This window comes from Neiella marina (genome assembly GCF_002165625.1).
Lineage (GTDB): Bacteria > Pseudomonadota > Gammaproteobacteria > Enterobacterales > Neiellaceae > Neiella > Neiella marina.
This window is the reverse complement of sequence record NZ_NGNS01000029.1, coordinates 1-49207: the sequence shown is the minus strand read 5'-3', so window position 1 is coordinate 49207 and position 49207 is coordinate 1. Positions and strand designations below refer to the sequence as shown.

General features: G+C 49.5%; 48 protein-coding genes. 34 read left to right on the top strand and 14 right to left on the bottom strand.

Annotation, left to right across the window (positions count from 1 at the left end):
• Nucleotides 1–141: 141 nt before the first annotated feature.
• Nucleotides 142–2520, bottom strand: a complete 2379-nt coding sequence (plsB, locus tag CBE68_RS17235; protein WP_087507425.1) for a glycerol-3-phosphate 1-O-acyltransferase PlsB — start codon at nt 2518–2520, stop codon at nt 142–144.
• Between the two features lie 151 nt (nt 2521–2671).
• Here plsB and lexA point away from each other — a divergent pair, with 151 nt between their 5' ends.
• From lexA to CBE68_RS17205, 6 genes are all read left to right on the top strand, one after another.
• A complete protein-coding gene (lexA, locus tag CBE68_RS17230) occupies nt 2672–3292 on the top strand; it encodes a transcriptional repressor LexA (protein WP_087507444.1) in 621 nt (206 codons plus the stop codon).
• On the top strand, nt 3289–3897 hold the full coding sequence (locus CBE68_RS17225) for a SulA-like leucine-rich domain-containing protein (protein WP_087507423.1): 609 nt from the start codon (nt 3289–3291) through the stop codon (nt 3895–3897). The genes lexA and CBE68_RS17225 overlap by 4 nt, the downstream gene beginning before the upstream one ends.
• 408 nt (nt 3898–4305) lie before the next feature.
• Complete coding sequence (gene coxB, locus CBE68_RS17220) at nt 4306–5373, top strand: cytochrome c oxidase subunit II (protein WP_087507443.1); 1068 nt, start codon at nt 4306–4308, stop codon at nt 5371–5373.
• Between the two features lie 12 nt (nt 5374–5385).
• Nucleotides 5386–6981 carry a cytochrome c oxidase subunit I gene (gene ctaD / locus CBE68_RS17215; RefSeq protein ID WP_087507420.1) on the top strand — a complete coding sequence of 532 codons (1596 nt, stop codon included), beginning with the start codon at nt 5386–5388 and terminating at the stop codon, nt 6979–6981.
• Nucleotides 6978–7556, top strand: coding sequence for a cytochrome c oxidase assembly protein (locus CBE68_RS17210; protein ID WP_087507418.1), 579 nt, complete (start codon nt 6978–6980; stop codon nt 7554–7556). The genes ctaD and CBE68_RS17210 overlap by 4 nt, the downstream gene beginning before the upstream one ends.
• A gap of 12 nt (nt 7557–7568) precedes the next feature.
• Nucleotides 7569–8444 carry a cytochrome c oxidase subunit 3 gene (locus CBE68_RS17205; RefSeq protein ID WP_087507416.1) on the top strand — a complete coding sequence of 292 codons (876 nt, stop codon included), beginning with the start codon at nt 7569–7571 and terminating at the stop codon, nt 8442–8444.
• Here CBE68_RS17205 and CBE68_RS17200 read toward each other — a convergent pair.
• Nucleotides 8441–8668 (bottom strand): DUF2909 family protein, encoded by a 228-nt coding sequence (locus CBE68_RS17200; protein ID WP_087507414.1) that lies wholly within the window; start codon nt 8666–8668, stop codon nt 8441–8443. The genes CBE68_RS17205 and CBE68_RS17200 overlap by 4 nt on opposite strands.
• 35 nt (nt 8669–8703) lie before the next feature.
• Here CBE68_RS17200 and CBE68_RS17195 point away from each other — a divergent pair, with 35 nt between their 5' ends.
• The 7 genes from CBE68_RS17195 to CBE68_RS17165 all read left to right on the top strand — a co-directional run bounded on the left by CBE68_RS17195 (nt 8704) and on the right by CBE68_RS17165 (nt 17027).
• Entirely contained in the window at nt 8704–9435 is a 732-nt protein-coding gene (locus CBE68_RS17195; RefSeq protein WP_087507411.1) for an SURF1 family protein, read from the top strand.
• Complete coding sequence (locus CBE68_RS17190) at nt 9432–9965, top strand: hypothetical protein (protein ID WP_087507408.1); 534 nt, start codon at nt 9432–9434, stop codon at nt 9963–9965. The genes CBE68_RS17195 and CBE68_RS17190 overlap by 4 nt, the downstream gene beginning before the upstream one ends.
• Before the next feature lie 73 nt (nt 9966–10038).
• A complete protein-coding gene (locus tag CBE68_RS17185; protein WP_087507406.1) occupies nt 10039–11037 on the top strand; it encodes a COX15/CtaA family protein in 999 nt (332 codons plus the stop codon).
• Nucleotides 11038–11074: 37 nt separating this feature from the next.
• The gene (gene cyoE, locus CBE68_RS17180) at nt 11075–11944 is read left to right on the top strand and encodes a heme o synthase (protein ID WP_371870522.1); all 870 of its coding nucleotides are present in this window, start codon (nt 11075–11077) and stop codon (nt 11942–11944) included.
• 36 nt (nt 11945–11980) lie between these two features.
• Nucleotides 11981–12643 carry an SCO family protein gene (locus CBE68_RS17175; protein WP_229744798.1) on the top strand — a complete coding sequence of 221 codons (663 nt, stop codon included), beginning with the start codon at nt 11981–11983 and terminating at the stop codon, nt 12641–12643.
• Between the two features lie 53 nt (nt 12644–12696).
• Entirely contained in the window at nt 12697–13998 is a 1302-nt protein-coding gene (locus CBE68_RS17170) for an MATE family efflux transporter (protein ID WP_233143594.1), read from the top strand.
• A gap of 161 nt (nt 13999–14159) precedes the next feature.
• Nucleotides 14160–17027, top strand: a complete 2868-nt coding sequence (locus CBE68_RS17165; RefSeq protein ID WP_158100656.1) for a sulfatase-like hydrolase/transferase — start codon at nt 14160–14162, stop codon at nt 17025–17027.
• Nucleotides 17028–17093: 66 nt separating this feature from the next.
• Here the strand turns inward: CBE68_RS17165 and nfuA are convergent, their stop codons facing one another.
• Together nfuA and CBE68_RS17155 are read right to left on the bottom strand one after the other, a co-directional pair.
• Complete coding sequence (nfuA, locus tag CBE68_RS17160; RefSeq protein WP_087507395.1) at nt 17094–17672, bottom strand: Fe-S biogenesis protein NfuA; 579 nt, start codon at nt 17670–17672, stop codon at nt 17094–17096.
• Nucleotides 17673–17745: 73 nt separating this feature from the next.
• The gene (locus CBE68_RS17155) at nt 17746–18504 is read right to left on the bottom strand and encodes a ComF family protein (RefSeq protein WP_143824610.1); all 759 of its coding nucleotides are present in this window, start codon (nt 18502–18504) and stop codon (nt 17746–17748) included.
• Nucleotides 18505–18574: 70 nt separating this feature from the next.
• On the opposite strand from CBE68_RS17155, the gene bioH reads away from it, so the two are divergent.
• The 3 genes from bioH (at nt 18575) to CBE68_RS17140 (ending at nt 20668) form a co-directional block, all read left to right on the top strand.
• The gene (gene bioH, locus CBE68_RS17150; protein ID WP_087507391.1) at nt 18575–19315 is read left to right on the top strand and encodes a pimeloyl-ACP methyl ester esterase BioH; all 741 of its coding nucleotides are present in this window, start codon (nt 18575–18577) and stop codon (nt 19313–19315) included.
• A gap of 162 nt (nt 19316–19477) precedes the next feature.
• Nucleotides 19478–19729, top strand: coding sequence for a hypothetical protein (locus tag CBE68_RS17145; protein WP_087507389.1), 252 nt, complete (start codon nt 19478–19480; stop codon nt 19727–19729).
• A 6-nt stretch (nt 19730–19735) separates the two neighbouring features.
• Nucleotides 19736–20668: a putative metalloprotease CJM1_0395 family protein gene (locus CBE68_RS17140; protein WP_087507388.1), complete on the top strand. Its 933-nt coding sequence runs from the start codon at nt 19736–19738 to the stop codon at nt 20666–20668.
• A 27-nt stretch (nt 20669–20695) separates the two neighbouring features.
• On the opposite strand, the gene CBE68_RS17135 is transcribed toward CBE68_RS17140, so the two are convergent.
• Both CBE68_RS17135 and greB read right to left on the bottom strand, forming a co-directional pair.
• A complete protein-coding gene (locus tag CBE68_RS17135) occupies nt 20696–22996 on the bottom strand; it encodes a Tex family protein (protein ID WP_087507386.1) in 2301 nt (766 codons plus the stop codon).
• A gap of 9 nt (nt 22997–23005) precedes the next feature.
• The gene (greB, locus tag CBE68_RS17130) at nt 23006–23506 is read right to left on the bottom strand and encodes a transcription elongation factor GreB (RefSeq protein WP_087507385.1); all 501 of its coding nucleotides are present in this window, start codon (nt 23504–23506) and stop codon (nt 23006–23008) included.
• A 192-nt stretch (nt 23507–23698) separates the two neighbouring features.
• Here greB and ompR point away from each other — a divergent pair, with 192 nt between their 5' ends.
• Nucleotides 23699–24421 carry an osmolarity response regulator transcription factor OmpR gene (ompR, locus tag CBE68_RS17125; RefSeq protein ID WP_087507384.1) on the top strand — a complete coding sequence of 241 codons (723 nt, stop codon included), beginning with the start codon at nt 23699–23701 and terminating at the stop codon, nt 24419–24421.
• Between the two features lie 13 nt (nt 24422–24434).
• Nucleotides 24435–25739: a two-component system sensor histidine kinase EnvZ gene (gene envZ / locus CBE68_RS17120; RefSeq protein WP_308477812.1), complete on the top strand. Its 1305-nt coding sequence runs from the start codon at nt 24435–24437 to the stop codon at nt 25737–25739.
• 76 nt (nt 25740–25815) lie between these two features.
• Here the strand turns inward: envZ and pckA are convergent, their stop codons facing one another.
• The 3 genes from pckA to hslR form a co-directional block, all read right to left on the bottom strand.
• Nucleotides 25816–27420, bottom strand: a complete 1605-nt coding sequence (gene pckA, locus CBE68_RS17115) for a phosphoenolpyruvate carboxykinase (ATP) (RefSeq protein WP_229744800.1) — start codon at nt 27418–27420, stop codon at nt 25816–25818.
• Nucleotides 27421–27616: 196 nt separating this feature from the next.
• Entirely contained in the window at nt 27617–28483 is an 867-nt protein-coding gene (gene hslO, locus CBE68_RS17110) for an Hsp33 family molecular chaperone HslO (RefSeq protein ID WP_087507440.1), read from the bottom strand.
• Nucleotides 28484–28735: 252 nt separating this feature from the next.
• On the bottom strand, nt 28736–29134 hold the full coding sequence (hslR, locus tag CBE68_RS17105; RefSeq protein ID WP_087507380.1) for a ribosome-associated heat shock protein Hsp15: 399 nt from the start codon (nt 29132–29134) through the stop codon (nt 28736–28738).
• Nucleotides 29135–29317: 183 nt separating this feature from the next.
• On the opposite strand from hslR, the gene gspC reads away from it, so the two are divergent.
• The 12 genes from gspC to CBE68_RS17045 are packed head-to-tail and all read left to right on the top strand — an operon-like array spanning nt 29318 to nt 40602.
• A complete protein-coding gene (gspC, locus tag CBE68_RS17100; RefSeq protein ID WP_158100655.1) occupies nt 29318–30250 on the top strand; it encodes a type II secretion system protein GspC in 933 nt (310 codons plus the stop codon).
• Nucleotides 30251–30270: 20 nt separating this feature from the next.
• Nucleotides 30271–32313: a type II secretion system secretin GspD gene (gene gspD, locus CBE68_RS17095; RefSeq protein ID WP_087507437.1), complete on the top strand. Its 2043-nt coding sequence runs from the start codon at nt 30271–30273 to the stop codon at nt 32311–32313.
• The gene (gene gspE, locus CBE68_RS17090) at nt 32306–33886 is read left to right on the top strand and encodes a type II secretion system ATPase GspE (RefSeq protein WP_087507376.1); all 1581 of its coding nucleotides are present in this window, start codon (nt 32306–32308) and stop codon (nt 33884–33886) included. The genes gspD and gspE overlap by 8 nt, the downstream gene beginning before the upstream one ends.
• A 3-nt stretch (nt 33887–33889) precedes the next feature.
• Nucleotides 33890–35125, top strand: coding sequence for a type II secretion system inner membrane protein GspF (gene gspF / locus CBE68_RS17085; protein ID WP_087507374.1), 1236 nt, complete (start codon nt 33890–33892; stop codon nt 35123–35125).
• Between the two features lie 17 nt (nt 35126–35142).
• Complete coding sequence (gene gspG / locus CBE68_RS17080; RefSeq protein WP_087507372.1) at nt 35143–35604, top strand: type II secretion system major pseudopilin GspG; 462 nt, start codon at nt 35143–35145, stop codon at nt 35602–35604.
• A 5-nt stretch (nt 35605–35609) separates the two neighbouring features.
• Nucleotides 35610–36182, top strand: a complete 573-nt coding sequence (gene gspH, locus CBE68_RS17075) for a type II secretion system minor pseudopilin GspH (protein WP_087507370.1) — start codon at nt 35610–35612, stop codon at nt 36180–36182.
• A complete protein-coding gene (gspI, locus tag CBE68_RS17070) occupies nt 36182–36550 on the top strand; it encodes a type II secretion system minor pseudopilin GspI (protein WP_087507367.1) in 369 nt (122 codons plus the stop codon). Before gspH ends, gspI begins: the two co-directional genes overlap by 1 nt.
• Nucleotides 36547–37170: a type II secretion system minor pseudopilin GspJ gene (gene gspJ / locus CBE68_RS17065; RefSeq protein ID WP_087507365.1), complete on the top strand. Its 624-nt coding sequence runs from the start codon at nt 36547–36549 to the stop codon at nt 37168–37170. Before gspI ends, gspJ begins: the two co-directional genes overlap by 4 nt.
• Nucleotides 37145–38212, top strand: a complete 1068-nt coding sequence (gspK, locus tag CBE68_RS17060; protein ID WP_087507363.1) for a type II secretion system minor pseudopilin GspK — start codon at nt 37145–37147, stop codon at nt 38210–38212. The genes gspJ and gspK overlap by 26 nt, the downstream gene beginning before the upstream one ends.
• Nucleotides 38172–39374 carry a type II secretion system protein GspL gene (gspL, locus tag CBE68_RS17055; RefSeq protein ID WP_158100654.1) on the top strand — a complete coding sequence of 401 codons (1203 nt, stop codon included), beginning with the start codon at nt 38172–38174 and terminating at the stop codon, nt 39372–39374. The genes gspK and gspL overlap by 41 nt, the downstream gene beginning before the upstream one ends.
• Nucleotides 39371–39847 (top strand): type II secretion system protein GspM, encoded by a 477-nt coding sequence (gspM, locus tag CBE68_RS17050; protein ID WP_087507359.1) that lies wholly within the window; start codon nt 39371–39373, stop codon nt 39845–39847. Before gspL ends, gspM begins: the two co-directional genes overlap by 4 nt.
• Nucleotides 39844–40602, top strand: a complete 759-nt coding sequence (locus CBE68_RS17045; protein ID WP_087507357.1) for a type II secretion system protein N — start codon at nt 39844–39846, stop codon at nt 40600–40602. The genes gspM and CBE68_RS17045 overlap by 4 nt, the downstream gene beginning before the upstream one ends.
• A gap of 184 nt (nt 40603–40786) precedes the next feature.
• Here the strand turns inward: CBE68_RS17045 and yrfG are convergent, their stop codons facing one another.
• The gene (gene yrfG, locus CBE68_RS17040; protein WP_087507433.1) at nt 40787–41452 is read right to left on the bottom strand and encodes a GMP/IMP nucleotidase; all 666 of its coding nucleotides are present in this window, start codon (nt 41450–41452) and stop codon (nt 40787–40789) included.
• 72 nt (nt 41453–41524) lie between these two features.
• Here yrfG and nudE point away from each other — a divergent pair, with 72 nt between their 5' ends.
• A complete protein-coding gene (gene nudE, locus CBE68_RS17035; protein WP_087507355.1) occupies nt 41525–42094 on the top strand; it encodes an ADP compounds hydrolase NudE in 570 nt (189 codons plus the stop codon).
• A gap of 24 nt (nt 42095–42118) precedes the next feature.
• Nucleotides 42119–42931: a 3'(2'),5'-bisphosphate nucleotidase CysQ gene (cysQ, locus tag CBE68_RS17030; RefSeq protein WP_087507353.1), complete on the top strand. Its 813-nt coding sequence runs from the start codon at nt 42119–42121 to the stop codon at nt 42929–42931.
• Nucleotides 42932–43041: 110 nt separating this feature from the next.
• Here cysQ and sthA read toward each other — a convergent pair whose 3' ends face one another.
• Nucleotides 43042–44472, bottom strand: a complete 1431-nt coding sequence (sthA, locus tag CBE68_RS17025; RefSeq protein ID WP_087507350.1) for a Si-specific NAD(P)(+) transhydrogenase — start codon at nt 44470–44472, stop codon at nt 43042–43044.
• A 74-nt stretch (nt 44473–44546) separates the two neighbouring features.
• Complete coding sequence (locus tag CBE68_RS17020; RefSeq protein WP_087507348.1) at nt 44547–45686, bottom strand: acyl-CoA desaturase; 1140 nt, start codon at nt 45684–45686, stop codon at nt 44547–44549.
• A 158-nt stretch (nt 45687–45844) separates the two neighbouring features.
• Here CBE68_RS17020 and fabR point away from each other — a divergent pair, with 158 nt between their 5' ends.
• A complete protein-coding gene (gene fabR / locus CBE68_RS17015) occupies nt 45845–46465 on the top strand; it encodes an HTH-type transcriptional repressor FabR (RefSeq protein ID WP_087507346.1) in 621 nt (206 codons plus the stop codon).
• A gap of 2 nt (nt 46466–46467) precedes the next feature.
• Here the strand turns inward: fabR and trmA are convergent, their stop codons facing one another.
• Nucleotides 46468–47553, bottom strand: a complete 1086-nt coding sequence (trmA, locus tag CBE68_RS17010) for a tRNA (uridine(54)-C5)-methyltransferase TrmA (protein ID WP_087507430.1) — start codon at nt 47551–47553, stop codon at nt 46468–46470.
• A 97-nt stretch (nt 47554–47650) separates the two neighbouring features.
• On the opposite strand from trmA, the gene murI reads away from it, so the two are divergent.
• Nucleotides 47651–48448, top strand: a complete 798-nt coding sequence (murI, locus tag CBE68_RS17005) for a glutamate racemase (protein ID WP_087507344.1) — start codon at nt 47651–47653, stop codon at nt 48446–48448.
• 7 nt (nt 48449–48455) lie between these two features.
• Here murI and CBE68_RS17000 read toward each other — a convergent pair whose 3' ends face one another.
• A complete protein-coding gene (locus tag CBE68_RS17000; protein ID WP_188708297.1) occupies nt 48456–48914 on the bottom strand; it encodes an RNA recognition motif domain-containing protein in 459 nt (152 codons plus the stop codon).
• Nucleotides 48915–49207 lie beyond the last annotated feature (293 nt).

The following is a 49207-nucleotide window of genomic DNA, read 5'->3' as shown; positions in this document are numbered from 1 at the left end:
GAGGACGGCAGTAATAGACATAAAAAAATCCGGCTCCATAAGGGGAAACCGGATTGTCCTATGTTCAGAAGATCGGTCAACCGATCCTTAACTGATCAGCATTGCCGCATTTGCGGGCCTTTGCTTGCAACTAGGCAAAGGTTATCTCGGTTGTTGAACGAGCTGCTCGATGCTCTTGTGGATATCACTTGAGACTAACCCTGATACTAATTGGCGATACTGTTGCAATGAATGCTTGGCTGAGTCATCACCGTCGAGTAAGCCCATTGACTTGAGTTGCGTCGTCAAAGTGGCGAATAGTTGTTTATCGAAAAACTCTGGTGCGTTGATGCCATGCAATTTTCCGAGTTGTTCTGCTACTGCTCGCGATTCTGACTCCAGCGCACTGCGGGCAATATCCTGGCGGAAATCCAATAACTCCAGAACAATGCTGTATCGTTGTAGCGTTTCACTGACGACATTGGCCAGTTGGCTTAGTTGCAAATGTTGCGCGCTGCGCTTGCCACTAATCGCTACCACACCCTCTTCATTCGATATCCACTGGAGCGATTCAAAGGCCATCAATATATTGTCGAGGTATTGTTGACGCCATGACTGGCATGGGTTGAGAAACAGCTCGACTTGCAACAGTGGGAACAGCGCATTGATATCGTCAAACAATTGTTGCTTGTTGACGTGACCACGTTCGACGATGACTGCTGCCATTAAACTCGGCAAAACAAAGAGATGAATAATATTGTTGCGATAATAGGTCATCACGATCTGACCGAAAGCATCCAAACTAATGACATTGCCAAGCTTATCTTCGTTAACTTGAAACTTATCTAGCTCCAATGTTTGTTTCAGCAATGTGTGACCATCTTCTATCGGTACAGTTGTATTATCGTGGTAAGGCGCCAAGCGAGATAAGTCCAAGCAACTATTCAGGAACAGTGCCAAAGAGCGCTCACTCATAGCACGGTTGTCATTGCTGAGAATCGCCATCGCTGCAAGTGTCAGTCCATTGATTGCCGCTGCGTTGTTGACCTCGGTCATTGAGCGTTCAGCCAGAGTAGATACCGCTTCTGATAACCACGATGGGCGTTCATCTGGGTTGTTATTGCGCCACTCTGAATCGAAGCTAGACAAGTGTTCATCAAGTGATATTGGGGTACCGAAATTGACGTAGCCTTGACCATAGTTTCGCAGTTTGCGAAGGATTTTAAGGGTGCCAAAGAAATTCTCTTTTTCTTTGTTTTTGCCCTTTAACTCTTTCAGGTAAGTGGTCACTTCCATGACATGCTCATAGCCGAGGTAGATAGGTACCAGCACAATAGGACGACTTTGTGAGCTCAACTGACTTTGAACTGTCATTGCCAGCATGCCGGTTTTCGGTGTTAGTAAACGGCCGGTGCGACTACGACCGCCCTCACTGAAATACTCGACTGGGAAGCCTTCTTTGATTAGCCAACTCAAATACTCTCGAAATACGGTGGAATACAGTTTATTGCCGCGAAATGAGCGGCGAATGAAGAACGCACCACCGCGGCGAAAGATTGGCCCCGCCGGCCAGAAGTTAAGATTAATGCCAGCAGCAATATGCGGCGGTACCAGCCCTTGTTGATAGATGACATAGCTGAGCAGTAAGTAGTCCATATGGCTGCGGTGACAAGGTACATAAACAATTTCCTTGCCGGACTCGGCAAGTTGTCTTACTTGCTCAATATTGTTGACGTTGATTCCCCGATAGAGTCGGTTCCAAAGCCAAGTCATAAAGCGATCAAGGACCACCACCAACGAGTTGGAATAGGTAGCGGCGATTTCCTGCAGGTAGGAGCGAGCGTTAGCGCGCATTGCTTCTTGTTTGCTCGGATCGGCGTCGGTGATTTGTCGAATCGCATCGTTGCGGGTCAACTCTTTGAACATACGTTCTTTATTCGGTAGGCGCGGGCCCGTCGCGGCTAAGCGCTGACGGAAAAAGTGAGCACGCGCTACTCGAGTGATGCGTTGCACACTGGTTTGGTCATCGCCGTATCGTTCGACAAACTCGCGAATGGAAACTGGCGGGGCAAAACGAATAAAGTGGTCGCGACCAAGAAAAATAACCATCCAAACCTTACGCAGCCAGCCCGGCGTTGGGTGATCGGCGAACCAACTGCTGATCGTGCCTTTGGTCTTTTCCGGGCTACGGCCCCAGAAGTGAGTAATTGGCAGAAGTTGCGTATTGAGTTCTGGATTGCGTTGGTGCGCCGATAGCAACTGTTGAATGGTGGCTTGCAAACGACTGCCGTGGCCCCGCTGAAACCGGTGGCCATGGATATAAAGCACACGCGTATCTGCTTCAAATGGGCAAGGTAAACCCAATTCTTTGGCAGTTTTAGCCAGCGTCAATGTATCGACAGCGCTATCATGCTCCAACACATAGACAATTGGGTGATCAGCCGCAGAGGCGACAGCTTCGGAGCTAATTGCTCGGGTTCTGACAAATAGCTTGAGCGACCACTTGATCAAGTGGGATAGCAACTTTGAGTGTTGGATCATGATTATTGGAACTGACTGATAAAGGCTAGTTGCGGAGTATAACAAAGGCTAAATGCAAATGGATGAAAGCTTTTTGCTTGCCAATCAAAAAATACTGTATTACTGTACAGTGGTACTGTATAGATAAACAGGCATAAATATGGCAACTTCAATGCGACCTCTAACGCCTCGACAGGCTGAGATTTACCAGTTAATCAAAGACACGATTGAAGCAACGGGAATGCCTCCAACGCGAGCGGAAATCGCGCGTCAGTTAGGATTCAAGAGTCCCAATGCTGCAGAAGAACACCTCAAGGCTCTCGCTCGTAAGGGCGTCATCGAGATCTTACCTGGCACTTCCCGTGGAATTCGACTTCTGCTTGAGGAAGCCGCCAATGATGAGCAAGGCCTGCCATTAATTGGTCAGGTTGCAGCCGGAGAGCCAATTTTGGCGCAGGAACATGTTGAATCACATTATGCGGTAGACCCCAACTTGTTTCGTCCACAAGCTGATTTTTTGCTCCGTGTGAACGGTGAGAGTATGAAGGATATTGGTATCCTCGATGGCGACTTGTTAGCCGTGCACAGTACCCAAGTCGCGCGAAATGGACAGGTAGTAGTCGCCAGAGTGGAAGAAGATGTCACTGTTAAACGGCTACAGCAAAATGGCCATAAAGTGCTATTGCTGGCAGAGAATCCTGAATTCGATCCAATTGAAGTCGACCTTCGTCATCAACATTTCTCAATTGAAGGTTTGGCTGTTGGCGTCATTCGCAATGGAGAATGGTTATGAAGCAATTCGCTCAGCAGCGGGTCAAGCACCCAGGCGTCTGGCAGGTTTCGGCAGCTGGCAACCCCAGATCGTGTATTGCCACCGGCCATGATGCGCTGAATCAGCAGTTACCTGCTGGTGGTTGGCAGAGTGAGGTCATCTATGAAATGTCTGCTCATGGTCAACAACAATTGCTCCAGTCACTGGAGCCAGCGCTAAGTACTTTAAGTCATCAAACCGGTTGGCTAATCCTGTTAAAGCCGCCAAAAACTGCGTTAGATACTATTGCCAAAATGGCCGATGTTGATCCAAGCCGGTTGCTGGTGGTTCATGGTAATGACGATTTCGATAGCTTGTGGGCAGCAGAGCAAGCGCTGGTTAAAAACAACGCAGCATGCATTTTGACTTGGACAGATGAGCTCTCTAACCGCGATGTTAAGCGATTAAAGTTGGCGGCTCGGGGTACGAAAGCGCTTAGTTTCGTATTTCCCAAAGGCGAAGCATCACATCAACCGCTCCGTTGGCCCAACATTATGGCGCATCAGTACTCGGCTAACGTGACTCAAATTGACATTCCTGTTAAAGAAAACAATCAGTTAGCTAACTACCAGCATTGCTTGCATTGATCTGAAGCGGCGACTTGCCCAGAGAGTAGTCGGGCAAGAGAACTAGATCACCTTTCTAACAATTTTTTAAATAATGTTAATTACATTGTTTTAAATCAAAAAAAATTAAAAACATCTCAAATTCAGTGTGTTGGCACGTCAATTCGATTAGTGCTTATGCTCTATCCAATTGAATCATAAATTAAAATTTAACAATCTGCGGTCTGGATCGCTGGACTGATCTGGATACTTGCATTAATTCTAAAAAGCATCGCGATAAAAAACGCGGTAACGAATATTCGTTATGCCGTCTGCGTTTTCACCGCTATACCGATTTGGTATGGAATTGGAGGACGTTAGGTGGATTTGAAAAACATCGGATTGCCATGGCTGGCTGCTGTAGCGACATTTCCCAGTGACGCCAAAGACATGCCACTCAATCTAAGTCAGGGTGTCACCAACATCAGTGAGCAGGTATATGACCTGCACATGACCATCTTCTACATCTGTTGCATTATCGGATTCATCGTTTTTGGAGCGATGTTTTACTCCATCGTCAGGCACCGCAAATCTCGCGGGGTTAAACCTGCAAACTTCCACGAAAGCACCAAAGTAGAGATTCTTTGGACCGCCATTCCTTTTCTAATTCTCATCGGTATGGCAATTCCCGCTACTAAAACCCTTATTGCGATGGAAAATTCCGACGATGCTGAGCTGACCATTCAGGTCACCGGTAGTCAGTGGAAATGGCATTACAAATATTTTGAGCACGATTTGGAGTTTTATAGCGTTTTAGCGACGCCTAAGAAGCAAATTGAGAACAAGTTAGCTAAAGGCGACAACTATTTGCTCGAGGTCGATCGCCCTCTAGTTATCCCGACTAACACCAAGGTGCGCTTTTTGATGACTTCAGATGATGTTATCCACTCGTGGTGGGTCCCTGAATTTGCGGTAAAGAAAGACGCGAACCCTGGCTTTATCAACGAAGCATGGACCAATGTTCCCAAAGCAGGGATCTACCGCGGTCAGTGCGCTGAGTTGTGTGGTAAGGACCATGGCTTTATGCCAGTCGTCGTTATTGCCAAAGAACAAGCGGATTTCGATGCGTGGCTTGCTGAGCAAGTGGCCAAACAAAAAGCGAAACAAGAGGAAGAGCAGCGACTGTTGGCAATGCAGTTACCCGAGCAGGAGTTGATGGAATTGGGTAAGCGAACTTACGACCAATTCTGCGCGGCTTGCCACCAACCTAACGGCCAGGGCCTTCCCGGTATGTTCCCGGCGTTAGCTGGTAGTGAAATGGTCACCAAAGATGCTGACGGTCACATTGATATTGTGCTTTACGGTAAGACGGGTACGGCAATGGCCGGTTACGGCAAACAACTATCGCTAAAAGAATTGGCGGCTGTGGTGACCTATGAGCGAAATGCGTGGGGAAATGATACTGGTGAATTAATTCAGGCCGCCGATGTACAAGCGCGCAAGAATGCAGCGGAGTAAGGAATTGCAATTATGTCATCTGTGACGGAACAAACGCTCGACAACGAAAGTCATCATGATCATCATCACGCGCCCAAGGGAATTATGCGCTGGTTACTGACGACCAATCACAAAGATATTGGCACCCTGTACTTAATTTTTGCGTTTTCGATGTTTTTGGTTGGTGGCGCGATGGCCATGGTGATCAGAGCCGAGCTCTTTCAACCTGGGTTACAGCTTGTTGAGCCAAATTTCTTCAACCAAATGACGACGGTTCATGGCTTGATCATGGTGTTCGGTGCAGTAATGCCAGCGTTCACTGGACTTGCAAACTGGATGATCCCAATGATGATTGGTGCGCCAGATATGGCGTTACCGAGAATGAACAACTGGTCATTTTGGATTCTACCGTTTGCCTTTGCCATTTTGCTCGCCTCACTGTTTATGGAAGGCGGAGGGCCAGCCTTTGGTTGGACTTTCTACGCTCCGTTATCAACGACTTATTCAAACGACAGCACTGCGCTATTTGTCTTCGCGGTCCACATTATGGGTATCTCTTCAATCATGGGTGCCATTAATGTCATCGTTACCATTGTCAACTTGCGTGCGCCGGGCATGACATGGATGAAGTTGCCGCTATTTGTTTGGACCTGGTTAATCACCGCGTTTTTATTAATCGCCGTGATGCCTGTATTGGCTGGCGTTGTCACTATGGTACTAACCGATAAGTATTTCGGCACCAGCTTCTTTGACGCTGCTGGTGGTGGTGATCCGGTATTGTTCCAGCATATTTTCTGGTTCTTCGGTCATCCCGAAGTTTACATTATGATTTTGCCGTCTTTTGGTATTGTTTCCGCGATCATTCCAGCCTTTGCTCGTAAGCCGTTATTTGGTTACGCATCGATGGTCTACGCCACGGCCTCAATTGCTGGCTTGAGTTTTATTGTCTGGGCCCACCATATGTTTACCACTGGCATGCCGTTGTTTGGTGAACTGTTCTTCATGTACTGCACCATGCTCATTGCGGTGCCGACCGGGGTGAAGGTATTCAATTGGGTGGCAACGATGTGGCGCGGAGCTATGACTTTTGAAGTGCCGATGCTGTTTGCCTTGGCCTTTGTCATCCTGTTCACTATCGGTGGATTTAGTGGCTTAATGTTGGCCATTACCCCGGTTGATTTTCAGTATCACGACACCTATTTCGTTGTCGCCCATTTCCACTACGTTCTAGTCAGCGGTGCAATTTTTTCTATCTATGCAGCGGCCTACTACTGGTTACCGAAGTGGACTGGCTACATGTTTGACGAGTTTCTCGCCAAAGCGCATTTCTGGTGCTCACTTGTCTCTGTCAACATTTTGTTTTTCCCGATGCACTTTTTGGGATTGGCGGGCATGCCCAGACGTATCCCCGATTACGCTTTGCAATTTGCCGATGTGAACCAAATTGTTTCCATTGGCGGATTCGCCTTCGGCTTGTCGCAACTAATTTTCTTAGCCGTTGTGGTTAAAGCCGCACGGGGTGGAGAGAAAGCTGCGGCAAAGCCATGGGAAGGTGCCGAGGGACTCGAGTGGACCGTACCTTCGCCTGCGCCTTATCACACCTTTGAAACGCCGCCGGCTATCAAATGAGTAGTACAAGTCAACCGAACGACAAAGCAAACGCAAGGCTGGTTAGTCGGCTGGTACTGGTGGTCGTCGGTATGTTTGGTTTTGGTTTTGCGCTGGTGCCTCTTTACGACGTGTTTTGTGAGATCACCGGATTAAACGGCAAGACCAATGACGAAGCAGTACAAGTAGTGGCTATTGAAGCCGATCTTGACCGGCAAGTGCGAGTCCAGTTCATGACACGCAATGCCAAGGGGGTAAGTTGGCCGTTTGAATCGCAGCTATCGACCATCAAAGTTAACCCTGGGGTGATGACCCAAGTCGATTTTGTTGTTGAAAACACCACTAACAAACCCGTGGTTGCGCAGGCCATTCCTTCGGTGTCGCCCGGCCTCGGTGCGCAGTACTTAAGAAAACTCGAATGCTTTTGTTTCAATCAACAGCCGTTAAAGCCGGGAGAGCGGAAGGTCATGCCGATGCAGTTTTACATTGCCCCCGATATGCCAAAAGAGATAGGCACCTTGACCTTAGCTTACACGCTCTATGACATCACCGAACATGACAACAATCCAAGCGCCGAAGTAGCGATGGCCAAGTAAGAGGACAATGCAATGAGTCAGCAATACCAGAAATACTATGTGCCTGCCCAAAGTCCTTGGCCGATTGTTGGCGCCATTGCCCTATTTCTCATTGCTGTTGGTGCCGGTACTACTGTGCAGCAAATGAACCAGCAAGGAGGCAGTGGCCATTGGATATTGCTAGCGGGTTCAACGCTGCTCATCATTATGCTGATTGGTTGGTTTGGAAATGTCATACACGAATCCATGTCGGGTATGTACAGTGAGCAAATGGATCGCTCGTTCCGACAGGGAATGAGCTGGTTTATCTTCTCGGAAGTGATGTTCTTTGCCGCGTTCTTTGGCGCCTTATTCTATGCTCGGATGATTGCCGTGCCATGGTTAGGCGGCGCTGGCAACAACGAAATGACAAATGCGGTACTGTGGCCAGAGTTCACCGCTCATTGGCCACTTATCAAAACCCCTGATGGTGGCGAAACTCAAGCCATGGGGTGGTCCGGTCTGCCACTTTACAACACCATCATTTTGCTTATTTCGTCGATTACCTTGCATATCGCCCATGTCAGCTTGGAAAAAGGTAAACGCACCGCCTTAACTGCTTGGCTATTGCTTACCATTATATTGGGGCTCGGCTTCTTGTACTTGCAGGTCGTGGAATACATCCATGCTTATGTTGAGATGGGATTAACACTCGACGCCGGTATTTACGGCAACACATTCTTCTTGTTAACCGGTTTTCACGGCATGCACGTGACACTCGGAACCATCATTCTCATTGTGTTGTTCGGTCGTGTGGTGAAAGGCCACTTCAGCAATGATCAGCAGTTTGCTTTCATGGCAGGGAGTTGGTACTGGCACTTTGTCGATGTGGTGTGGCTCTGCCTGTTTGTCTTTGTTTACGTCCTTTAGTAAGGGCGAGGATTAAAGCCAATGTGGCCACTGGCAGCCAGCAGCAATAACAGGAGCAGAATCGAAGCAGAGAATATAAGCCGACGACCGATATAACTCGACATAGATTTTTCAGTGTGGTCGCCGGACTTAGAGTTGGCCAGCATTTGTTTTAGCGCCAGCGCTAAATTAACAATCACGGTAATGAGGAGAACCACGATAAGGGCTTTAAGGGACCAATGCATGTTGTCTCCTAATGGTTGAGTAAAGGCGTTGGTATATGCAGATTCGTTGGCGACTGGTGAGCTTTTCAGTCTTTACCATGCTGGTGTTTGCCGGTCTGGTCAAGCTTGGCATGTGGCAAACAGAGCGTGGCACACATAAGCAGCAATTGGTGGAACAGCTGGCTCAGCAGCGCTTAGCGACTCCGGCGGATTTGTCACACATTTTGGCCACACCTCACGATCAACTGCATGGCCTGCCGGTTCAATTGAAGGTGGCCATCGATCCGAGCTGGCGGGTGCTACTCGACAACAAAGTCCACAACGGCAAGGTTGGATATCAGGTGCTGGTGCCAGTCATACATCATCAGCTGCGGTTTTTGGTCAATCTCGGTTGGCTAGCGGCACCACTGTCACGCCAGCAATGGCCGCAAATGCCGGAAATACCCGAAGAGGTGATTCTGCGAGGCCACATTAAACTGGCTGGCGAACAACCGCCGTTGCTCGATCAGCGATATTTGTTCGAGCAACGAGGAGCGGTGATTCGTAGCCAAACAGCGCAGCCTGAACTGATCGCCAAGCAATTAGATATACCCTTGCAGCCGTGGTTGGTGTTGCTTGATGAAAGCGAACAGTGGGGCCTGCCACGACAATGGCAATGGTTCAATATGGGACCAGAAAAACACTACGGCTATGCGTTGCAATGGTACTCAATGGCGGCTGCTGTGCTTATTTTAATGATGGTGTTCTTGTTGCGTCATTACCGAAATAACAGTGAGAAGGAATCATGACAACAAATCAGACGCGTTCCAGGCGCAGTTTTCTGCTGGTGTTGCTTGCTTTTGCCGCACCGGTGTTTGTCGCTTGGCTGATCCTGAAACAGGGCTGGTTCACCGCAGGAGTGACGTCACATGGCCAGATGGTAACCCCGCCGTTGCAGCGAGCCGAGTGGCGCCAACAAGAATGGCAAAACAACTGGGCGTTGATTGGCATTTGTCAGCGTCAGTGTGACGACACCCAAGGTTACCTGCAACGGATCAAAACTACCTTGGGGCAGTATCAACAGCGGGTCGTGGTGTTGTCGGTGGGCGAGCACGCTCCTGCGCAACTTGGTCAACAATTGTTTTGGCGCTCACAACTCAGCAACTTACCTGAGCAATGGGCGGCAGCCGGCACTATTCTGATTATGGATCCTCTGGGCCATGTCATGCTGACCTATCCGCCACTGCAAGGAGATGCTCAATTGGAGCAAATTGCCGAGCAAGGAAAAGGAGTGAAAGCTGATTTGTACAAGATGCTGAAGCTTTCACGGATCGGCTAACTAGCTATACCGGAGTAGAAAAGGGACATCTCGTTGCTAACTGGGGCAATGAGACAACTGTAGAAGTGGAGTAATGATGCGCGTTGCAAGTATTGTCGCCGTGGTGTTGAGCTTTTTGGTGATTCAGCTAGGTGCGTATACCCGATTGACCGATGCTGGCTTGGGCTGCCCCGATTGGCCCGGGTGCTACGGCTTACTGAGCGTGCCCCAAGGCGAACAAATCGAAGCTGCCAATCAAGCCTTCCCCGAACGCCAGGTCGAATCGCAAAAGGCGTGGAATGAAATGATTCATCGCTATCTTGCTGGTTCACTGGGGTTACTGATTGTTGGCTTAGCCATTGGTGGATGGCGCCATAGTCGGTTTGTTCGCGGCTTAACCCTTGGCTTAGTGGCATTGGTGGTGTTTCAGTCCTTACTCGGTATGTGGACCGTAACAATGAAACTGAATCCCTTGGTGGTGCTGGCACATTTGCTCGGTGGTTTTTCCATTTTTGCCCTGTTGTGTTTGCTGGCCACTCGATTGCGCCAAGCTGGTAAACGGGCTCACCACGCCAACTCATTAGCGCCGGCCGGAGCGAAGAGAATTCTGCTGGTCGCGCTCATTGTGGTGATGTTGCAAGTTCTACTCGGCGGTTGGACATCCGCTAACTATGCCGCAACCGCTTGCGTTGAATTACCGATTTGCGAATCGGGTTGGAGTCAACGACTCGATATCAAGGGAGCATTCAGTCTGCCGGCAACTGCCGATGGTAGTTATGAGTATGGCCGGCATGACTATCAACAGCGCATGACGATCCACGTGTTTCATCGTTTTGGCGCCGTGCTGACAACCATCATTGTCGGTTTGGCGATCGTTCAGTTAGCCAAAGCCCGCCGAACAGGCGCATCAATCTGGTTGACTCTGTTGTTGACTGGGCAGCTTACCTTGGGGTTGGTCAACGTGATTGCCCATCTACCGATTGCCGTTGCGGTTGCTCATAACGGCGGCGCTGCTTTGCTATTTGCAACCTTGGTGGTGTTGTGGGCACGACGCAGCAAACCACTGATCTTTGGAGGTCAATCTAATGGCTAGAACTCTCACGCTTAAGGCCCCTGGAGTGCTTCAACGCATGTTGGGCTCCGCTAGCTGGCAAGATTATTATCAATTGACCAAGCCCAATGTCGTGATGCTGTTGTTGCTCACCGCTCTGGTTGGGATGTGTGTTGCTAGTCAGGGATGGCTGCCATGGCAACCCGTTGTCTTCGGTTTGCTCGGTATCGGTTTTGTGTCTGGCGCAGCTGCAGTACTCAACCATGTTGTTGATCGCAAAATTGATGAGCAAATGGCTAGAACCCATCATCGACCTTTACCTCGCGGGGTGATGGAAACTCACCGTGCATTGGTCTTTGCCGCGCTGCTCGGGTTAATCGGCACTGTCGTGTTGTGGTTTCTGGTTAACCCCCTTACGGCCGTGTTAACACTGTTTGGCCTAGTTGGATATGCTGGTGTTTACACCATGTACTTGAAGCGAGCGACGCCACAAAACATTGTCATTGGCGGCTTGGCTGGCGCTATTCCACCATTGTTGGGGTGGACGGCGGTGACCGGCCAAATCGATGGTTATCCCTTGTTGTTAGTGATGATCATCTTCACCTGGACGCCGCCACACTTTTGGGCTTTAGCAATCCATCGACGCAACGATTATGCTCGGGTTAATGTGCCGATGTTGCCTGTCACTCATGGTATTGAGTTCACTAAAACAGCTGTGTTGCTATACACCCTGTTATTGTTCGTTGTCAGTTTGATCCCATTTTTGGCTGCCATGAATGGCTGGCTCTATGCGATTGGCGCCAGTGCCCTGAATTTGGCATTTATTTACTATGCGCTCCGACTGAAATTCGGTGATGAACAGAGGTGGGCAATGAAAACCTTCCGTTTTTCAATCGTCCACCTTATGCTGTTGTTTATTGTGATTCTGGCCGACCATTTCATCGCTTAATTCGGCCACTGCAGTGACATGCACTAAGGGAATAACTTGAATAACAAGTTGCTCATGTTGGCGGCCGCGTTGCTCGCCGCTGTGGTTGGATTTTGGGCTTATCAACAGAGCCAACCGACAGAATCGGCCGTGATTGCCAAAGGTTACGGGTATCAGTCGGATACCTTGGTTGTTTACCAACCTCAGCGACAACTTGAACCATTTCATTTAACTGACCATCTACAACAACCATTCGACAATCAGCGATTCATTGGCAGCTGGAGCTTAGTTTTCCTTGGCTATACCTTTTGTCCCGATATCTGTCCGATGACACTTGCCATGCTCAATGGCATTTATCCCAAGCTGCAGCAAGCCAGCAAACTACCGGTGCAAGTGGTGTTCGTGAGTGCCGATCCGCAGCGTGACAACCCAGAAAAACTGCATGCCTACCTAAACTACTTTAATCCTGCATTTATTGCCGCCACTGGTCCGCACCCTGATCTATTTCCCCTGACGCGCAACCTTGGCTTAGCATACGCCTTGTATGATGGTGCCGATAACGACAATTACCTAGTCGATCATTCCGCATCGATTGTGCTGATCAACCCAGATGGTCATATCCATGGCGTGTTCAAGCCTGTCGCTGTGCCGGGTGAAATACCGACCGTGAAAGCATCTCAGTTACTGGCTGATTTTCCGCGCGCAATCGCTCAACGCTAATATCGATGTAATTTGACATGACAAGTTTTTGGGCCTCATTGAGGCACGTTGAGATGCATCGTCGGATCGGCAAGATTGCGGTGCCGATGATTCTTGCCAATCTCACTGTACCACTCCTTGGTTTGGTCGATACCGCCGTTATTGGTCATTTGGATCAGGTTTACTACCTTGGAGGCGTTGCCGTAGGCAGCATGGTGGTGACGCTCATATACTGGCTCGCGGGTTTTCTCCGAATGTCGACTACAGGGCTTGCTGGGCAGGCCTATGGTGCCGGTGACCAAGTTCGTCAGAGTCATGTGCTGCTGCAAGGATTAACCTTGGCTTTGGGCCTTGGGTTGTTGTTACTACTCACTAACTCAGCGATTTGGCTAGCGGCTATCTCATTGATGAAGCCATCGGCTTTAGTTGCTGAACAGGCACAACTCTACTTCGATATTCGCATCATCTCAGCGCCAGCGGCCTTAACCAACTTGGTGATGATGGGCTGGTTCATCGGCCTGCAACGCAGCCGCACCGCAATGGCACTATTGATCATCACCAATGTTGTGAACATTGGGCTCGACTTGCTGTTCGTGCTGGGATTCAAGTGGGGCGTACAAGGTGCAGCATTAGCGACAGTGATGGCTGACTTTAGCGCTGCCGGCTTGGCAATTTGGTTGGCCTGTCGCATACAGCCTGAAATCATTGCGCGTATGCGGCAGCACAGGCTCTGGTTGCATTGGCAGCACATGAAGTCACTCATTGCGATGAATCTAGATATTTTCATTCGCTCGCTGAGTTTGCAGTTATGCATTGCTTTTATGACCGCAAAAGCCGCGCGTCTCGGCGATGCCACCATTGCCGCCAATGCGGTATTGATGAATTTCCTTATGCTGATTGCTCTGGGTCTCGATGGCATCGCGTATGCTGCCGAAGCCATGGTTGCTCAAGCCAAAGGTGCTAAGCGTCGTTTCGATGCAGTGCAAGCCATCCAACTGAATGGCTTTTGGACGGCGATTCTGGCTGTGGTATTTGCTGCTGTGTTTTGGCTGTTTGGTGCTGCTATCGTCTCCTTGCTGACGGATCTCGACGAAGTACGCCGTACTGCTGAAAATTTCCTAGTTTATATTGTGTTACTGCCGTTAGCGGGCGCGGCTTGTTTCTTGTTAGACGGCATTTTTATTGGCTTTTCGGCGGCAAAACAAATGCGTAATACCATGATATTGGCGGCATTCGGGGTGTTTTTCCCAACGTGGTGGTTGCTCCAACAGCAGGGCAATCACGCCTTGTGGATCGCTTTTCTTTGCTTCCTGCTCGCTCGCGGTGTTGGCTTGTCTTACTGTCTGCCAGAGCAGTTGCGCAGAGTGACACAATGAATAGTATTCGCTCAATTGTTGGCTAATGTAGACATTTGTAAACAAGTGTAGGTTTGCTTTAACAATCAAGCTTTCGTTCTGTGGTTATTGCCTAACTGAATCACTTCTTCATACTGAGATCTGTCACCGTGGTGACTGTTGTAATGACGTGGAGAGTGAAAATGCAGAGCACTGCGACAACGCCAATAGCAACTCAGCTGAGTCAATTGTTATTCCTACTAATGGTGCTGGTGGGCTGCGGTGGTGGTGGAGGTTCCGCCTCGTCGACAAACCCTTCGACGCCGTCTCCTCCTGTCACCCCCAATCAAGCACCCATCGCAGATGCTGGCGCCGATCAGATGGTTACCCTAGATACTGTGGTGATGCTCTCTGGCGCCGCAAGTAGTGATCCCGATGGCGACCAGCTGAGCTACTCTTGGCATTTGGTGCAACAGCCCGCAGGTAGTCAGGCGGAGCTAAATAGCAGTTCGACTGTTTCACCAGCTATCACGGTCGATATCGCTGGCATTTATCTAGTTGAGTTGACCGTCAGTGATGGCGAGTTGCAAAGCGCATTGGATACCGTACAAATAGTTGCTGAGCTGCCAACTACGAAGGTCCTTTCGCCAATTGTCGATACTGGCCAAACCCGTTGTTTTAATTCCGTTGGCGGCACTGAAACAACTTGCTCAGATCAAGGATACGATGCTGACTACACAGGCAATTCACCGAGCTACTCGCTATCTGCAGCGGGTAGTGTGGTAATCGATAATGTTACCGGACTATGGTGGACGCAAAGCACCGATGTTGACGGCAATGGTCAAGTTGATGCAGACGATAAACTGACTCCGGCAAATGCTGTCGCTTATTGCCAGAACTTAGAGTTTGCAGATCGCAACGATTGGCGTTTGCCGTCAATAAAGGAAGCATACTCCATTATTGCGTTCACCGGCGAAGATCCAAGTGGCTATGATGGCACCGATACCTCTGAGCTAGTGCCATTTATAAATCCAATATTTGACTGGGTGTTTGGCGACCAATCCGCTGGTGAGCGAATCATCGATGGCCAATATGCCACCACCACTGAATATGTCTCACGGACCATGAACAATTCAGAAACTATGTTTGGGGTCAATTTTGTTGATGGTCGCATCAAAGGCTACCCGCTGAATAACAAGTCTTATTATGTTCGTTGTGTCGCCGGTGATGAATATGGTCTCAACGACTTTGTTGATAATGGTGACGCTACCGTTAGTGACAATGCTACAGGCCTGATGTGGCAGCAAAATGATCAGCAATCCAGTGACTGGGATGATGCCATTGGCCTCTGCGAGCAGGCATCAACGGCTGGCTATAGTGATTGGCGGCTGCCCAATGTCAAAGAGTTGCATAGCCTCGTAGATTACTCACGTTCGCCAGACACCCATGCTTCAGCAGCTATTGACCCGATTTTTGATGCCACCAGTTTTGCCAACGAAGAGGGCGAGATAGATTGGGGAGCCTATTGGAGTTCAACCACTCACATCAGCTATGGTGGCCGCGGACATGCAGCGGCATACATCAATTTTGGTCGCTCTCTTGGCTATATGAATCAATTGCTCGATGTTCATGGTGCTGGTGCGCAACGAAGTGACGACAAAGATGATGCGAGCAATGGCGGCAGCGTGCCATCGCAGGATCTGGGCAATGGCACTTTTTACTATCGCGGACCACAGGGCGACATCGTCAAAACCAATCATTGGGTTCGGTGCGTCCGATCGCAGCAACAAACGCAGGCATCGCGAGCGATTGCCACTGACGGAAGCGTCAACATTTTATTGATCGTGGGTGATGACATTGGCGTGGATAACGTTAGTGGTTACGGCGAACACGGCGACTATAGTGCCCAAACTCCCAACATAGACCAACTTGCCTCCAGCGGCGTGTTGTTTCGCAATGTTTGGGCTAATCCTATGTGTTCGCCATCCAGAGCTAGCTTGTTAACCGGACGTCACGCGTTGCGCCATGGCGTATTTAGTCCCGGACGGTTGGGGGAGTTGGCAGCAACTGAATACACTATTGCTGAAGCGCTCAAAGATGCGGGTTACGCCACAGCATTGTTTGGTAAGTGGCACTTGGGTACGAGGCAAGCAAGTTTACCAACTTCGCAAGGCTTTGATTATTACTCGGGTAGCCTAGAAAATATCGATGACTACTTCAGTTGGCAAAAAACAACCCTTGTGGGCGCGGATGCAGAGCAATCTGAGCCTGTGGTTGAAACGGCATATGCTACCGATGCTGTCGCTAGCGAGGCCGCCGAGTGGATTGCGTCAACTCAACAGCCATGGTTCGTCCAGTTAGCATTTAACGCCCCACATTTTCCGTTTCATGTGCCACCGGAGGGGAGCTATCACGCTGTCAGTTTGGCTGGTCAGCCGGGCGATCTGTGCTCGCGCAACAGCAGTAATGACCCAGTGACCGCTTGTTACCGCGCTATGGCAGAGGCGATGGACAGTGCTATCGGTCAGTTACTGAACAGCATGGACACAACCACTCGAGAGAATACCTTGGTTATTTTCGTTGGCGACAACGGCACTTCTGGTGCTGCGGTAATTGAAGATAGCGACTACCCATTCACGGCTGCTCATGCCAAAGGAACCATGTATGAAGGAGGCGTAAATGTGCCGCTGGTGATTGCTGCTGGCAACAATATTGGTTTAGATGCCGGTGAAATTGATGCTTTGGTGCAAATTCAAGATTTGTACCCAACTTTGTTGGCGATCGGCAATGCGACAACCAGCAATGATATCGATGGTTTAAGTTTGTTGGGGCATCTCGATGCTCAGGCACCTGCGTCACAGGTGCATCAGCAACTTTACTCTGAACTTTACGATGAGACCGATACAGATCGCTGGGCTGTCACCGATGGCGTGGCCAAATACATTAACAACGAAGGTATCGATGAGTGTTATGACCTTAGCAGCGATGCCGCTGAGACAACCAATCTTTATGCTAGCAATGGCGAAGTTGCCGCCAGTTGCGCCATTCTAAAACAAGCTCGCCCTCAGTGATGAGGAGTAGATATGACAAAGGCCCGATGAGGGCCTTTGTGGAGCTACAGTGACTTACTATTGAAATTAGTAGTAGGAATGCTCGCCGTGTTGGTGCTCAGTGATGTCGCGAACGCCGTTTAGCTCGTCCGGGAACTGCTCCAACAGCTGTTTTTCAATGCCTTCTTTGAGTGTCACATCGACCATCGAACAACCATTACAGCCGCCGCCGAATTGCAACACCACATAACCGTCGTCGGTTAACTCGACAATTTCAACCTTACCACCGTGGTTGGCGAGCTGAGGGTTGATTTCGCTCTGAATCAAGTAGTTGATGCGCTCAACCAAAGGTGCATCTTGGTCGACTTTCTTCATCCGCGCATTGGGGGCTTTTAACGTGAGCTGAGCGCCCAGTTTGTCGGTGACATAATCAATTACCGCATCGTCAAGGTAAGGTTTGCTATCGGCATCGACGACAGCCTCGAAGCCGTCGTATGGGAAAGTCTCATCGCTGTCTTCGACGGCGTTTTCTGGGCAATAGGAAACACCACATTCGGCGCTTGGAGTACCCGGATTAATTACGAATACGCGAATTCTGGTGTTCTCGGGCTGCTGACTTAGCAGTTTAACGAAATGCGCTTGAGCATCTGCAGAAATATCAATCATATCGGGCTCATTAGAATACTTGACAAAAATACTTGGGTAATTGTAACGCTAATCTCCTAGCTTAAACAAGCACTCATGGTGTCCGGCCGATACACCAGACATCGACTCGTGACACTCCGTGCTGTTTTAACTGCGTGGCGATTGTCGTCACAGTCGCTTGTGTCGTCACGACATCGTCCACTATTGCGACATGATCATAAGGGCAGCCGACCACCCGGTACATGGCTTGGACCTGACGCCAGCGCTCGGTCTTATCTTTGCCGGTTTGACTGTCACCGGCGTACAATCTAACACAGCAATTAAGGTCAACTGGTATAGCTAAATGAGCACCGAGATCAGATGCGAGAATTGCCGCCGGATTAAAACCTCGCTGACGAATCTTGCTGCGATGGCTTGGTACTGGCAACAGCGCTTGTGGCATGTCATCGATGTGACAGTGGTGCAACCAAGCAGCGCTCAATGCTCTGCCGGCTGCTAATTGACCGTGATACTTAAACAGGTGAATTAGGTGCCGGACATGACTTTGGTGCCAGCCCATTGCGATCATCTCACTAATTGGTGATTGTTGCTGTTGGCATTCACCACAAACCGGCTCGATATCAGCATCGCCAACCGCCAATGGCAGGGCACAACGCCGACAATTGCCCGCGCATAGCGGAAGCTGAGTGATACAGGCGCTGCAAACACTATGATGAAAGTAAGCCGCTTCACTCCCTGTCATCGGTAACTGACACAAAGCGCATCGAGGACTTAAAGTTTGTGCCAGTAGTCGACGAGTCAGTTGCGATATTTGTCGGTGAAGCTTGGCGGGATACTCAGAAATTCTTAACATACCTGTCCTTAGGTGTCGCGCCACATCCTGTGGCAGTAATAGTGGTAATTTTTCAAAGTATGGGGCGGTAATGACGGTTTTGCGAACTGGCCAGGGCGATGATTTGGTGCTTTTTCACGGTTGGGGCATGAATGCAGGGATTTTTGACAGCTGGGTAGAGCAGCTGCAGCTTCATTTTCGCTGTCACTTGGTCAATCTGCCAGGGTTCGGCGGGCGCCCGGCTTGCGACAATGCCGATCTTGATGAGTGGCTCGATGCCGTATTACCCGAACTACCTGAGCAGGCATATTGGTTGGGTTGGTCACTGGGCGGATTGTTGGTTCAGCGCTTAGCGCAGCGTCACCCAGAGCGAGTGAAAGCGCAGCTGTTGGTTGCTACATCACCACATTTTCCTGCTGCTGAGCGATGGCGTGGCATTCAGCCACAGGTGTTGGCGCAATTTATCGAGCAGTTGCATTTAGACCCCAATAAAACCATCGAGCGATTTCTTGCTATTCAGGCAATGGGTAGCGAATCCGCTAAACAGGATATCCGCCAAATCAAGCAGCGTCTTGGGCAATACCCTGCCCCCCAAGCAGAGGCGTTACAGCAAGGCCTAAACCTGCTACAACAAGTTGACTTTAGAGACATTAAATCGCCAACGCCGCAGTATTGGTTACTCGGGCGGTTGGATTCGTTGGTACCTATAGCGTTAGCCAAACACCTTGGCGAAGCAGCTACCGTTTTACCAAAAGCATCTCATGCTCCTTTTATCAGTCACCCAGAGCTAGCAACAGATTGGCTTCTTAGCATTGTTACGACAGCTTCTTAAGTCAGTCTGAATCAAGTCAGCAAGGCGTCAATAATTTAGCACTAAACGTTATTCTGACGGGCGTTCAGGCTAGATTCAGCTATTGGATTTATGCTTTTAAAACCTTTTCATTTAGTACTGTTTGTACGATAATTAAACAGTTCATGTTTGGAGGAGGTCAGAATGAATAGCATTCACCAATCTGGCTTAAACATTGTTAATCAAGCTTTTTACACTGCGGCTGAGAGTTCTCAGGCAATTGCCGAAGCCGTTGTAGAGCCCGAGTCTGAGAGCTCAATGAGTGCACCTGGCACAACCAGCTTGACTGAGGCAGTGGTCGATTTAAAAAAAGCTGAAATTATGTCTCTTGCTGGCGCTAAAGTGATTCGTACAGCTGATGAAGTTGTTGGTACGTTAATCGATACCAAGGTTTAATCATTAATGAACATTGTCTCGAACTATGCGCATGTACCTCTGAGTCCGGTTAATCCGCAGACTCAGGCGCTGGCGCATGACAATAAAGTTCGAGAAGTGATTCGTCAGCCTTCGCAAATGGAAGGCTTTCCCCGAGAGCCGGGCATTGCCAAAGATCAAGAGCAAGTGCGCCCGCAAACCAAAGATCCCCGTCAACGTTTAGTCGCATCGGAAGGCTCCATCGATGGTACTGACGTTGTTGAAAGCGAAACTGATCAATCGATTGAAGCGGCTGATGATTCTTCTCAGCAACAAAGCGGCGATCAGCAAAATCCAGATGAGCAACAAGCTCAGCAGCGTCAAGACGCCAGAGAGCAAGAGCAGCAGGCGCAAGAACAGCAAGTTGTTGATCAGCTCGAAGCCAGGGACCGCGAGGTTATTGCTCACGAGCAGGCTCATGCTGCCGTCGGTGGTCAGTACGCCGGTTCCCCTAGCTACGACTATCAGCGCGGGCCCGATGGCCAGATGTATGCGGTTAGCGGTGAGGTCTCGATTGATATCTCGCCAGTGCCGGGCGATCCGGTTGCTACCATTCGTAAGATGCGTCAGGTCCGAGCGGCTGCGCTAGCGCCAGCAGAGCCATCTGCGCAAGATCGCCGCGTTGCCCAAGAAGCGGCTCAGATTATTATCGAAGCGCAGGCTCAAATTTCTGCTGGCGAGGGCGATGAGAGTGAGTCGTACCGTGCCGAAAAACGAAGTTTCAAAGAGGGCTTGGCAGATGCCAGCCAACAACTCGGCCAATCACAGCAAGAGACGCTTGAAGATGACGACTCTGAGCTTGACGGCCCGTTAAACAGCAAAGAAGCAATAGCCGAAATGGTGCAACGCAATTCGGTTATCGCCCAAGCCTATCGGCAGAGTTCTGAAAGCTCGTTTGGACTGCTAATCGGCAGCGTTTAAGCGCTGCCAATCACCTTTGTCTCCAAATTAGTTGCGCTTTGCCTTAGCGAATGCCTCGGCGAATGCGTTATTGGCCGGTTGTGCTTGGCCTTGCTGGCGCCCTCGTTCGTTGCGATTGGCTCGTCGTTGCGGTTGCGAACGCGATTCACTGGCTGTTTTCGACGGACTATCAGCCACATCGCCCATCCTCATGGTCAAGCCAATGCGTTTGCGTGCAATATCCACTTCCATCACTTTCACTTTGACTACTTGGCCGGCTTTGACGACGTCTGCAGGATTACTGACATAGCGATCCGCCAGTGCAGAGATGTGCACTAGTCCATCCTGATGAACACCGATATCAACAAAGGCGCCAAAGTTAGTGACATTGGTGACAACGCCTTCAAGTATCATGTTGGGCTTGAGATCGGCTAGGGTTTCAACGCCGTCTTTAAAACTAGCCGTAGTGAATTCTGGTCTTGGATCGCGCCCCGGCTTTTCTAGCTCCGCAAAGATATCGGTTACTGTTGGTACGCCGAACTGATCATCCGTGTAGTCGTTGATATTGAGTTTTTTTAGCGCGCCGGATTGACCCATGATGTCACTTAACTGCCAGCTATTGTGAGCGAGGATTCGCTTCACCAATGGGTAGGCTTCTGGGTGAACCGAAGAGGCATCGAGTGGGTTTTTACCATTGCTGATTTTTAAGAATCCGGCACACTGCTCGTAGGTTTTAGCGCCCAAACGAGCGACTTTAAGCAATTGTTTGCGTTCACCAAAAGCGCCATTGGTGTCACGATAATCAACGATGTTCTGTGCCAGCACACGATTGAGGCCAGCGACACGAGTTAACAGTGGCGCTGAAGCCGTGTTGACATCAACACCCACAGCATTCACACAGTCCTCCACCACGTTAGTTAGGCTAGTGCCCAGTTGCGTTTGATTGACATCATGTTGGTACTGACCAACGCCAATGCTCTTTGGATCGATCTTCACCAGCTCAGCTAGCGGGTCTTGCAGTCGTCGAGCGATCGATACCGCACCACGCAGAGAGACATCTAGATCCGGAAATTCTTGCGCTGCTAGCTCTGATGCTGAATAAACAGAAGCGCCAGCCTCGCTGACCATGATTTTCTGTAGATTGGGTAGTGCCAAGGCTTTCACTAATTCGGCTGCCAGCTTGTCGGTTTCGCGCGATGCTGTGCCGTTACCAATGGCAATGAGTTCAACCGCATGCTTCTTTACCAGCGCGGCTAACGTTGCGAGTGATTGTTGCCATTGTTTCTGTGGCACATGGGGGTAGATGGTGGCGGTATCGAGCAATTTACCTGTGCCATCGACAACGGCAACTTTAACGCCTGTACGTAATCCTGGATCTAATCCCATGGTCGCTTTGTGCCCGGCTGGTGCGGCCATTAGCAAGTCATTGAGGTTGCGGGCGAAAACTTGAATTGCTTCTTGTTCCGCTTGTTCTCGGAGTTGCCCCAAAAGTTCATTTTCGAGTTGCAACAACAACTTAATGCGCCATGTCCATTGCGCCAATTGTTGGCGCCAGCGATTGAGTGCAGAGTTGTCAGCGGACAGTTTGAGGTGAGAGGCTACCAGTTGCTCTCCGGGCTCGACATCATCTGGCAGGGTGATTTTTAGCTGAAGAATCCCGTCGTTGCGGCCGCGTAGCATCGCCAGAGCACGGTGCGAAGGAACCTTGATCAGTTGTTCATTGTGATCGAAGTAGTCACTGAATTTCTGGCCGTTTTGCTCCTGTCCCACCATGACTGTGGCACTTAACTGACCGTGACGTTGCAGATGATTCCGAGATTGACCAACTAGCTGAGCATCTTCTGCCAGTCGTTCCATGAGGATGTAACGTGCTCCGTCGAGGGCTGCTTTGCTATCGGCAATGCCTTGTTGTTCGTTGATATAGGCCTGTGCCATTTGCTCCGGTTCACCGCTGTGGGCCGAGAGCAGTTCGTCTGCCAATGGTTCAAGCCCTGCTTCGATGGCAATTTGTCCCTTGGTACGACGCTTTGGTTTGTAAGGCAAATACAAATCTTCCAGGGTCGATTTGCTGTCAGCTCCTTCAATGGCTTGTTGGAGCTCTGGTGTAAGTTTGCCTTGTTGGTCAATCGACTTGAGGATCGTGTCACGGCGCTCGTTCAACTCACGCAGATAGCCTAGGCGTTGCTCGAGCAAGCGCAGTTGGCTATCGTCGAGGCCGCCGGTGGCCTCTTTACGATAACGAGCGATGAAAGGAACCGTAGCTCCCTCATCAAGCAATGAGACGGCGGCATTGACTTGGGCTGAAGAGGCATTTAGCTCAGCGGCGATTTGGTTAGATATGTTTTGCATGGGTAGTCTTTACGTTGAGTCGCCGGACGGTGTGTCAAATGGCGTGTACTGAATTTGATTGATGTACCAGACTTTCACGCCCTCTGGCGTGCGGACTTGAACTTCATCGTCAATTTGCTTGCCGATGAGGGCCCGAGCCATCGGTGAATTGATGGTAATGTGCTTTTTCTTGACGTCGATTTCATCGGTGCCAACGATGCGATAATGGGCCATTTCGCCATCGTCGTTTTCGACTTCAACATAAGCACCGAAAAACACTTTGCCATCTTGTTGCGGTGAGTAATCGACAATTTCTAACACTTCGAGGCGTTTCATCAAAAAGCGTAAACGCCGATCAATTTCTCTTAGACGTTTCTTGCCGTATATGTACTCGGCATTTTCACTTCTGTCGCCTAAAGCCGCAGCTTCCGATACCGCTTGAGTCACGCGTGGTCGTTCTTCCTTCCATAGATACTTCAGCTCGTCATCAAGCCGATGCCAGCCTTCGCGGGTGATCAGGTTGGTTTTCATGCAGGTCGGTTAACTCTGTTGGAGTACATCAGTGATTGTTGTGACAGATATGCGGGCGATTGGCAGAAACCCAAGGTTGGCCTCCGCGTTGTCGCTCACATAATTTGTAACAAAAGGCTGATCTCATTTGCATTCAATGCTTTGCTTCATTTGCGTTGAGGGCACTATAGTGGTCAAAAAAGGAGACTGGCAATGAATCAGGAAAGCACCAAAATTCTGGTCGTCGATGATGACATGCGCTTGCGAGCACTGTTAGAGCGCTATTTGGTTGAACAAGGTTATCAGGTTCGCGTTGCACCTAATGCAGAGCAGATGGATCGCTTACTGGAGCGAGAGAACTTCCATTTGATGGTGCTCGATTTGATGCTGCCTGGCGAAGACGGCTTATCGATTTGCCGCCGCATGCGTCAACAGGAAAATGAACTACCAATTATTATGCTGACCGCCAAAGGTGACGAAGTCGACCGCATTATCGGTTTGGAGTTAGGCGCTGACGACTACTTGGCCAAACCATTTAACCCACGCGAGTTGCTTGCCCGTATTCGAGCGGTGTTGCGGCGTAAAACCCAAGAGGTGCCAGGTGCGCCTTCCCACGAGGAAACCATTGTTGAGTTCGGTGAATTCAGGCTTAACTTGGCAACACGCGAAATGTCGCAGAATGGCGAGGCATTAACCCTGACCAGTGGCGAGTTTGCTGTGCTTAAGGCTTTGGTAACCCATCCTCGCGAGCCGCTGTCGCGCGACAAGCTGATGAATTTGGCTCGTGGTCGTGATTACTCAGCACTGGAGCGGTCGATTGATGTGCAGGTATCGCGGTTGCGTCGAATGTTAGAGCAAGACCCGTCCAATCCGCGCTATTTGCAAACGGTTTGGGGATTGGGCTATGTCTTTGTGCCCGATGGCACTAGTGTCTAATGGCTAGTCATCGATGATCCGTTTTTGGCCCCGTAGCGCCTTTGGGCAAACCGTTTTATTGATCGGCAGTTTGCTATTGTTGACCCAAATGGTGTCTTACTTCATGGTCGCGCTATATGTGATTAAGCCGTCTTATGAGCAAATTGTTCACCTGCTAGCGAATCAGGTCCGGTTAGTGCTTGATGACCACAACCCCGGCCATAAGATGTTGGAGCCAGCACTCAAGTCACGAATGCTATCGAGTACTGGGATCGAAATCTACATTGAACCGGTCGCGATGGTATCTGGGCTGGATAATGCCACGCCTTACGCGTTGCTATCGGAGCAGATGAGCGACGAGCTTGGTGGTAACGCCGAGATCCGCATTGAGCAGGGTGCCAACTACATCGTTTGGGTTAAAGCGCCGCAAGCGCCAGAGCTTTGGCTTCGAGTGCCGATGAAGCAGCTGGAAGAAAGTGACTTCTCGCCGTTGCCTATGTATTTGGCGATTATCGGTGGTTTGAGTGTGTTGGGGGGGTGGCTATTTGCCCGGCAACTCAATCGGCCGCTGAAAGCATTGCGCTTGGCCGCGTTGAAAGTGGCTCGTGGTGATATGCCCGAGACCCTCAAAGAATCTGGCACCCAAGACGTGGTCGAGGTTACACGCGCGTTCAACCACATGGCTAATGGTATCAAACGACTCGAAAGTGACCGAAACTTACTGATGGCCGGCATATCCCACGATTTACGCACGCCACTCACGCGTATTCGTCTAGCCAGTGAGATGATGGCTGATGAAGATGATTGGCTACGCGATGGTATCGTTCAGGATATCGATGATATGAATGCCATCATTGACCAATTTATTGAGTACATTCGCCATCACAAAGACGAATCATTAGAACCTTATCAACTCAACGACATTGTTTCAGAAGTGGTGCAAGCCGAAGAAGTTCGCGACGTTGCCATTCACTTTCACCCCGATGAAGCACTTCCGGAAATACCGCTCCGTCGAGTGACCATTAAACGTGTTGTCGCCAACTTGGTCGAGAACGCTCTGCGGCATGGCGAGCCTCCGGTCGATTTGCAGACCGGGGTTGATGTCAACGGTCAAAACATTTGGTTAACGGTTCGCGATCACGGTGCAGGCATTCCTGACGATCAATTGCAGAATGTCTTTGAACCATTCACTCAGGGAGATAAGGCGCGAGGAACTGAGGGCAGTGGCCTCGGACTAGCGATTATTCGTCGGGTGGTATTATCCCATGGTGGCAATGTCACCTTGTCCAATATGGATGGTAAAGGTTTGATGGCGCGAATTGAGTTACCTCTGAGTTAGTCGTTAGTCCGCGCTAGGGCATAAAAAAGCCAATAAAAAACCCGCCGAGGCGGGTTTTTTTAATTGGTGTTTGGGACTACTTCAATTGTGGTCCTGCGGCAACCAAGGCAGCGCCTGCGTCATTATCAGTATACTTGTCAAAGTTCTTGATAAAGCGGCTTGCTAAATCTTCAGCCTTAGCTTGCCAATCAGCGACATCAGTGTAGGTGTCACGTGGGTCCAAAATGGCTGGATCAACACCTGGCAATGAAGTTGGCACTTCTAAGTTAAAAATAGGCACTTGCTTGGTTTCAACTTTCTCAATGGAATCATCAAGAATGGCATCAATGATACCGCGGGTATCTTGAATCGAAATACGCTTGCCTGAGCCATTCCAGCCTGTATTGACTAGATAAGCTTCTGCGCCCGCTGCTTCCATTCGCTTAACCAGAACTTCAGCATACTTGGTTGGGTGCAGGGTCAAGAACGCTGCGCCGAAGCAAGCCGAGAAGGTTGGCGTTGGCTCGGTAATACCGCGCTCAGTACCTGCTAACTTCGCGGTGAAGCCACTCAAGAAGTGATATTTACACTGCTCAGGAGTCAGCTTAGATACTGGAGGCAGAACACCAAATGCATCAGCCGTCAGGAAGATCACCTTGTTGGCGTGACCTGCTTTGGAAATTGGCTTAACGATGTTTTCGATGTGGTGGATTGGATAGGAAACCCGGCCATTCTCAGTTTTTGAGGTGTCATCGAAATCAACTGTGCCATCGTCGCGTACGACAACATTTTCAAGCAGTGCATCGCGTTTGATTGCATCATAAATATCTGGCTCTGCTTCGCGGCTCAGATTAATGGTTTTGGCGTAGCAACCACCTTCGTAGTTGAAGACGCCTTCGTCATCCCAACCATGCTCATCATCACCGATCAAAGCGCGTTTCGGATCAGTGGATAAGGTGGTTTTACCGGTGCCGGAAAGGCCAAAGAAGATAGCCGTGTCGCCGTCTTTACCGACGTTAGCTGATGCGTGCATTGAAGCAATGCCGCGAAGTGGCAGGTAGTAGTTCATCATAGCGAACATACCTTTCTTCATTTCGCCACCATACCAGGTGCCGCCGATGACCTGCATTTTTTCAGTCATGTTGAAAACAGTGAAGTTTTCAGAATTCAGACCATGTTCACGCCATTTTGGATTGGTCGTTTTGGAGCCATTCATGACCACAAAATCTGGCTCGAAGTCCTCCAGTTCTGCTTCGCTAGGACGCAAGAACATGTTGGTCACGAAGTGGGCTTGCCATGCTACTTCAACAATGAAGCGAACTTTCAGACGAGTATCTGGGTTGGTGCCACAGAAAGTGTCTACTACGTAAAGTTTTTTGCCGGAGAGTTGTTTTGTTACCAACGCCTTGAGGTCGTTCCAGACTTCTTGGGTAATTGGCTTGTTATCATTTTTAGCTTTTTCAGAGGTCCACCACATGTTTTCACGAGTGGTGTCATCACAGACGATCCACTTATCTTTCGGTGAGCGGCCAGTGAAAATGCCAGTGTCGACTGCAACGGTACCGTTCGCGGTCACTCTGCCTCTTTCAAAGCCTTCGAGTGATGGATCGGTTTCAGCTTCGAAAAGCTGATCGTATGACGGATTGCGGATGATCTCAACGGTATCTTCGATGCCGTAGCGAGTAAGATCGAGTGTTTGGATTGGAGCGTCCACAGTCATGTCGTTCTCCTAGTTTTAAGGTGTAGGTATATAGGTATTGTTTTTTATCTTTCTGGTTAGACATTGTTGTCGCTCGGCACTCTGGCATTCCTGTTGCCAGATCAAAAAATGAGACGTTATCAACTGTGCTAGCCGATCAACGTCACAAATTTAGGGGCAAATTCGACCCCTAAAAAAACTAATGAATTTTTTTGTTGGTCAGACCAAATAATTCATCGAAATCTTCGGCACTAAAAACATGGTGGGTATTGCAGTACTGACAATGAATATCCACTTGTTCTTGTTCGCTAAATATTTGTGAAAGCTCATCTTTTCCCATGCTTAACAAAGCACTCTTACTCCGCTCGCGTGAACAACTGCAGTGAAACACCACATCTTGCGGTTGATACAGGGTGACTTTTTCTTCATGGAATAAGCGATGGAGCACTTGTTCGGCTGGCAATTGATAGAGCTCTTCGCCTTTCAAGGTGCTAGCCAAAACTTGTAAATGGCTGAAGTCTTCGTCGTCGTTATCTTGCTTTGGTAGTGCTTGAATTAAGATGCCACCGCATTGCTGTGACTCAACATCGGCAAATAGATTTAGGCTGGTGGCAAGTTGCTCGGAACGGAAGAAGTACTGTTCGAGGCAGCCGCTAAATGTTTCTTCACTCAACTCAACGATGCCTTGATAGCGCTCGCCTTTATCTGGCGCAATGGTGATCACCATTTGACCTTGGCCAATGAGTTGCTTGAATGTCATGTCGTTGCCAACATGGCTTTGGACACGGGCGATACCACGCATAGTCTGATCATTGCGGCCATTAATGACCAGCAAGGAGAGTGGTCCAGAGCCTTGAATCTGCAAGGTGATCTCACCTTCAAATTTGATAGTAGCAGTGAGTAGGCAGGTCGCAGACAGAGCCTCACCAAGTAGTTCGGCGATCACTGGTGGGTAGTTATGGCCTTCAATGATTCGGGCGTAAGTGCTATGCAGTTGCACTAGTTCGCCGCGGCAATTGCGCTGTTCAAAAAGGTATCGATGCAGTTGATCAGCATTGGTTTGAATCACGTGAGCAAATCCTTATTTAGCCATTTGTGTCATCGCAAAACTTGAGTGTATCTAAAAGTTGCGCAACACGGCATGGGTGAAAAAAAGTTTTTGATAAAAAATTATTATCATTAGTGTTCGTTGAGGGGGCGACAGCTAGTCGCAAACGGTCGGCATTATAGCGATCCAATTGGCGCAGTCATCATATTGTCATGACAAGTTCGTTAAACTGCGCGGCTCAGAGTTGGCTGCGACGGGATCAGCTAAAGCTCAAAAGTCGCCTTGGCGATTTTTCAGTTGCAGCAATTCGCGACGTCGCTTTTTGTCCGGTTTAGTTGGCGGCGCAGCTTTACTGGCGTTGGCGAGTTGCCGTTGTTGGACCAGCTTTTCGCGTTGCTGTTCGCTTTCTGCCGTTTCTCGGTATAGCTGCTGGGCTTCGGTGGCACTGCGACGGATATCGCTAAGCCCGGTGATAACCACTGTTTTCTCAACGTAGCCTTGGGTTAGGCGCACTGTTGCGCCGAGCTCGACGGTGCGACTGGGCTTACTGCGTTGGCCGTTATAACGGACTTTACCGCCTTGAACCATTTGTTGGGCAATGGAACGAGTTTTATAAAAGCGCGCCGCCCAGAGCCATTTGTCGAGACGGATATTGGTATCTGAAGACATCAAATTCGATTTCTCTAATGGTGAAATAAGTGATGTAACGCCAGAAAGTTATCAGATTTGCGATAACTAAGCACAAACACTGGCTTGTTCCCTTGTCGCCGAGCCTTTGCCTCGTTTAACATGGCTCAGATTTGCCAAGGTTGGCGATGCACTGAATATCGGAAAAGACATAGAAGAGTAGCAATGAATTTGGAAGTAGTAGCCAAACGCTGGATTGCAGCCTTGTCGAGCGGCAAATTGCCTGTCGACAAAATTCGACTGGCCGCACTGGTCGTGTTGAGTCTAGTTGTGGCTTATTTGTTGGCGACGTTAACCCAACGCTTGTTACCCAGCTCTCATTCTAAAGGTCAATGGCAACCCCCCAAAGCAGAGCAGCAAGAGCGCAAACAGCGCGACGTTGGTGTACTGCAAGAAATGAAGTTATTCGGTGATGCCGCCGCAGCTCCTGTGGTTGATAACAAACCAACCGAAGCGCCGAAAACTAAACTACAGGTCAAACTCACAGGTGTGGTAGCGAGTTCTGATCAAAAGAAAGGTTCGGCCATTATTGAGTCGAAAGGCAAACAAGCCACCTACGGCGTTGATGACCGCATTGATGGCACCCGAGCAGTGATCAAAGAGATTTATCCTGACCGCGTGATTATCAGTAACGCCGGCGCGATGGAAACGCTGCAACTTGATGATGCATACGCCAGAGCAAACTTTGAACGCAACAAGCCTGTTGCCAAAACATCCGCCAAACCAACCACTGCCCGCAAGGCGGTCACCGCACCGCGCAGCCCCAAATTGCAGCAAGCGCTGGAAACCATGCACTCACCGTCGGCCAGTAATGCCGACAAACTGGCCAAGCTGACTGACTACGTCAAAATTACCCCTGTGCGTGATGGTACCGAGCTCAAGGGTTTTCGTATTAACCCCGGTATTGACCGTGAATTATTTCAAGCCGTTGGTTTAAAAGCCAACGACCTCGCCGTAGCTCTCAATGGTTATGACCTTACTGACATCACTCAGACTGCCCAAGTGATGGAAGAGTTGAAGACCATGACCGACCTCTCTTTGACTGTTGAACGAGACGGCCAACTCTATGACTTCTTACTGGAATTACCGTCGCCGTGAAGCTAACTAATCAATTACTTATGAATCATAAAACCGTTCGTCCGGCCGCAAAATGGCTGCGTCAATTGTTGTTGGCATCGTTACTTGGAAGCGCTGCGCTCACTGCATCTGCTGCTGAATACACGGCTAGCTTCAAAGGAACTGAAATCAACGAGTTCATTAACATCGTTGGTAAGAACCTCAATAAAACCATCATCATTGACCCAGCAGTCCGCGGAAAAATCAACGTCCGCTCCTACGACTTGTTAAATGATGATCAGTACTATCAGTTCTTTTTAAATGTGTTGGAAGTCTACGGTTATGCCGCCGTTGAGATGGATAACAGCATCATCAAGATCGTCAAAGACAAGGATGCCAAGTTTGCGCCCAACCCGGTGATCGGCAAAGATGGCCCGGCCTTTGGTGATGAGTTCATTACCCGCGTTGTACCCGTACACAATGTGTCGGTACGAGAGTTAGCGCCGCTACTGCGTCAACTCAATGACAATGCTGGCGGTGGTAACGTGGTTCACTATGATCCGTCAAACGTATTGATGATCACGGGTCGCGCGGCCGTGGTAAACCGTTTGGTCGATATTGTTGACCGAGTTGACCAAGCGGGTGACCAGAACGTTGATATCGTCGATTTGGAATTTGCGTCCGCTGCCGAAATGGTGCGCATTGTTGAAAGCCTTAATCGCACTACTGGTGGTAAAAATGCAGCCGATTTTCTGACACCAAAATTGGTAGCGGATGAACGCACCAATAGCGTTATTGTCAGCGGTGAAGAGAAAGCCCGTATTCGCATCGTCAATTTGATTGAGCGCCTCGACAAAGAACTAGCGACCAGCGGCAATACGCGGGTGTTTTACTTGAAATACGCCAGTGCCGAAGACTTGGTTAGTGTTCTCGAAGGCGTCAGTGATTCTATTACTGCTGAAGAGAGTGGCGGCAGTAAAACTAAAAGTCGTAGCCGCAGCGACGTCAATATCGAATCCCATGAAGACAGTAACGCCCTGGTGATCACTGCTGAGCCATCAATGATGCAATCATTGGAGGCGGTGATTCGTCAGTTGGACATTCGTCGTGCCCAAGTTCACATCGAGGCCATTATTGTTGAGATCATGGAAGGTGATGGCGCCAATTTGGGTATTCAATACTTCAGTGAAGATACTGGGGTGATGCAATGGAATACTGGTACACAGGTGCCTGTTTCCAGTTTGTGGGCGGCGCAACGCGCGGCAGAAGATGTGCCGGGATCTACAGTTTGTACCGGCGATACCTGTACCGAGAACCCAGATCAACAAGGCGATTATACCTTGCTGGCTAGTTTGCTGGGACAAATCAATGGCATGATGTTAGGTGTCATTGAAGATGATTGGGCGGCGGTTGTGCAAGCGGTCAAAACCAGCTCGAACTCCAATATCCTATCAACGCCGTCTGTCACCACGCTGGACAACCAGGAAGCCTTCTTCATTGCCGGTCAAGACGTGCCGATTTTAACTGGCGCGACCGCTAGCTCGGGTAATGACAATCCTTTCCAGACCATTGAGCGTCAAGAAGTGGGTGTCAAACTGAAAGTTACCCCGCAAATTAATGAAGGTGATGCGGTCCAGCTGGTTATTGAGCAAGAAGTGTCTTCGGTATCGGGTACCACGTCGGTTGATATCACCATTAACAAGCGCGAGCTGAAAACCACTGTCATGGCCGATAATGGCGACACCGTGGTGTTGGGTGGTTTGATTGATGAAGATGCCCAAGAAAGTGAGTCGAAAGTACCGCTGCTGGGTGATATTCCTGTATTGGGTAAATTGTTTACCTCAACATCGACCACCAAAGCCAAGCGTAATTTGTTGGTGTTTATCCGCCCGACTATTGTCCGAGATGCGGCCACCATGAATGCGGTGAGTTCGCGTAAGTACAACTTCATGCGCGCATTGCAATTGTCGCAGGACGAGAAAGAGTTGCCGATTATTCGTAAGAATGTACCTGTGTTGCCGGAATATGGCACAACACCAGATGCAGCGGCTTACGAGAAGCATCTGGAAGCAGCGAAGAAAGCTGGGCTATCTGCTGATGAATGATTCGCAACAGAATGTATCGGCAGAGCTGGATGTGAGCGCTGGCGTTGAACCTGTCAGTCATGATCAACTCGCTGACACTACCGGAGAACTCGCGCCAGAGCATAAAGCACCGATTCAGCTACCATTTGCTTTTGCGCGAGAATTTGGCGTCTTACTGATCCTTGATGACGATGACCCTCGCTTGTGCCACAAGAGTAGTGCCCAGTGGCGCTATATAGCCGAGGCGCGGCGGGTGGCCGATCAACCGCTACGGCTAGAAATGCTGGCCGATGATCAGTTTGAATTGGCATTGACTGAGGAATATCAGCGCGATTCCAGCGAAGCCAAACAATTGATGGAAGACATCGGCAACGATGCTGATTTCTACACCCTAGCGGAAGAGCTACCCGAGACGGAAGATCTGCTCGATTCTGATGACGATGCGCCGATCATTAAGCTCATTAACGCCATGTTGGGTGAAGCGATTAAATATGGTGCTTCTGACGTTCACGTTGAAACCTACGAGCAGAGTTTGGTGATCCGCTTCCGGGTCGATGGTGTACTGCGTGAAATGCTCAAACCGAACCGTAAATTGGCGTCATTGCTAGTTTCTCGGATCAAGGTAATGGCGCGCTTGGATATTGCTGAGAAGCGAGTGCCACAAGATGGTCGTATTTCATTGCGTATTGCCGGCCGAGCCGTGGATGTGCGGGTGTCGACCATGCCTTCGAGTCATGGTGAGCGTGTGGTACTTCGACTGCTCGACAAGAATCAGGCTCGATTGGATTTACAAAGCCTTGGTATGACGGCGCAAGTGCGCGATCAGTTTGCCGAGGCCATTGCCAAACCCCATGGCATTATTTTGGTGACCGGCCCTACCGGTTCGGGTAAGAGTACCACCTTGTATGCCGCGCTGACTGAGATTAACAGTCGCGAGCGTAATATCCTCACCGTTGAAGATCCGATTGAGTATGCGATCGAAGGGATTGGCCAAACTCAGGTCAATAACAAAGTCGATATGACCTTTGCGCGCGGTTTGCGGGCGATTTTACGTCAGGATCCAGATGTCGTGATGGTCGGTGAGATTCGAGACTTAGAAACGGCTCAAATCGCGGTGCAAGCATCGCTGACGGGTCACTTGGTACTGTCAACGTTACACACCAACACCGCGGTCGGTGCGATCACCCGACTGCATGATATGGGCGTTGAACCGTTCTTACTTTCCTCGAGCTTGCTTGGTGTTCTCGCCCAGCGCCTGGTTCGAACCTTATGTGATGAATGTCGAGACCCGTATAGCCCTTCAGACGCCGAGCGAGAGTTGATGCACTTAGCGCCGACCGAGCCAGCTACCTTGTATCACGCCAAAGGGTGTGAGGCATGTAACCATACTGGCTACAAAGGTCGCACCGGCATTCATGAACTGCTGGTGGTTACCGATGAAGTGCGGGAAATGATTCACAATGGCGAGAATGAGCAACGTATCGAGCGTTTGGCTCGAGAGCACAGCTCAAGTATTCGCAGCGATGGTTTCGAAAAAGTGCTGAACGGTGAGACGACGTTGGAAGAAGTTATGCGCGTGACCCGCGAGGAATAATCCGTGGCTGTTTTCCAATACAAAGCGATCAGTGCAGAAGGTAAGCAAACCAAAGGCATTGAAGAGGCCGAAAGTGCCAGACAAGCGCGCCAGCAGTTGCGAGAGCGCGGCTTGATGCCAACTCAGCTGACCGAAGTTGCTGACAATCGCAGCGCCAAAAGTGATCAGGCCAAACCATCATTCCGCAGCCGTTTTCGTGGCAAGATATCAACTACCGACCTGTCATTAATGACACGTCAACTGGCGACGCTAGTGCAATCCGGCTTACCGATTGAAGAGAGTTTGCATGCAGTTGCCCAGCAGAGTGAAAAACAACGTATCGCCAGCATGATTATGGCGGTGCGAGCACGCGTGTTAGAAGGCCACTCGTTGGCTGACAGTTTACGCGGCTTCCCACAGATCTTTGACGAATTGTTCTGCGCCACTGTTGCTGCGGGCGAAAAATCAGGCCATTTGGATGAAGTGTTAAATCGCTTGGCCGACTACAACGAAAAGCGCCAAGACACCCGTGGCAAAGTCATTCAAGCGCTGGTTTATCCCATTGTTCTGACCGTGATTGCCATTGGCGTCATTAGCTTATTATTAGCCGTGGTCGTGCCTAAAGTTGTTGAGCAATTTTTGCATATGGGCCAGACCTTACCTTTGGCTACTCGGATTTTAATTGGCGCCAGTGATTTCGTTCGTGACTACGGCATTTTTGTGCTTGTTGGCATCATGCTTCTGGCGGTTGCTATTCAGCGTATCCTAAGTATTGAACGTCAGCGCTTTCGCTGGCATCAAGTGCAGTTGAAATTGCCTGTTGCCGGTAAGGTAGTGCGCGGTTTGAACACCGCCCGATTTGCGCGCACTCTGAGTATTCTCACCGCCAGTGCTGTGCCGTTACTGGATGCAATGCGGATTGCCGGTGATGTATTGCTTAACTTGCAAATGAAAGAGGCGCTGCGCAAAGCATCCGACCGAGTCCGCGAAGGTAGTAGCCTGCGAGCGTCGCTGCAAGAAACCAAATTATTTCCGCCAATTATGCTGCATATGATCGCCAGTGGTGAGAAGAGCGGTGAGTTGGAGCAGATGTTGGGGCGTGCCGCTGATAACCAGGATCGAGAATTTGATAGTGCAATGACAATTGCGCTTGGGCTGCTGGGGCCTTTAGTTTTGGTGGCGATGGCTGCCGTGGTTTTATTTATTGTTGTAGCTATCCTACAGCCGATTTTAGAAATGCAGAATTTGGTTGGGCTTTAACCCAACAGGAGGAACATATGCGTTGTTATAACTCTCAGGCCAAGCACCTCAAGCAGGCAGGTTTTACCTTGCTTGAAGTGATGGTGGTGATCGTCATTCTCGGCATCATGGCAAGTATGGTGGTGCCACGCTTGTTGGATAGCACTGAAAAAGCTGCGACTCAAAAGGCGGTTTCTGATATCGCTAAGCTCGAAGAGCTTCTCGATATGTACAAACTTGATAACCATCGTTATCCAACCACTGAGCAGGGGTTAGAAGCGCTAATTTCTGAGCCTTCGGTAGACCCCGCGCCGCGGAACTATCCAAAAAATGGTTATGTTCGCCGTTTGGAAAAAGATCCCTGGGGCAATGATTACCTCTACCTCAGTCCAGGTGAGAACAGTGAAGTAGATATCTATACCCTAGGTGCCGATGGTGAAGAAGGCGGTGAAGGTGCCAATGCCGATATCGGCAACTGGAATCTACAAGATTTTCGGTAATTCTGATGCTTAGAAATCGTTCCGCTGCGCAATCGGGCTTCACCCTGATCGAAGTATTGATCGTGGTGATGATCATTGCATTTGTCTCCGGCGGAATGATTTTAACCCTATCTGGCGCCGGTCCCGACACACTGCTTGAGCGTGAAGCGCAGCGCTTCCGAGTGGCGATGCAAATGGCTACTGACAGGGCCATGTTGACCAGCGAAGAGCTGGGCTTGATGGTCACTGATGAAGGGTATGAGTTTGTCCGCTGGAATGATACCGAGTGGCAACCGCTTGCAAACAACAAAGCACTGTTACCCCATGTCGTTGATGCCAATATTGGCTTGAAGCTTGAGCTCGAAGGACTGCCATGGGAACAAGAAACACTGTTTGAAAGCGATGGTCTGTTTGAGGACATGTTCGCTGAGGAAGATGAAGAAGAAATAATTCCGCAAGTGTTTATCTACAGCTATGGCGAGTTTAGCGATTTTAGCTTGGCATTCAGCTGGAAGCCGCTGGAAGACGAGCAACCTGAAACCGTCACTGTTTGGGGACAAGCCGATTCAGTGACGATAAAGATCGAAGAGGACGAGTAATGCGTCAGCGTGGCTTAACCTTAATCGAAGTGTTGGTTGCTCTGGCGATATTTAGTTATGCAGCGGTCAGTTTGATGGGGGCTAGTTCGCAAAGCCTTCGTTCGCAGTCTGTGTTAATGGAAAAGAATATTGCTAGCTGGGTCGGCCAAAATCAGTTGGCAGAGTTTATTTTGCGCTATAAGCCTGCGACTAAAAGTCAGGGCAAAATGACTGGCAAAGTGACCATGTCGGAGCGCGATTGGTACTACAAAATATCGCTCAACGATGGCGGTAGCGATTATCTTCGAGGCGTCCAGGTTGACGTCAGTCTTGATGAAGATGGCGAGTATGTCATCGCATCGGTTACTGGCTTTGTGGAAAAACCATGAACCAGCGCGGCTTTAGCTTACTCGAGATTTTGGTGGCCGTTGCCATTTTTAGCATTATTGGTATTGCTTCATATGGCACCCTAACCACGGTGCAAAAGGCTGATGTCCGCTCGCAGCAGTATGCCGATGATTTTGAACGCTTGCAGCGCGCCTTGTGGGTAATGGAACGTGATTTCATGCAGGCCACCGTGAGGCAAGTGCGGATTGATGGCGATGCGCCGTCAACGGTATTGTTTGCGCATACTCGCGGTCGCGGTGAAACCGATAGTGATACCGTGGCGTTTACTCGGGCGGGTTGGTTGAATCCGTTTAATCAGTTACCTCGAGGTGAAGTTCAAGGAGTGGTTTACCGAGTTGAGGAAAACCAACTGCAGCGCTTGCATACGCTATACCCTGATCAGGCAACCGGTATTGAGCCTCATACTCGAGTGCTGATTGAAGACATTGAGTCGTTTAAGGTTCGTCTTTATGTCGGGGATAGCTGGGTAGAGAACTGGAATAAAGAACGGGCGCTTCCAAAAGCGGTGGAAGTGACTGTGACCAGCAAAGCATTTGGCGCGATCAGACGGGTGTTTCTGATGACAGGAGCGAAGCTTGAACAAGCACCAACAACGACCTAGTGGTGGTTTAAGCTCGCTATCAAGCCACCGCGGTGTCGCTCTGATCACTGTGTTATTAGTGGTGGCTCTGGTGTCGATGATCGCTGTTGATATGAGTGAGCGGTTACGGCGTCAATTAACTCGCACCAGCACATTAATGAGCTTGGATGCAGCTAAGTGGGTCAATATTGGTGCCGAAGGCTTTGCTCGTAAGATTTTGCGACAAGATTTTGATGATAGTTCTGATAAAACTCATCTTAGCCAGTATTGGGCAAGTGGCGAGGTAACTGCGCCATTAGAAACTGGTGCGATATTTACCGGTGAACTGACTGATATGCGCAGTTGTTTCAACTTAAACGGTGTCCGTGCACAAGAAGCTGAGTTAGCTCAGTTGCAGCAAACCGGTGAACGGCCGTTGGCAGCAAAGCAGTTTTTAGCGCTGCTAGAACAACTGGAAATTGACAGCTATCAAGCTGAAATTATGGTTGATTCGTTAACCGATTGGCTTGATGCCGATGACTTTGTGAATCAAAGCAGTGGCGCTGAAGACAGCGAATATCAAAGCCGCATTAAGCCCTACCTAGCCGCCAATAGTGCGCTGGTTGATTTGGGTGAACTGCGCGCAATCAATGGTTTCAATCAGGCTGCTGTCGATCGCATATCGCCTTTTGTGTGTGTTGTTCCATCGAGCAACCAGTGGTTGCTGAACGTCAATACGGTTGAGCAGCCCGAACAATTTGTCGCGGCGTTTAGCCCCAATATGACGCTTTCTCAAGCTCAGCAGTTAATGGACGATAGGCCTCGAGATGGCTTTGATGACATTGATGACATGATGAGCTCGCAAGCTTTTGCTGGAATCGAGATCCCAGCCCAAGTGAAAGCTGGATTAACGGTATTGTCGGATATGTTTTTGTTGAAAGCGGAAACTCGATTAGAAGACGGTACCAAACTGCGCACCGAAGCGCTGTTAAAACATGATAGTAATAACTGGACGGTGATCAGCCGTCGGTTTGGAGGACGAGTTGAACGAGTTCTTGATAGTGAGGCTGGCGAGTCACAGTGATCAGGCCATGCAATGGCTGGTTTGGTCGCAACGTGAACAAGAAGTCATCGCCTCAGGGGAGCTGGCAGGTGCCGACAAGCTGCATGAATTGCAGACTTGGTCAGCCGATCGCGAAATAATCGCGCTAGCGCCAATGCACGATTGCGGCTTGGCGGAGCTGCCAATGCCGAAAAAAAATCGTCGCCAAGCAATGGCTGCATTGCCATACATGCTCGAAGATGACATAGCCCAAGACATTGATGACATTCATGTCACCATCACCGATCAAAGCGCAGCAGATCAAGTGGCTGTTTGCTATGTCGCCCATCAGAAAATGGATTTGTGGTTATCCTGGCTGCAACAAGCAGAGCTTGCCGTTGGCAAAATCGTACCGGACGTACTGGCGTTACCTGATGCCACTGAGCAATGGCAAGCGGTCTCGTTGGGTTCACAGTGGTTGATTCGGCAAGCGCCAAATCAAGGTGTACTGGTGGATGATGATCATTGGTTGCAGAGTTGGTGGCGCCAAGTGACATTGCCTGAAGCAGGGATGGTAAGTCATACGCCTTGGCCGGCCGAACTTGACTCTGAAAATGTTGATGTTGAATTGGCCGAGCTGCCACTGTTGGCATTGGTCAATGGCGCGATCAACAGCAAGGTCAATCTCCGCCATGGCGATTATCGGATTCGGATCAAGCGAGCTCAAACCGCTTGGCGGCCATGGCTACACGTTGCTTCATTGGCTGCTATTGCGCTGGTGTTGTATCTGTTTAATGTTGCGCTCCGGGTAAGCGAACTGAATCATCAGGCCGATCTAGTTCAAGCCGAAGTGGTGCGCACCTATCAGATCGCTTTCCCCAATGAAAAGCGGGTCAACAATCCAAGAGCGCAAATGCGCCAGAAGATAAAGCAAATCGGTGGTGCCAGCGGCCCATCAGAAGGTTTTTTGAGTGCTTTGCATGATGTTGCTGAAGCTTATCGCTCGGTCAACGGCTTGGAGATACGTTCATTACGCTTTGACGCCAAACGACAAGAACTCAGAATTCAGGCCTCAGGCAAGGATTTTCAACAGTTTGAACAGTTTAAGTCCGCTGTGACCAATGGCTATCAAGCTGAGGTTGGAGCATTGAATTCAACCAATGGACAAGTCAGTGGTACTGTGACCATTCGGAGAGTGTCATGATTGAAAAATGGCATCAATTACAGCAACGAGAGCGGCGTCTGTTGATCGCTATGGCTGCCGCCATTTTTGTGTTGGTTTTTTATTTACTGATTTGGCAGCCTTTGCATAATTCTGTCGCTGCCAGCCAGCAACGCCTGCAAGCTCAGCAAAATACACTGGAATGGATGCGTACCAGTGTCAGTCGGGTGTTGTTGTCGCGCTCGGCGACCGCCAAATCGAGTGCTAAGGTGTCTGGTAGTTTGAGTCAACGAGTCAATCGTACCGCCAGTCAGCATAAAATTAAGTTAAGCCGCATTCAGCCACAAAAAGATGAGTTGAGTGTCCGCATTGATAAAGCCGAGTTCAATGCCTTGTTGGCTTGGCTGCAGACGCTACAACGTCAGCGCGTGGAAGTAACGTCTATCGATCTGAGCCGAGAAGATGAGGTCGGCATGGTACAAGTCCGTAAATTACAGTTGAGAATTATTGAATGAGCCGTTGGTGGTTAATAGCCTTTGCGTTGGTAATGTATTTGGTTTTTGTTGTTGCAACCTTACCTGCCCAATTCGGCTTATGGTTAATGCCTGCACCGAACAATCTTCATGTTGGAAAAGTGTCTGGCTCTATCTGGCAGGGCCAAATCGGTGTGGTTCATTGGCAGGGTAAGATCATCAAAGATGTCCATTGGGATATCAATGTCGGCCAATTACTGCTCGGGCGTATTGAAGCCGATATTGTCGCTGGTCAGGACATGACCAGCGATATCGCCATAACTGGCACGGCGGGGATGAGCTTTTCTGGCTGGTACGCCGATGATATCGAGTTAGCGATGCCCGCAAGCGTGGCCGCTGAACTGTCGCCATTGCCGCTGCAAGTTGAGTTGGAGGGCATGATTGATGCTCAGATCACCGTGGCTTCACAGGGCTCTCCTTGGTGTTCGGAGCTTGAAGGCGTCGTTACTTGGCGCAATCCAAAAGTGATTGCTGCGGCGTTGGGTAACCCCTTTAAGCTTGATAATACCCGCGCCCAATTAAGCTGCGTTAATGGTGAAGTCGTTGCCAAGGTTGATGACGATAAGCAGGTAATGGGGTTGGAAGTATCAGCAACGTTGGCGGCCACTAGTTATTCGGTGTCTGGCACTATCAATCCAGGTCCTCAGTTCCCTCCGGGTTTTGAGCAAGGACTAATGTTTGTTGCGACGCCAATTAGCAACAACAGTTATCAAATCGAACTCGATGGCAGTTTGTAGTCTCGTGAACTTTTTAACTTGATGCTGCGGATAGCTGAGTGTTCGTTGCTCAAGACGCCGTGAAATCATCCTTGATGGCTCAACTGCCGCATCCCTGCGGCAGATGCTATCCCACCGAACACTCAGCTATCCTCGCCTCGTAAACTGTTTTGTGACGGTTAGTCGTGAAAACTATCCAATCAAATCAAATCGATTTGATATCAGCTAGCAAGGTGTTGAAATCACCCACTGATTCAAACTCATCAATGGTTCGTGCTGGCTGTTTGCTATCCGGATTGGTGACTGCTAGCAAGTGACCGATGCCAAAGCGCTGGGCCGAGCGGAGCACCGACAAACTGTCATCAACAAATAAGGTCCGCGCCGGATCAAGCGAGTGTTCATCCATGACGCGTTGCCAAAGCGATTGATGCTCTTTTGGCGCGCCGTATTGATGACTCGATAGCAGGGTGTCAATGAGCTCGCCAAGGCGAGTGTGCTCAACTTTAAGCGCTAGACTGTCAGGGTGGGCATTGGTCAGTAGCATGACCCGCCGGCCGCTGGCTTTGAGTGCGCGCAAAAATGGTTCTGCGTCACTGCGCATCTGAATCAAGTGCGCTATCTGACGTTTCAATGGCATCAGGTCGATACCTAGATGTTGATTCCAATAGTCAAGGCAATACCATTGCAGCTGCCCTTGTAGTTTTTGATATTCAGATTTGAGATACGTTACTGCTTCAGCCTCAGAGATGTTGCGGTGCTTGGCATAGCAACGGGGTAAAAACTCAAGCCAGAAATGATTGTCGAAATAGAGGTCGAGCAGGGTGCCGTCCATATCGAGTAGTACGGTATCGATTGATGACCACTTAGGCATAGTACTGGAATCTTTTTCAGGAATTGGTTGTAATGAGGGCACCCTATCATTTCGAGCTCGGCAAACCAACGCATGTCAGAAAAGGATTTACCTCAGTTAAAACTACCGCTAATCCATCAGCGAACTGTTGTTGCCAAAAGCCGTATGTTTGAGATCGAAACCATCGATCTTGAGTTTTCCAATGGTGCTCGCCGCCAGTATGAGCGTATGCGAGGCAGTGGCCGCGGGGCTGTGATGGTTGTGCCTGTGACCGATGCCCGTGAATTTCTGCTGATTCGTGAGTATGCTGCCGGTACTGAGCAGTATGAGTTGGGCTTCCCAAAAGGATTGATTGATCCGGGAGAGCAGGCAACTGAAGCAGCCAACCGAGAACTTCAAGAAGAGGTTGGCTTTGCCGCCGACGAGTTGATTTCGCTCAAACAGATCACTTTAGCGCCGGGTTATTTTGCGGCCAAGATGGATATTTTATTGGCTCAAGATTTATCACCTTCGATACTTGAGGGCGATGAGCCGGAACCATTGGTGATTGTAAAGTGGCCTATTGACGATTGGTGCAGCTTGCTTGACTGGCCGGAATTTAAAGAAGCTCGGAGTGTTACCGCATTGATGCTTGCGGCACGTCATTTGGGGCTTTGGAGTTAAACTAAACAGCATAAGGATGATTAAATGAAGTTGGAGCAATTGTTGGAATCAGTGATGACCATCGCCGTTGATGCGGGGCAAGCCATCTCTGAGATATATGATTCCGGCGATTTTGAGGCCTTAGAAAAAAGCGATCAAACCCCAGTCACTACTGCTGACTTGGCAGCAAACGATGTGATTCTGAAAGGTTTGAGCCAACTTCCTGTTGATTACCCGATTCTGTCGGAAGAATCCGAACATATCCCTTACAACCAACGCTCTCATTGGAACCGTTATTGGTTGGTTGATCCGTTGGATGGCACCGGAGAGTTTATTCAGCGCTCCGGCGACTTTGCTGTCAACATTGCCTTGATTGAAGCTGGCGTGCCGATCATGGGGATTATTCATGCTCCTGTGAGTGGCGTTAGCTATGCAGCGATTCGAGGTCAGTGTGTTTTCCGTCGCGACCCCGATGGTACCGACACACCAATTCATTCTCGCTCGCTAAAACCGAAAGAAGAAAAGCTACGATTTGCCATTAGTCGTCGGCAAAAACTCGACTTAATCACTCAATGTTTACCTGCCGGCGTGAATGCTGAGTTTATTCCATTTGGCAGCAGTACGTTGAAAAGTTGCATGGTCGCCGAAGGTAGCGCCGATTGTTATCTGCGCATTGGCCCGACAGGCGAGTGGGACACGGGCGCGGCGCAATGCATTGTTAGCCAAGCGGGTGGTGCGGTGATGACCATGGGGCTCGAGCCGTTGACCTATAACCAACGCGAGAGCTTTGAGAATCCCAACTTTATGGTGGTGGCCGATCCTGATTATCGGTGGGGTGACATCATTCGCAGCCACTAGAGCCTGTTGATCTTTGCTGCAAAAACACACACCAAAGACCAACAGGCTCTAATAAAAATGCTGAGCAACAAAAAAGGCCTGCAACTGCAGGCCTTTTTAATGCGCATTTGCTAAAACAAGCGGTTCAATCCATTGAGAGCAGCAACCCGATAGGCTTCGGCCATGGTTGGGTAGTTAAATGTCGTGTGAGCAAAATATTCAATGGTGTTACCACTGCCTTTTTGTTCCATGATGGCCTGGCCAATGTGAACAATTTCAGCTGCCCGCTCACCAAAGCAGTGAATCCCCAAGATTTCTTTGGTTTCACGATGAAACAGGATCTTCAAGGTACCAACCGGTTGGTCGGCAATTTGCGCGCGAGCTAAGTGTTTGAAGTGAGCTCGGCCTACTTCGTAAGGTACTTTGCTTTCAGTAAGCTGCTGCTCGGTTTGACCGACTGAGCTGATCTCAGGAATGGTGTAAATACCGGTCGGAATGTCGGCAATCAAATGAGTGTCGCTGTGGCCCTTGGTCATGGCATCGGCGGCAATCCGGCCCTGATCATAGGCGGCGCTGGCCAAACTAGGATAGCCAATGACGTCGCCAACGGCGTAGATATTGTCGACATCGGTGCAGTAGTGAGTATTAACCGCTAATTGGCCTCTGGAATTTGCTTCAAGGCCGACAGCCTGCAAGTTTAACTTATCGGTGTTGCCGGTGCGGCCATTGGCAAACAAGAAGCAATCGGCACGCATCCGCTTACCCGATTTCAGTTCCATCACCACGCCAGTTTCATCACCAACCACGGACTCATATTCTTCGCAATGACGAATGTTGGCGCCGTTATTTCGCAAGTGATAACTCAGAGCGTCGGAGATCTCGGCATCGAGAAATGACAGCAAGGCATCACGGCTGTTGATCAGTTCTACCTTGTTATTCAAACCGCGAAAAATAGAGGCATATTCGCAACCAATGACGCCTGCGCCGTATATGATGACGTTACGAGGATCATGCTCAAGATTGAGGATGCTATCGCTGTCGTAAATGCGTGGGTGATTGAAATCGATATCTGCAGGCCGATAGGGTCTTGATCCCGTCGCAATGACAAACTGTTTGGCGGTGATTTGATCAACATTACCATCGGCGCGCGTGACGTTGATGGTGTAGCGATCAACAAAATTGGCTTCACCATGAATGACATCGACTCGATTGCGTTCATAGAAGCCGTGGCGCATACGGATTTGTTTGCCAACGACGCCTTGAGCATGTTGCAAAATATCCTTAAAGGTCAGATGGAGGTTGTCTTGGCGATTGGAAAACAGCGGGTTGTTGTTGAACTCAGTGAGGCGCTCAACGCTGTGGCGCAGTGCTTTAGAGGGGATGGTGCCCCAATGCGTACAACCACCGCCGACATCACTGTGACGCTCAATGACGGCAACATGCTGACCTTTTTTGGTCAAGTTCATTGCCGCACCTTCGCCTCCAGGGCCGGTGCCAATAACAATGGCGTCGTAGTGAAAAGAGGTTGGTTTGGCGGTTGAAGAGTCTGGTTGTTTGCTCACGTTCAGCCCTGCTAGTTGACGTATCCATCAGAAGTATGGGCAGTTTAGCAGGACTGAAGTTGAAAGCCGAGTGATCAGGCAGGTGCTAAATTGGTCACCTCTGCCATCAATAGTTGCCAACGGCGTTGATGATCGGCAACCGCGCGCTTGAGCTTATCGAGCCTTAGTTGTAGTTCTTGGCGTTCTTGTTGGTAGCTATTGGACAGCTTGTCTTTCTTTAGCTGTAACAGTTGCTTGCGTACAGCATAGTACTCCTGAGTGCCTTGCAGCAGACGGTCATACTCGTGTTGTAGCGCGTCGCGCCAGCGTTCGGCATGGATGCTAAGCGATATTTTGCTATCGAGTTTGAGTTTCTGCATATCCAGCTTGGCTTTCATGATCCGCTCTGCTGGCGCAGTGCGAAGATTGCTCGCCAATTTCAGCTTCGCCATGGTCCAGATAAACCATTTACTTGGATCGAACTGGTACCAACGAATGCCATTGCGGTAGTCGTATTCAAACAAGTGATGGAAGTTGTGGTATCCCTCACCGTAAGTAAGCAGTGCTAACCAACCATTGTCGCGAGCGGTGTTTTTTTCGGTGTAGGTCCGCTTGCCCCATACATGGGCCAATGAGTTGATAAAAAAGGTAAAGTGATGACTGGCGACAAGGCGCAACACGCCGATCAACAAAAAGCCACCGATGATGTCACCTAATAGCCATCCCAAGACTACTGGAATACCTAGGTTTAATGACCATGTTAGCAACCAATAATTGCGATGCTGCCACATGACAATTTTGTCTTTCTGAAGATCGCGACAATTACTGTAGTCGTGATAGCGCATCGGTTGGTATTCACGCAGCATCCAACCGATATGGCTGTACCAAAAGCCTTTTGTTGCCGCATATGGGTCTTTGTCGCCGTCATCGACATGGCGGTGATGGACACGATGATCGGAGCTCCAATGCAATGCGCTGTTCTGTAATGCGAATGCACCTCCGATAGCTAGAACAAAACGAACAAACGGGTGTGCGTTGAAAGTTTTGTGTGCCCATAGGCGGTGATAACCGACTGTAATCGACATGCCGCAATAGCCTAGGCATAGCACTGCTGCGACCCATAATCCATAGCTATATCCGTAGGTTATGCCGTACCAGGGGACGATCGTTAGGGCCGCAATAAAGGTGCTGGCAAAGAGGATGTTAGTCGACCAAATTAGTTTAGGTTTAGACATTGTATTGTTTTTTCAGCGTACAGGTGTACGCAAATTAAACCCGAGCTTGGCAGTAGGATCAAGTAACAAATTTGCTTTTGTTTGACCCCATGGCTGTTCCCAGCCCAGATAAATAGTAGAATTGCCCGAGCAATCATAACTTTGCATGGGAACTGTGAATGTCAGGTGTTCGCGCACAGCAAAAAGAAAAGACGCGTCGGGCGATTATCGACGCGGCATTTAGTCAATTAAGTGCCGAGCGCAGCTTTTCTGGTCTAAGTTTGCGCGAAGTGTCTCGCGAGGCGAACATTGCGCCAACGTCTTTTTATCGCCATTTCAAAGATATGGACGAGCTTGGCCTGACCATGGTGGACGAAGGTGGTTTGGCACTGCGCCAGCTGATGCGCAAAGCTCGCCAACGAATTGCTGATGGTGGCAGCATTATTCGTACCTCGGTCGAAACGTTTATGGAATTTGTTCAACATCACTCCAACGTTTTTCGTCTGTTGTTACGAGAACGCTCAGGCACTTCGGCTGCTTTTCGAGCAGCGGTGAATCGAGAGATCCAACACTTTATTGCCGAGTTGGCTGATTACCTGGAAGACTATGGCAAGTGCTCTCGTGAGCTTGCAGTGATGGAGGCTGAGGCAATGGTGACATTGGTTTTCAATGCTGGCGCCGAGGCGTTGGACTTACCCGCTGCGGCACGTAAGCCGCTGGCGGAGCGGGTGATCAATCAATTACGGCTAATTGCCAAAGGGGCGGCGGCGCTCAAGCACGACCGCCGATTTTCTGAATAGCTTTACTTTTCGGTAAGCCAAACGCCCATTTCAGCGTGATGGGTAAATGGGAACTGATCGAACAACGCAAGCTGCTCGACTTGGTACTTTTCTGTTAGGCGCAGCAAGTCGCGATGCAAGGTATCCGGATTACAGGATATATAGAGTACCCGCTTAAAGTTCATTGCCATCTCACGCGTTTCGTCATCCAGCCCCGCTCGGGGTGGGTCGACGAACAATGTGTCGAGTTGGTAGCTTTTCAAATCAATCCCTTCCAAACGACGGAAGGTGCGATCGCCACGCCATGCTTGGGTAAATTCTTCACTCGATAGACGAATGATATTGAGGTTATTGATGTTATTGGCTGAAATATTGTGCTGTGCAGAATCGACCGACGGCTTAGCTATTTCAGTGGCCAGTACTTGACGGAAATTGGCCGCCAGCGGAATCGAGAAGTTACCGTTGCCGCAATACAGCTCAAGCAAATCACCGCTAATGCCTTGAGTGCAGTTTTGCGCCCAACTCAACATGTGTTCGCAAACAGCCGCATTCGGTTGCGTGAAACTGTTTTCGACATGGCGATAATGATAGTCACGACCATTGACGGTCAGCGTTTCATTGACGAAGTCGCGATCCAGAATCAGTTTTTGTTTGCGAGCACGGCCAATAAGAAACACTGGAAAGTGTTCTCTCAGTACTGTTTGCAACTGTTCGGCTTGCTCAAGCCAGTATTCATCCAACTGCTTGTGATAAAGCAAGCTGATTAATAGCTCGCCTTGCTGGCTTGACAGGTAGTCGATTTGAAACAGCTTACGGCGCAGGATGTCGTTGCCTTTAAGATGTTCAATTAGCAAAGGCATCGCTTGGTTAATTAGCGCAGAAGCGGTGTTGAACTGATCAACACGGTATTTCTGCTTGCTCTGCTGATCAAACATGATGTGGTACAACTCATCACCATCGTGCCAGACTCGGAACTCGGCACGCATCCGATAATGTTGCGCCGGCGATTTGAACACTGTCATCGGCACATTACCAAATTCGGTAAATTGTCCGCTCAAGCGAGCGACTTTTTCATCAAGCTGTTGCTGATAGGAGAGTTGATCTGACATAGTTTGATCCGAAAGCGAAAACGGGCCGATTGTAGGGGTTAGTTTATAACTGTCCAGTTTTTGCGCCGATTTATTATGTTTCTGAAGGCTCACCGCATTGCGCAACCAAAAAATCATCGTCTTTGATTCCGGTCTTGGCGGCTTAACTGTTTGGCAGCACATTCGCGCCTTAGCACCTGATCTTGAGTGTCATTATGTTTTTGATAATGCGCTGTTTCCCTACGGCGAACTGGAGCAGGACGTACTCAATCATAGAGTCTCTACTATTCTCGCCAGTCAGTTGACGGCCATTAAGCCCGATGCCATCGTGATTGCATGCAATACCGCAAGTACCTCGGTGTTAGCTCAGTTGCGGCACAGAATTAAAGTACCCATCATCGGTGTCGTACCGGCGATTAAACCTGCAGCGGCGAGCAGTAACAGCAAGCACATGGCGTTGCTGGCAACACCTGCAACGGTGAATCGAGATTATACAGACCAATTGGTCGCTGATTTTGCCGCCGACTGCCAAGTCACTAAGCTAGGTATTGGTGATTTGGTACAAATGGCAGAACATTACTTGCTCAATGGTGAAATTGATATCAAGCGACTGGCACAACTACTTGAGCCAATCCGAAGTCAATCAACTATCGATACGCTGGTGTTGGGCTGCACCCACTATCCGTTGTTAGCATCGCCCATCTCTGAGATCTTGCCGGGGATTCGATTGGTAGACTCAGGTTATGCAGTTGCTCGCCAAGTGATCAGGCAGTTAGCTCGCGAATTGGATGAAGTAATGTATGAGCCGGTTGATGGCTTTTACTATTCGACCGCAGCGGTTGCTGATCCGGATCTGTTGCAACAAGCAATGAAGGGATTTGGCTTAAAGCAGGGCAGATTGATTAATCTGCCCTAGAGAGTTGTTATTCTTGTTCGTTCTTGTTTTTGGCTTCGCGGACTTTTAGGTTGCGTTGCTGAAAGTCGGCATCATTGAGAGCCTTAATCGCAGCATCGGCATCACCTTCTGCCATTTCAACAAAACCGAAGCCCCGGCGCTTGCCAGTCTGACGGTCTTTCATCAATCGAACAGAAAATACCTTACCGTGTTGCGCAAACAAATTGCGAACGGCTGCTTCGTTTGCACGATACGGCAAGTTACCGACATACAAGGTTCGCATGCTTTGTTCTGCGGTACTTTGATTACTTCTTACATTGGCTACGAACGCAGTAATAAGCGCAGCAACTAATGCAATGATGGCTGTGGTCCAATCTGGAGCGAGGTAAGCGCTAATTGCCGGAAACGTAATCTTGGCGATGATCGCCAATATGAGAGCTGTTCCAACAGCAGTTAGCGTGCGTCTCATTTGCACTGAAGAGGTCATTGTTATTATCACCTAAATTGCAGGTTTGAAATATTAAGGCTCTGAGAGCTACTGAAGTCGTTAACGGAACACGAGTTTACAAATAAACAACAGCGACGTAACAAAAAGCTCCCAGAATTGACCACATTATCGGCAGTCAGAAAAAAGTTATAGATTGGTGCTTGACTCTGTGAGCTGTATCTCTAAAATGCGCCTCCACTGCTTCGGGGCAACGGCAAACTTCTAAAGTTTCAAACTTTCTCGAAGCACTCAATCAACCAGGCTCTTCAAATAACGATGAGCAGCGATTTGAA

Bases quoted from the DNA above. Each gene is read 5' to 3' on its own strand.
- CBE68_RS17205 (WP_087507416.1), top strand. From the start codon at position 7,569: ATGAGTCAGCAATACCAGAAATACTATGTGCCTGCCCAAAGTCCTTGG.
- gspJ (WP_087507365.1), top strand. From the start codon at position 36,547: ATGAACCAGCGCGGCTTTAGCTTACTCGAGATTTTGGTGGCCGTTGCC.
- ompR (WP_087507384.1), top strand. From the start codon at position 23,699: ATGAATCAGGAAAGCACCAAAATTCTGGTCGTCGATGATGACATGCGC.
- CBE68_RS17135 (WP_087507386.1), bottom strand. From the start codon at position 22,996: ATGCAAAACATATCTAACCAAATCGCCGCTGAGCTAAATGCCTCTTCA.
- cyoE (WP_371870522.1), top strand. From the start codon at position 11,075: ATGTTGGGCTCCGCTAGCTGGCAAGATTATTATCAATTGACCAAGCCC.
- CBE68_RS17185 (WP_087507406.1), top strand. From the start codon at position 10,039: ATGATGCGCGTTGCAAGTATTGTCGCCGTGGTGTTGAGCTTTTTGGTG.
- plsB (WP_087507425.1), bottom strand. From the start codon at position 2,520: ATGATCCAACACTCAAAGTTGCTATCCCACTTGATCAAGTGGTCGCTC.
- bioH (WP_087507391.1), top strand. From the start codon at position 18,575: ATGACGGTTTTGCGAACTGGCCAGGGCGATGATTTGGTGCTTTTTCAC.
- CBE68_RS17045 (WP_087507357.1), top strand. From the start codon at position 39,844: ATGAGCCGTTGGTGGTTAATAGCCTTTGCGTTGGTAATGTATTTGGTT.
- gspG (WP_087507372.1), top strand. From the start codon at position 35,143: ATGCGTTGTTATAACTCTCAGGCCAAGCACCTCAAGCAGGCAGGTTTT.
- CBE68_RS17155 (WP_143824610.1), bottom strand. From the start codon at position 18,504: ATGTTAAGAATTTCTGAGTATCCCGCCAAGCTTCACCGACAAATATCG.
- cysQ (WP_087507353.1), top strand. From the start codon at position 42,119: ATGAAGTTGGAGCAATTGTTGGAATCAGTGATGACCATCGCCGTTGAT.
- CBE68_RS17145 (WP_087507389.1), top strand. From the start codon at position 19,478: ATGAATAGCATTCACCAATCTGGCTTAAACATTGTTAATCAAGCTTTT.
- coxB (WP_087507443.1), top strand. From the start codon at position 4,306: ATGCCACTCAATCTAAGTCAGGGTGTCACCAACATCAGTGAGCAGGTA.
- CBE68_RS17200 (WP_087507414.1), bottom strand. From the start codon at position 8,668: ATGCATTGGTCCCTTAAAGCCCTTATCGTGGTTCTCCTCATTACCGTG.
- CBE68_RS17195 (WP_087507411.1), top strand. From the start codon at position 8,704: ATGCAGATTCGTTGGCGACTGGTGAGCTTTTCAGTCTTTACCATGCTG.
- CBE68_RS17190 (WP_087507408.1), top strand. From the start codon at position 9,432: ATGACAACAAATCAGACGCGTTCCAGGCGCAGTTTTCTGCTGGTGTTG.
- gspC (WP_158100655.1), top strand. From the start codon at position 29,318: ATGAATTTGGAAGTAGTAGCCAAACGCTGGATTGCAGCCTTGTCGAGC.
- envZ (WP_308477812.1), top strand. From the start codon at position 24,435: ATGATCCGTTTTTGGCCCCGTAGCGCCTTTGGGCAAACCGTTTTATTG.
- CBE68_RS17225 (WP_087507423.1), top strand. From the start codon at position 3,289: ATGAAGCAATTCGCTCAGCAGCGGGTCAAGCACCCAGGCGTCTGGCAG.
- CBE68_RS17210 (WP_087507418.1), top strand. From the start codon at position 6,978: ATGAGTAGTACAAGTCAACCGAACGACAAAGCAAACGCAAGGCTGGTT.
- CBE68_RS17165 (WP_158100656.1), top strand. From the start codon at position 14,160: ATGCAGAGCACTGCGACAACGCCAATAGCAACTCAGCTGAGTCAATTG.
- nfuA (WP_087507395.1), bottom strand. From the start codon at position 17,672: ATGATTGATATTTCTGCAGATGCTCAAGCGCATTTCGTTAAACTGCTA.
- fabR (WP_087507346.1), top strand. From the start codon at position 45,845: ATGTCAGGTGTTCGCGCACAGCAAAAAGAAAAGACGCGTCGGGCGATT.
- gspH (WP_087507370.1), top strand. From the start codon at position 35,610: ATGCTTAGAAATCGTTCCGCTGCGCAATCGGGCTTCACCCTGATCGAA.
- trmA (WP_087507430.1), bottom strand. From the start codon at position 47,553: ATGTCAGATCAACTCTCCTATCAGCAACAGCTTGATGAAAAAGTCGCT.
- CBE68_RS17020 (WP_087507348.1), bottom strand. From the start codon at position 45,686: ATGTCTAAACCTAAACTAATTTGGTCGACTAACATCCTCTTTGCCAGC.
- nudE (WP_087507355.1), top strand. From the start codon at position 41,525: ATGTCAGAAAAGGATTTACCTCAGTTAAAACTACCGCTAATCCATCAG.
- lexA (WP_087507444.1), top strand. From the start codon at position 2,672: ATGCGACCTCTAACGCCTCGACAGGCTGAGATTTACCAGTTAATCAAA.
- CBE68_RS17000 (WP_188708297.1), bottom strand. From the start codon at position 48,914: ATGACCTCTTCAGTGCAAATGAGACGCACGCTAACTGCTGTTGGAACA.
- hslR (WP_087507380.1), bottom strand. From the start codon at position 29,134: ATGTCTTCAGATACCAATATCCGTCTCGACAAATGGCTCTGGGCGGCG.
- CBE68_RS17170 (WP_233143594.1), top strand. From the start codon at position 12,697: ATGCATCGTCGGATCGGCAAGATTGCGGTGCCGATGATTCTTGCCAAT.
- gspD (WP_087507437.1), top strand. From the start codon at position 30,271: ATGAATCATAAAACCGTTCGTCCGGCCGCAAAATGGCTGCGTCAATTG.
- CBE68_RS17140 (WP_087507388.1), top strand. From the start codon at position 19,736: ATGAACATTGTCTCGAACTATGCGCATGTACCTCTGAGTCCGGTTAAT.
- gspE (WP_087507376.1), top strand. From the start codon at position 32,306: ATGAATGATTCGCAACAGAATGTATCGGCAGAGCTGGATGTGAGCGCT.
- yrfG (WP_087507433.1), bottom strand. From the start codon at position 41,452: ATGCCTAAGTGGTCATCAATCGATACCGTACTACTCGATATGGACGGC.
- gspI (WP_087507367.1), top strand. From the start codon at position 36,182: ATGCGTCAGCGTGGCTTAACCTTAATCGAAGTGTTGGTTGCTCTGGCG.
- ctaD (WP_087507420.1), top strand. From the start codon at position 5,386: ATGTCATCTGTGACGGAACAAACGCTCGACAACGAAAGTCATCATGAT.
- greB (WP_087507385.1), bottom strand. From the start codon at position 23,506: ATGAAAACCAACCTGATCACCCGCGAAGGCTGGCATCGGCTTGATGAC.
- gspM (WP_087507359.1), top strand. From the start codon at position 39,371: ATGATTGAAAAATGGCATCAATTACAGCAACGAGAGCGGCGTCTGTTG.